We start from the raw sequence: 57,105 nt of genomic DNA, 5'->3' as shown, positions 1-57,105 counted from the left end.
TACCCAGCCCAGGCATGGTCTGCATCGTCCCGCAGATCAGGTAGACGTACCCGGCGCCCGCCGCCGGGCGGACCTCCCGGACGGGCAGTGTCCAGCCGGTGGGCGCGCCGCGCAGGGACGGATCGGCGGACAGCGACAGGTGCGTCTTGGCGATGCACACCGGAAGCCGCCCGAGGCCGTTGCGTTCGCAGGCCCGTACCTGGCGTTCGGCCGTCTCGGAGAACTCGGTGCCGTCGGCCCCGTAGACGCTGCGCGCCACCGCCTCCACCTTGTCGCGGATCGAGGCGTCTTCGGGGTAGAGCGGTGCGTACGCGGACGGCTCTCCAGCCGCCTCGGCCACGGCTCGCGCCAGATCCTCGGCTCCCCGGCCGCCGTCGGCGACGTTGGTGCACACCGCGCTGCGCGCCCCGGTGTCGGCGGCGATCCGGCGCACCTCCTCCAGCTCCGAGGCGTGGTCGGTGGGGAAGGCGTTGACCGCGACGACCGGGGACACCCCGTGCAGACGGCAGTTCTCGATCTGCTTGACGAGGTTGGCCGCACCGGCACGGACGTCCTCGGGGGACTCCTGCAGCATCTCCTCGGGGAGCGGGCGCCCGGCAGCCACCGCGTGGCGGCCCGAGTGGGCCTTGAGCGCTCGCACCGTCGCCACCACAACGGCGGCGTCAGGGGCCTCGCCCGACACGCGGCACTTGATGTTGAAGAAGCGCTCCGCCCCCATGTCGGCGCCGAACCCGGCCTCGGTGACCAGGAAGTCGCCGCAGCGCAGACCTATCAGGTCCGCGATCACCGAGGAGTTGCCGGTGGCGATGTTGCCGAACGGGCCGGTGTGCACCAGGACCGGGGTGTGCTCCAGCGTCTGCAGCAGATTTGGCTTGATCGCCTCGCGCAGGACCGCCGCCATGGCCCCGGCGCCGCCGATCTGCTCGGCGGTCACCGGTTTGCCCGCGCGGCTGCTCGCCACGATGATGCGCCCCAGCCGCGCGCGCATGTCGCGCGTGGAGGAGGACAGCGAGAGCAGCGCCATCACCTCGGATGCCGCCGTGATGTCGAAACCGGTCTGGCGCGGCACACCGTCGACCCGGCGGCCCAGGCCGGTGATGACGGAGCGCAGGGAGCGGTCGTTGACGTCGAGCACCCGCCGCCAGGAGATGTCGTGCGGGTCGATGTCCAGGGCGTTGTCCCGGTAGAGGTGGTTGTCCACGAGCGCGGCCAGCAGGTTGTGGGCCGCTCCGACCGCGTGGATGTCGCCGGTCAGGTGCAGGTTGAGCCGCTCCATCGGGACGACCTGACTGTAGCCGCCGCCGGCCGCACCGCCCTTGATCCCGAAAACCGGGCCCATGGAGGGCTGGCGCAGCGCGATGGAGGTGCGGTGGCCGATGCGGTTGAGTCCGTCGCCCAGTCCGACCGTGGTGGCGGTCTTGCCCTCACCCAGTGGGGTGGGCGTCACCGCGGTCACCACGACGTACCGGGCGCGCGGTCGTTCGGTGAGCTCAGTGAGAGCGGACGTACGGATCTTGGCCACGTGGTCGCCGTAGGGCTCAAGCAGCTCGGGCGGAAGGCCCATGCGTTCGGCAAGGCTCGTGAGCGGCTCCAGGGCCGCGTCGCGGGCGATCTCCAGGTCGGTCGGGAAACGCAACGACATCACCCCTAGCGGTCCCTCGTCCCGCCGGTGCGCGGCCCTCCCGGACGGAAGCGCGGGGCGAGGAACGCGACGTTGGACTGTTGGTAAACCTGCACCCACATTCTCGACGAGAGTTGGTTATAGCGCAACCAGTTTCATAATGCGCAATATCTCGCCGGGTTCGGCCACGGCGCGGGCGTTGCGAGGGAGCGGAGGGGCGAAAGCGAACGGGAGGGAAGAGCGGCGGGACGTGAAAGGGCTACGCGCACGACGCCGACAGGGCCGGGACGCGGGCCGGGGAGGGGACAGACCAGCAAAACGATCAGGTAGAAGAGCCGACGCTACACCGAGCGGGTTCGACGCCGTGGGGGTGGAGCCCCGGGCGCGAATGACCGAGAAGCAACGATATGGAGTCCTCGTGGATGCCACAGTCCTGCATGCCCTCGGCAAGCCGCCGCGCTTCGAATAGTCGCCCCGAGTCGAGCGCTGACGATGGCGGGAGTGAGGCGCCGGGCGTTGGCCCCTGCCGCACACCGGTGGGTGTGCCGAGACCTTAGTGACAGTCGGAAAGTCGTGGAGGGGGGTGATCGGCCGCTTGATCTGCGGATTCACCTGCGTACGCAAGGAAGCTCTTGGTAGAGGCATGGGAGTCGAATCCATACAGCCTGACCAGGAGCTTCGGTGCCATTCAACCGCATCGGCGCGCGGGCGCGCGACCGCTTCCTCAACGATCTGTCCGACCGGGAGCGGGAAATGCTCTCCGTGCTTCCCCTGCCTGCCCGGCCCGCACGCAGGGGACGCCCCGGACGCACTCGGCCCGCGCGATCACCAACGCGATCCGGTCCCCGTTACGCACTGGCTGCCCACGGCGCCACCTGCCTGGATGTTTCCCTCCTGGCAAGACCGCCTACGAATACGTGCGCCGCTGGGCGGCCGAGGGCACCATGCTCCGCGTCCGCGCCGAGCTATGCGACTTCCTCCAGGTAGGGGCAGGCCGCGCCGCCGAACCCAGCGCGGCTGTGATCGACTCCCCGTAGGTGCGCGGCGTCGATAGCGTTTCCCGCGCCTGGCGGGGCTGGGACCCCGGCACGAAGGCCAGCGGAAGAAAGCGCCGCATCGCCGTCGACGTGCTCGGCCTGGTCTTGGGCGTGTTGGTCACACCGGCCGACGTGCGGGACCGCGACGCCGCCCGCACCCTGCTCGCGCGCATCGCCGCCGCCCACTGGATGCTGCGCCTGGTGTGGGCCGACGCGGGGTACGCCGGCGGACTGGTGGAGCGGGCGGCCACACGGCTGCGGACTGCTGTGGCAATAGTGCGCACGCCGCCCGGCCGGTCCACGTTCGTCGTGCTGCCCCGCAGGTGGGTGGTCGAACGCACCCTGGCCTGGACCAACAAGCACCGCCGCTGCGTGTGCGATTACGAGCGGTTGCCCGCCCATCACGAGGCCATGGTCTTGTGGGCGACCACCTGGCACATGCTTACACGACTCACCTGACCAGAACTTCCCGACTGTCACGAAGACTGCCCAGGGGCCGGGGAACGGGCGAGACTCGGGTCGGCCCAGGTCACGGGCGGGCGTCTGGTCCCCTCGCGGGGCCCTGCCCGGTCAGGCGCGCCAGGACGCCATCGACGACGGCCTCCACGTAGCCGTCGGAGATAGTCGCATCGCCGGTCAGACAGCGGTGGGTGAGCATCGCCGGGCCGACCTCTGCCAGGAGGTCCAGATCGCTGGGGGGCTCGCCCCCGTCGGGCAGAGCGTCGCGCAGCACTTCCCCGATGCGCACCTTGCAGGGGGTGACCACGTGGTCGTTGACCAGCGAGCGCATGAACCCGGTGTCGGTGCCCGCTTCCGAGGCGGCGACCTGGAAGAGCGTGCCGCGGGTGCGGTTGAACACTGCTTGCAGGAAGCGGAGGAGGGCGACGAGGTCGGTGCGGGTGTCACCGGTGCGCGGGACCTCGTCGGGGTCGGGCAGGGTGCTGCGCAGGGCGTCGCGGACCATCGCCTCCTTGTCGGGCCACCTGCGGTACAGGGCGGACTTGCCGGTCCCCGCCGCGCCGGCCACGCTCTCCATGGTGAGGCGCGCGTAGCCGGTGGTGCGCAGTTCGTCCAGAACGGCGCCGAAGATGGCCTGCTTGAGCTCCTCGCCCCGGCGGCGCGTCTGGGCGGTGGCCTCCCTACTCGGACCGACTGTCCTGGGCGGCATCGAAGGACCACCTTTCTTCCGCAGCGGAGCTCGGGCTCAATCCTATTAAGACTTGTAGTGGACGCACACGTCCACTATATAGTGGACGTTGTCGTTCCTTATTGGGGTCGCGTATGCGCCCGCCTACCTCCGGGAGGAAGAACCGTGTCCACCGCATCCTCGCCCTCCGCTCAGGAGGGCGCGCCTGCGCCCGCTGCGCCTCTCTGGCCCGGCCTGGCGCTGGTGGTGATCGTGGGAGTCGAGCTGATGCTGATGCTCGATATGACGATCATGAACATCGCCCTGCCCGACATCCGGGCGGGTCTGGGCTTCACCCCGACCGGGTTGGCCTGGGTCGTCAACGCCTTCGCGCTGACCTTCGGCGGACTCCTGCTCCTCGGCGGCAGGGCCGGGGACATCCTGGGCCGTCGGCGGGTCTTCGTCGTCGGCGTGCTGATCTTTACCGCTGCCTCCCTGATCGGCGGACTGGCGGTCTCGGCCGAGATGCTCATCGCTGCCCGCGCCCTGCAGGGTGTCGGGGCCGCACTCGCAGGTCCGAGCACCCTGGCCCTGCTCATGACCCACTTCGAGGAGGGGCCGCCACGCAACCGCGCCCTGGCCGTCTACTCGACCGTCACCGGGTCCGCCATGGCCCTGGGCCTGCTGCTCGGCGGTGTCATCACCTTTCTGGCCTCCTGGCGCTGGGTGCTACTAGTGAACGTGCCCATCGGCGTCATCGTGGTGCTGCTGGTCCCGTTGGCGTTGCGGGAGGCCGAGCGCAACGAGGGCAAGTTCGACCTGGCGGGCGCCCTCGCCTCCACGGCCGGCCTGACCGCACTGGTCTACGGCTTCCTGCGCGCCGCGGAAGGGGAGTGGGGAGCCCCAGTCACCATCGGCTGCTTCGCGGCTGGCCTGGTCCTGCTGGCGCTGTTCGTCCTCAACGAGGGCAAGGCCTCCCAGCCGATCATGCCACTGCGCCTGTTCGCTGAGCGCAGCCGCGCCGCCGGACTGCTGAACATGCTGCTGGTGCCGGCCACTCTGTTCGCGATGTTCTTCTTCCTTGTCCAGTACCTTCAGGAGGCCCTGGAGCAGTCGCCAATCACCGCGGGGCTGTCGTTCCTGCCTATGGCTGTCGCGGTCTTTGTCGGGGCCCAGGTCGTCCTCAAGCTAGTGCCCAAGACCGGTCCGAAGCCGATCGCGGCGACGGGCGTGGCGCTGATCAGCGTCGCGGCCCTGTGGCTCACCACGCTCAGCCCGGAGGGGACCTACCTGACCGGTGTGCTCGGGCCGATGGTGCTGTTCGGGATCGGCGTCGGGTTCAGCGTGGTCCCGCTCAACATGATCATCGTCTCCGGCGTGCCTGCCGAGGACTCCGGAGCGGCCTCGGGGCTGCTCCAGGCGCTCCAGCAGATCGGCGGCGCCCTCGGCCTCGCCGTTCTGGTGGCGATGTTCGGCGCGGTGAGCCGCGGCGCTGAGGCGACCGGAGCCGACCCGGCGGGCGCGATGACCGAGGGGATCTCGGGTGCGTTCCTGCTCGGCAGCGCCTTCACCCTCGTCGCCCTGATTGCCACCCTGATCGGCATCAACAACGCCAAGACCAAGGCGGCCGCTGCGGGGAGGTGAGCCCGTCCCCCTGACCTGCGGAAACGGACCCGCGCCCGATCGAGAGCGGGTCCGTTCGTGGAAAAGGCCCTATGGACAAGCGCCTTCGAAAGGGGCCCTGCCTACTGAGGGATGAGGATCCCCGCCCGACGGCCGACTGCGGGGCAGGTCACGTCCCGTGGGGTGGTGGGAATTCACGAGCGCACTGAACCCTTGCTCTGATCCCCTGGGGCCGACCTCGTAGGGCCCGCGCCGACTGCCCAGTCCTCGCCCGCTCACCCAGGAGCGCGGCCATAGATCCTGCGGAGAAGTAGCGCTGGTCGATGGTCTGCCACTCATCGTGTAGCTCGGCCAGCACCGCCCCGATCATCCGGTGCAGCGCCGGTTCGGAAAAACCCGTCGGGCTGTTGGACGTGTTGCCGATCACGTCTGCGGACCTCGCGCAGGTTCCCGGGAAGCTGCTCCGGCCGTGGTTCGAGGCCTTCCGGCTGCAAGTGGCGGTCGACAAGGCGGAGGAGAAGGTGGACGTCGGGGTGGTGCTGTTGCCGGAGACCATCAACGACGTGCGAGTGATTACGGATCAGGTTGTGAGCTCTGCTGAACCGCGTGACGGCTCTGATCCGTTGACTGTTGGTATGGCGGCCCCAGGGGGAGTCTACGCAAACGGTCACCCCGGCGGCCGTCGCCAACTGACGATCCGCGCAACGCTGCCTCTGCGGTCGATGGGGCAATAGAAGACTGGGGTCGGGTGTGCTTGGCCCCCGACCCCAGTTCACAGGACCAGCGGATGGCGGGAATTGAACCCGCGTTATCAGCTTGGGAAGCAGAACCCACGCGTGTGGGCCGACGCGCCTACGAGTGAGACGGCTGTTGTCGGCTCCGCCAGCGCAGCACCGACCGCACTGTGGGGCGGCACCTGCGTCACAGACTTCGCTTTCGCGAGCGCGCAGCCTCCAACGCCACCTCGATCTCTTCCCGTCGTGGGTTGTCTGGGCGCAGCCGTCCCTCCAGGTAGGCGATGAGGGTCTCGTCCGACCAGCCTGATGTGGTGCAGGTCGAGCCGATCCGATGGTGCTTCACGTCGCGCTCACAGAGGTAGGTCTTCTGAGCCTCGGAATCGGCCACTTTGAATCCGTGGTTGAGGTCGCCTCCGGCGCGTTTCGCGTTCTCAAGGAGAATTCTCTTGAGCTCACTACGTCGTTCTGGGTGGAATGTGCGCCACCCCCTGATGCGTGTCATGAGCGCGTCGATCATAGCGTCCGTGCTCTCCGGCGGAAGATCCCCAAGGCGGCCCGCACCTCCGGACTCCCGTCCATTCCAATCTTTTCGCAAGCTTTCTTTGGTTGGCGGTGAGACTGTCGTCATGCCCCGAGTAGAGCGAATCTCACCCCATTCCCATGTGGCTTCGGCAGGTACCTCCCGGGGAGCCCAATTCGCATGCCATGGAGGTAGTTCGGAGAAAGGTGTTGGAGGAACATAGGAGAGAAATCGATCGACAGCTGGCTGTTTCCGAGGGGTGAAGGCGGAGGGGTGGAACGGAGCTTCTATTGGCAGATCCTGAGGCTTTGCACCCTTGTAGAAGAGCTTGTTTGGGGTGTGGCCTATGAAGCGGCTCAACACGGTTGCCGTCTTTGCGGCGTCGACCTCTGCTTGATGTGTGCTTCTCGTGCCTCTTCCGGTAGCGAGCCGGTACAGTGAGCTGAGCTTACGTCGCGTGGCGATGAGATGCCCATAGGCGGTGACCTGCGTACACGCCGCAGGAAAGGAAAACCCCTCGAGTCCAGATCGAGTAAATTCGGACGCGAGAAAAGCCCCATCGAAGGCCATATTGTGGGCCACGACGACAGAACCCGACAGGAGGGCACATATATCGTCGGCGACGTCAGAAAATGTGGGGGCGCAGCGGAGAGAATCGGTGGTGAGACCATGGACGGCTGTGGCGTCCTCAGGGACAATTCCCGGTGGTTGAACCAATGTGGATGCCGAACCAGCGACCTCACCCGTCCCCCGCATGTTGATCACAGCAAACTCAACGATGTGGTCCCTCTCGGGATCTAGCCCTGTGGTTTCGATATCGATTACAGCGAAGTTGAGTTTCTTGGGGTCCATCGCAACCCGACGTGTGAAGTACCCCACGTTGAACATCATCGTCAATTTCTCCTCGTCGTTCCGCTGCGATCCGGTCCAATGCGGGGCCGTGTCTGATGTGCCGCTTCCAAACGCGAGATCTTCATTAGGAAACTGTGAGCCAGCGTGGTTTTTGGTGACACCGTTAAGGACCTTCCAGGTGGAAAAGTCAGGGATGCTGATATCCGACTTCGGAATCAGCAACTGATGTACCGAGCATCAGCTATTCGTCGAATAGTAGCGCCGTACCGTTCCCCCTCGCGAGTGAAGAACTGTCACGGATCTATGGCAGAATCCTCGGTGATAACCCACATGCCTTTCTCGCACAACCCAGTGTCGGATGTGTAGATCCGTCCGTCCTCCGTGATAGCGGCGAAGAACATGTTCTCGTTCTTGGCACACCTTTCGCGCCATAGGGAGAACGGCCAGGGGTGGGTTTCAAGATCCAAAGACTGCTCTTCCACGTCTCCTGGAAGAACCACAGCCCTCTCCTTGAACGGGACATCATCGATGTCCGGAGGGGGAAGTTCCCGTCCGGTAGAGGACACCCATATGTCCACGGGTACATCCAGGTCGTTGCGGATTGCGTAGTCCGGTGGTGTTGTGCACGATGCGCAGCTGGCGGCGATGGCGATCGCCGCGGCTAGGCGTGCCTTGGTCGAACCCACAGGTGATCGGCCTCCGTCCCCGGAGGGTGCGGGCCACACACGCGTTTGTGGTCCGCACCGGCTCTAGCGGTTTGCCTGCTCCGTGATCTTTTTGGCGTCTTCGTCACCGATGACCGGCAATGCCCCATCAGGGTAGCCCTCCCACGGCCGGTCGCCCTGAACGATCGCTTCGGTCTGCGGGCCCCACCCCTCAGGCAGCACACCCGAACCGTTGCCCTGGGAACGGGCGGCCCCGGGGATGGTGACGTCATACAGCACCCCGGAAGGGATTCCGGCGCCGTACTTGTTCACCGATGACACACCGATCCGGTAGGTCATCCCGCGTTCGAGTCCCTTGATCCGCATGCTGGTCTTCGTGGTGTACTTCGTCCACAACTCCGGGTAGTGGCCTACGGCCTCCAGCCAATACACCCGATACGAACTCGCACCGGGCATATCGCCCCAGTTCAACAACACCTCATTGCCGTCGATCAGCGCTTCCACGTTCGGCGGTCCGGGAAGCGTCTTAGGCGCGGCCACGGCCCCCCTGACGGGGCTTGACGGCCCCACCTGGCCGGGTCCGCGGGCAGCTGACACCTTGAACTCATACCGGTGGCCCTTGCGCACCCACGTCGATTTGAAGTAGTCCCCGGGCACCGGCAGCGGCAGCAGGTGCCACTCTCCGTTCTCGGTGGCATCCCTGGTCCACAGGTAGTACCCGGCGGCCCCGAACTCGCGGTCCCAGCTGATACGGAACCCCTCGGTGGTCACCTGCACCTCAAGCCAGTCCGGGCGCGTCAACCGCACATCCGGCGGGTTGCTCGGGATAGGACCGAATGACCCGCCGACCCCGTACTTCGATGACAGGGCGCCTGCGAACTTCGAAGCGATGAAGTAGTCGCCCTTCGTGTTGGGGTGAAGCCCGTCCCACCCGTAGGCGGCGGGGTTGTATCCGCTCACCAGGTCCACCAGACCCACCGGGGAGCGCGACGTGGACAGGCGCGGCACCTCGGCCCGAAGCAGCTCGGCGTACTCGCGGATCTCCGGGTTCAGCCATTCGAACTCCGGCTGGACCGTGCGGGTCACGACGTTGGAGATCAGAACCTTGATGTCAGGATTGGCCTTGCGCGCCTCACTGATCATCTTGCGGGCTGAGGCCACCGTCCCCGGCGCGTCGCTGTACCCCCACGCGAGATCGTTGAACCCCAACGCGATCAGCAGATAGTCAGGGTCGTAGGTTTCGACATCGCGGCGGATGGTGTTGTTCGCATTGGCGAACGTCCATCCCCACATCGCGTTGTGGTCCCGGTCGAAGTCGTTGCGCCAGTAGCGGGCCGTGGACGGCCCCGGGTAGTACTCCTGGGGCGGAAGCTCTTCCTGTTCCAGTAGGGCGATGTTGCGCTTGTCGGTGTGGATGTCGTAAGCGCCCTTGCGGGGGCCGACGAAGTCGATCTTTTCGCCCTTGGACTCAAGGTGCCGGTTGAGGGCGTAGCGCCAGCTGTGGGACCCCTCGTTGCCGTGGGTGATGGAGTCCCCCACCACCATCAGACGCTTACCCCCCGTGTTGCGGTGCAGGCTGGCCGACCATGACAGCTTGGCTTTGTCCTTCATAGCCGCGTTGGAGTCTGCGACCAACTTGGTTCGCACCGCAATCAGGGTGGCGGTCTGGCCTGCCTTCAGCGAGACCACAGCCTGACCTGAACCGGCGCCTTTGGAGTAGTCGACCGGTGTCATGCTCGGGCGGCCGCCGCCACCGGATGACCAGGTCACCAGCACGTACCGGAAGCTCGAATTCCCGGTGAGATTGACGACCAGGCGTCCGGAACCGCTGCTAGTGGGGGCGAACTCCATGTAGGTGGTTCCTCCAGGGCTGACCCTGGCGTAGCTGCTGAACTTCGATCCCCATCCCATGCTCTTGTAACTGTGCTTGGGACGTCTCCCATCAAGTTCGGCCCGCCAGATGTCCCGGACGCGGGAGTCCTTGTACCCGTCGGGTGCCCCCAGGTAGTAGCCCATATCGGTGCCACGGTCGAGCCGGTAGTTGGCGGCCGCGAACCCCAAAAGGACCTCGTCTATGCCGCGGCCCTGGTAGGCGGTAGCGAACCGGATGGCGCCGATCGGGGTACCGGCGTCTTCGAGCACCCGCCAGGTGTCCAGCACGAAGTTACGCGACACGGCCTCAGTGAAATAGGCGGGCACAGCGAACGCCCCGTACTGGCGTGCGCCACCGAGTCCGTCATGGGCGTTGATCGCCAATTCCGGATACATGAGGAACTCGTCAAGTGCTTCTGCATACATCGAGCTTCCGCTTCCGCTGCGCAGGCTCTGACCTGCACCCCATTCGGCGCTGGCTTCCATCCACCAGTTGGTGGTCGCGCCGATCGCGTTCCAGTCGGCGATGTAGTTGTACTGGAACACGTGGTGGAGTTCGTGGCGCGGAAGGTAGTTGTACCTTCCTTCGTTCCGCCCGTTGCCCCCTAGTTCGGCGGGGTCGCCGGACATGAAGATCATGTGGCCGTACTTGGTGGACGGAAGCGGGGGAACGACCGCATTGCCGGGAGGTACCACTCCGAGTACGGCCATGATGCGGCCCGGCTCGCCGTGGCGGAACCCCATTCCGGTGTAGGTGCCATAAGCGTCCTCAAGAGCGGACAGGATCTCGTCTACGGCGTCGGGGACACCATTGGCGGGCGAGGAGTCGCGGGCGGGTACGCCGCCTTCTCCGATGTTGTAGCGGACCTGTGTGTGCTTGCGCTTGGTGACGCAGTGGAAGACGACTCCGGTGATCTCTTCGGGGTTGGCGCAGTCCTTCCAGGCTCCTTTGGCGGTTCGGGATGTGCCGTTGGGGTTCTCGCCCTCGGGTTGGGACGGTTCGAGGTAGTTTTCCAGCCACTGGCGGGTCTTGGCTGACGCCTTGTCCTTGTGGCTGAGCACGTAGGAAAGATAGGGGGTGTAGGCGAGGTCCGCTGTGAGGTCCGGCCGGAGCTTCTTCGGAAGGCGTTTGGGGTCGGTGACGTTCAGCATCCCGTACTTGACCAGCTGGTCAACGGAGATTTCCCCGTTGAGCCACACGTCAACGACTCTGTCGCGGTCTCCGAAATCAGGCTTTGGGTCGGGTTTGTCGGGCGTGGCGGGGTGGTCGGCGAAGTAGTCGCGTGCCGCGGAGGCGATATCCCGTTTCTGCTCGGCATTGGCCGGGGGTGCTGCCGCCGAGGTCGCGGCCACCGCCAGGACGAGCGACAGCACGGCGCACGCGGTCCGGTAGGGGGCAAGGTGTTTCATAGGGTGTCCGATGGTGTGGGGGTCGGGGGTCGGCCATCCTAGGGACAGGTGTGTGGGGCGGTAGGAGGGTGCGCGGCGGGTGGGTGCGGACGTACGCGCGGTGTGTGTACCTCCCATCGGTAGGGGGTTTCAGCTTCTACATGGGCATACACATGTGTACTCAGGGGGTAAGCATGTAGCCCATGCCCGCCTGGCCTTCCTGGGCGCCGATCCACCCAGAGGGCAGGGCGGCCCGGCAGGCGAGGAGTACGGCCCCACCACACAGGGGCCCGGCCTGCGGGGAAGATCGACGCGTGAGGCGTGGACGGTGACAATCCGGGTGAGTTGATCGGGCTCACCGTCAACGAAATTCGCCGCCCGCACGCCCACCACGACCGGCCTGATCACGCCTGGTCGCACCGGATCAGATGGTCACGGTGGCGGCGCTGTCACCATGCCCGCCCCGCCGCTGCCACTACCAGCACCAGAGACACCTCATCGATCACTAAGTGCGGCTGGAGAATTAATCGTTGTCTCTCGCTGGATGCGACCGGCGGCCTCACGACCTTGGAGTGGGGCCTAAAACGGCCGCACGCCGAGGAACGGGAGGCGATGTGGCGTCACGGATTGAAAGTGCCAGTAACCGAGGTGGTCATGTTCAGCAACGCCAGAATGATCGGAATCAGCGTGATCACGATGATGATCCCCAGGAAGATTACGATCATCCGTAGATATCGCTCCAACTTGACTCCGAAACTAAGCGGTGGACTCGGCAGGCAAGAGTTTACCAAGGGGAAATTCATGTTGATCTACGGATTGGACTCGTCGCCGCCGGAGCCGTCAATGTAGTCGCCGTTCAGCAAAAGCTGCGCAGCCCACTGTCCCGATCCATCCACCTCAATGGTGGTCTCCGGATAGCTGTTCCACACGACACCCAGATTCGGAATTTCCAGTGCGATGTGGTCCATGCGGCGGAGCTCCCACAACTCGGCCTGGTCGTCGGAGGCTTCGTTCTTCTGTGAGATCTTGTCCGTCACACCGGTTCCCTTCACCGAGTGGAACGGGCTGATGTCGGTGAAGAAGCTCTCCTGCTTGGGTGTTCCCTCAATCTCACCGGTGCTCTTATCGAACGACCAGGTCACTTCGTTATTCCACCTCCAGTTCACGGTGCCGACGAAGTCGCGTGCGGTGAGCTGGACACCGATCTCACCACTTTGAGTATCCGCCGAGGCCGGACTGTCTTTAACCTCGACCTCCGAGGCGTCGTATTCGAAGGTTCGAGGGTCGGTTACGTGCTGACCGATCTCGGGGTGATCTTCCATGTACTTGACGTCGGACTCAGTCCATGTTCCGTCGTGCAGGCGGTCGATGACGCGACCACGTCATCGACCTCGGGCTTTTCAACGGGAGTCGAGTCTGAAGAGGCTGGCGATTGAAGCAAGGTCAGGGCGAAGGGGAGCGTCAGTGAAACAGCAGCGAGTGATCTAATGCGCATCGGGTCTCCCTTATTCAGAGTGAGAAGAGTCAATGCGGGATGGGACGCTAACAACGATTAATTCATTGGCGCAATAGATTCGGACCTGCGTTCGCGTGCGTCACGGCTTTATAAGCAGTGCTTGCTTGGCGTGTCGATGCAGGTTGTCCGGAACCGGCCACATCATCGAGATCCCGGTGGAGCAGCCGCCCTTGGTGGAGCGGCGCAGGCCCTGCTCGGTGTCGACTGTGCCCAACCACCCACCGGTGTCGCATCAGGAGCCTCGCGTGGCTTCTTCAGGGGTGTCAGGGCGAAGTGGACGGGTGAGCGGGCGCATGCGGGTATGGCACGTTCACGTGGGGAGCAGGGGCGACCGCCGTTTGCGGTGTGGCCTTGTGGACAGGACCGAGACAAGAACGACACGAGCGCCTCTGATCAAGGGGCCATGGGTGAGGTGGTGCGGCGGCTGCTGGCCGAGTTCGTACCGCAGGGTGGGGTGGTCGCCGACCTCATGCGCCGCTCCGATGGCTGCTCGCAGTTGGGCGCGGTGGCCGTGCGCGGTTTGCAGCCAGGGGAGGTGGACGAGGCCAAGAGGACGCTGGCGGAAGCGGGAACCGCTGATGGCCAGCTACGGGTCGTCGCGGGTGAGACGTCGGCTCCTGACGAGGTGGTTGGAGAAGTCGACCTTGCTCTTCTGGTGCCGCTGCCTGCGCGCTCTGGTGCCTTCGGCGACGGAGACAGGGGTGCCTACGAGCGGGAGGTGGGGAAGGAGGTCGATCGGGCCGCGGAGCTGTTGCGTCCTGGTGGGTATGCCGCTGTCATCGCTCGGCATGGCCGCCCCCACAGCGGGTTCCTGGACTTGTCCGCGATTGCCGTACACGCGGTCGAGCGCGCCGAGCTGGTCTATATCCAGCACGTGATCGCCATCACGGTTCCAATTCGGGGCGAGGCTCTGTCCGCCCCGATCGGCGGGGGTGGTGGGCAGCTCGGCGTGTGGGAGGCACAGGCGGCCGCGCGCATCCACCACCCGGTGCACCTGGATGTGGTGGTGTGCGTCAAACCCGAAGCGGCCCCGGACGCGACGCCGTTTCCGGTGGGGGTGTCCCGATGAGCCGCCGTGATCCGACGCAGGGCGACGAGCCGGGGCTGGTGTCGGTGTGGGTGACCGGGCAGAAGCAGGCCCGCTACCAGCGCGAAGGCCGCTACTCCCGGTTGTCGATGGGGCACCCGGGAAGATGCTTCCCGCAATCGCCCGCCATGCGATCACTGCCTACACCCGGCCTGGCGGGGGCGTGCTGGACCCGTTGTGCGGGATCGGTACCACTCTGGTGGAGGCTGCCCACCTCGGCCGGGAGGCGCTGGGCGTTGAACTGGAGGCGAAGTGGGCGTCGATCGCCCGCGTCAATCTTGAGCTCGCTGCTGTTCAAGGTGCCGACGGTGTGGGTGAGGTGCATGCGGGTGACGCTCGCGAGGTCGCTGGCGAGCTCGCGAGCGGGGCCTGGGCGGGGAAGGCGTCGTTGCTGCTGACTTCCCCGCCGTACGGGGCCATGACCCATGGGCTGGTGCGTTCCCGTCGCGATGGGGCGGAGAAGGTCGAGAGGTGGTCGCACACCTACAACCGCACGCGTAACCGGGCGGAATCTCGCCTATCAGCGCCCGGAGGCCCTGCTGAAGTCGTTCACGCAGATCCTGGCCACGTGCCGCCCGCTGCTCGCACCGGGGCCGTGGTGGCGGGCACCGCCCATCCCTATCGGATGCAGGGGAAGCTGGTCGATTTCCCCGGCCAGGTGTCCCAGGCCGCCGTGCGAGCGGGGCTGGTGCCACACGAGAAGTGCGTGGCGCTGCTGTGCGCGCTGCGTGACGGCGGCGTCGTTTCCCGCGCCTCGTTCTTTCAGTTGATCGAAACCCAGCGGTTGCGTGCGAAGGGGCTGGGCGTGCAGGTGATCCAGCACGAGGACGTCCTAATCTTCATCAATCCTGGGCCAGCCCCGGAGGTCGCGTTGGGGGCGGTCGCGTGAGTGACCTGAGCCCTCCCGCCAGCCCGCTCTGTGCGGGGATCGTCAACAACCTCCCGGCGCACCGTGGGCTGGAAGATCACCGGGATCGACGAGGCTATGGCCGACGTTCGAGCGGGCGCCGTCGGTGAGGTGCCCGCCCACCCGCGATGCGGCCGCTACGCAAGCGCCGAGAAGCTGGGCAACGCGGTTGGCTACCGCTACCCTACGCCGCCCCGACGGAGTTTTGGAGCAGCAGCACCCGCCGGACGCACTGGTAGGGAAAAAGACTACTACCGCCCCCACTCAGCACAGCGGGGAACGCGCCCTGCGTGAGCGCCTCGCGAAGCTCCGCCGCACCCGCCGTGGCGGGTAGGGCACCGATGCGATCCCGCCGGCACGTTCGACGTGTTCCACTCGATCAATGCTGCCGACGGACGAATGCACTCCGACGGTCGTCCACAAGGCAGCGCCGCGTGTTGCGTGCGGTTCGGCGCGCCCGGCGCCTACCGGCAGGGAGCCGTCCGAATCGAGTCGGCGGCGGCTCGCAGAAGGCCGACGATCAGGATGACGCTCCGTAGCGGGCGGCGACCTCGGCGGCACGGTTGCGCAGGGAGGTGCGCAACCACTGCGGGTCCAAGGCTTCGGCGTCCGTGGCGAGCTGCCACAACGCCCATTCGGCGTGTCTCAAATCCTGAAAGGTCACCTCCAGCCGCAGTCGGCCGTCCGCGTCGGCTCCTTCGGCGCGGACGGCCAGGGCGGTGCCCATGAGGTCCTCGCGCCGCGCCGGGTTCACCCGTACCAGCACGGTGACCTGGTCGCCGCCGGTCCGGAATCGGGCACTTCGTTCCCGCCAGACCCGGTCCAGATCCACCTGGTCCGGTCGCTGTGCGGGTTCGTCGAGTTCCTCGGCGGCCAAGAGCCGGGACAACCGGTATGTGCGGTCCGCGCCAGCCCTTGTGGCCAGCAAGTAGCCCTGATCGCGGACGTTGACCAGGCCGATCGGGTCCACCGTGCGCCACTTCGGGGCCTGCTCCGCGGCCGCGTAGAGAATGCGCAGCTTGTGTCCGGCGACCACTGCGCGGCGGACCTCGGCCACGACGGTGTCGGGCATCTCCTCGGCGGTCAGCCGGCGCGCGAGGAGGTCGGTCTCGGGGGCGATGAGCACTCGTTGGGCTGAGCTGGCCGCGGCGGCCCGATCGTGTTCCGGGAGCGCGTCGACCACCTTGCGCATGGCCGAAGCGAGCGCCGAACCGAGGCCGAACACCGACGCGCCGCGGCGTGATCCGGCGACCAGCAGGGCGAGTGCCTCGTCGTGGTTCAGACCGGAGAGCTCGGTCTGCAGACCGGGCAGCAGTGCGAAACCGCCGTGTCGGCCGCGTTCGGCGTAGACCGGGACACCGGCCGCGGACAGCGCCTCGATGTCACGCAGCACGGTGCGGGTGGATACCTCCAGCTCGCGGGCGAGCTCGGCCGCCGACAGCCGACCGTGCTGGCGCAGCAGCAGAACCAGCGATACCAATCGGTCGGCGCGCATACGGAAACCATACAGGAATACACGACACAGGATGTCGTGATTTCCTGGCAGGCTCGTCACCGCGACGTCAAGACGGCGGCTACCGAGCCGATGGCCGCACGTACTCGCAATGACTCGAATGGAGCTGATGTGACAGTAGAGCGCACGGCGGTCAATCAGGTGACGTGGTCGGCGGAAATGGGATTCAACCAGGGGGAGATCGTCTCCGGGAACACCCGAACCCTGTACTGCTCTGGGCAGACCGCGATGAGCGGCGAAGGCAAACCCCAGCACGACGGTGACATGGCGGCGCAGTTGGCGCTGAGTCTCGACAATCTGGAGGCCGTTCTCGGCAAGGCCGACATGTCCCTGGCGAACCTCGTCCGGCTCAACGTCTACACCACTGATGTCGATCTGCTTTTCCAGCACTACGGTGCGCTGGCGTCACGGTTGGGCGCCGCTGGGGTGGCACCGCCGACCACGATGCTCGGGGTGACACGGCTGGCGATCCCGACCCTGATGGTCGAACTTGAGGGGACCGCCGTCGCGTAATGCGACCTTGCCGCCTCCGGTAGGGCTCACGGAGGCGCCACGAGGAGCAGGCCGATGGTGTGTGAGCGGAACACCGCCGCATGCTTCAGGGCGGCTTCCGGCAGCGGCGGGACTTCCACGACCCGCGCCCCGCGCACAAGGTAGGCATACCGGGCGAGGCGGAATCCGAGCACCGAAGCTGCGGCCAAGAGCCGTGCACTTGCGGCCAGAACGGCGAGCACCGGGGCCCCGAGTTCCAGCAGTTCGGGGACGAGGGATGGATCCATCAAGCGCCTCTCTCGCCCGGGTCGACGTCCGGCTCGTCGACTCCGGTGTCGGTGGTCGTGCGGTGGCGTGTTCGGCGGGGTGGGAGGTGATCAGGTCGTGTTCAGCCGGGGACGGCAGCGCCCGGAATCCGACCCCCTGGTGCCCGGTCATTAGCAGGGCACTGGCGGAAGCGGGAACCGCGGATGGCCATGCGCGGGCGGCCGCGAGTGGCATGCCGGCGCCTGATAACGCGGTTTGAGGAGTCGACCTTGCAGTTTTGGCACGGCTGCCTGTGTCCGCGCACTGTGAGGCGTTCAGTGAGGGGACCGGAGGTGGTCACGAGCACGCGGTCGGGTACTGGACGGCGTCGTCGGTGCGGGAAATCTCGGTGAACCCCACGTACACGGGCTACATGGTCTCGAACCGCCGGGCGCATCGTGCGGCGGGAGGGGCGTGCGACCCGCCGGAGGAGTGGGTGTGCTCGCCGTAGCCGACTCACGAGGAGTTGGTTTCGAAGGAGATGTTCGTCCTCGCCCAGCAGGTGGCGCGGCATCGCAGCAAGTCGTCGGACGTGGTGAACGCTCGGCGGGCCGGGGTGTCGCGCTGCCACATGTTCCGGACCTTCGCCAAGTGCACCTACGCCGGGGTGCGGAAGGCGCAAGTTCGGCACGCTCCTCAAGAGGATCACCTACTACAAATGCCAGCCCAAGAAGGGGTATCGGCCCGACGGGCACCCGCCGACGGCGGTCCCCTCTTCAGGCGATGCTGGTCGAGACCGACACATCGGCCTAGCTGGAGCTAAAACAGCGGGCTGAGCGGTTGCGGGCGGAGATCATTGACCTGGGCAGGTGGATACACCGGTTAGTGCGGAGTATTGAGGCGGCCGACGCTCCCGATGGTGCCCTGGCGCGTAGTGTCCAGGCCAGGTCCGGGGAGTTGGAGGTGGAGCGCCGGTCGAAGACCGACGAGCTTTCCGTGATCCAGGACGCCCGGGTAGCAGACCAGGATCCCGGCCTTTTGGACCTGCTGCCTGTTTCCGGTCGCGACCTGGAAGGTGTTCGGTCGGAGGAATTGCGGCCGATGTTCGAGGCGTTCCGGTTGGAGATCGGCTACAGCAAGGAACGGGCTGAACTGGAGCTTTCGGTGACTCTGCTGCCAGAGACGATCGCCGAGGTGAGGGTGGCTGCGGATCGTGTGGTGGGTTCTGTTGAACCGCTTGACAGCTCTGATCCGTTGACCCTGTATATGGCGGCCCCAGCAGGATTCGAACCTGCGACACCCACTTTAGGAGAGTGGTGCTCTGTCCCCTGAGCTATGAGGCCCTGTCGGGCTCCAAGGGTAGCGGAGGATGCGGGTTCTTGCGGCGGGTGGGCAGGATCGAGGTGGGGGAGTGGTGTGGGTGTCGCGGGGGCGGTGTCGAGGGGATGCGGGATTGAGTACTCTTCTCTCATCGGGGTTGTCATTACCCTCTCGTGACTGTTGTCACATCTGCGTGGCTTGGCCTGAGTTCTCTCGCCGCAGGTACGACTGCCTGCGTTCTGCTCAGCGCGTCCGGTTGTGGACATGTAGTAGCTTGCGATGCGGCCACGCGTACGACCGAAACAGGCAGCCGGAGGATCACTCGTGCCGTTCATTCTCGATCCGACGCGACGGAAGAAGCGCGTGACGAGAATCGAGACCCCGACTGTGGTCGAGAACCCGTCCGTGCTGAGAGCGCCCCGCTGGATGCGGGCGCGGACGGCGCAGGCCGTGATGGTCGCGGTCGCCATGGCGCTCTTTGTCGTGCCGGGTGCGGATGTGGCGATGGCGCCCGTCAGTGCGCCGGCCCACGCCGATGACGACCTCGACACGCTCAAGGAGCAGGCGGACAAGGCCAAGAAGGAGCTGGAGAAGGCCACCGACAAGTACACCAAGCGCGAGAAGGCCCTGGAGAAAGCGCAGGACAAGCTTGTTGCCACCCTGCACGACCTGCAGCAGACCGAGCTGAAGCTCGCGGACTTGCGTGAGCCCTTGGCGGACCTGGCCAGTTCGCTGTACAAGCGCCCCGACGGGGGCACGCTGGCGCTCATGGCCTCTGGCACGCTCGACGAGGACTTGGAGACCGAGGCCTACGTCGTGAAGCTCTCGGACAACAACGAGGCGCTGATGGAGGAGGCCAACAAGCTGCGGTCCAAGCAGGCCTCCCTGACCAGCGACGCGCAGGAGCTGCAGGCGTCGAACCAGCTGGAGAGGGTCGAGCTCAAGGACGAGCTGGAGAAGCTGAAGAAGAAGTCCAAGGAGAGCACCGACAAGCTCATGAAGGAGCTTGAGGACCGCGGGCTGTCCGTCGACGCCTACATGGCCGGCGTGGAGTGCGACCCCTCCAAGGGCGAAGCCGCCTCCGGGTATCCCAATGGGCTGCTGCCCAAGGACGCGCTGTGCGCGCTCTACGAGGACGGGCACTACCTGCGCGCTGATGCCGCCGTTGACTTCCTCAAGATGAACGAGGCCTACCAGGAGCGCTTCGGGAAGTCGATGTGCCTCACCAGCTCGTACCGCGACCTGGCCAACCAGCACCGGGTCTACGCCGAGCAGCCGCCCGGGAACGCCGCGGTCCCCGGCACCAGCAACCACGGCTGGGGCCTGGCCGTCGACCTGTGCGGCGGGGTGCAGAACCAGGGCTCGGCCCCGTTCAACTGGCTGGAGCAGAACTCACAGCGGTTCGGCTGGTACCACCCGCAGTGGGCCTACTCAAGCCCGTTCGAGCCCTGGCACTGGGAGTACAAGGCCGCGAAGGGGCAGTAGCGAAGCGCCCCTCTGGAGGGTCTCACGCGGTCTCGGGGACGACCTCGCTGGTGCAGTGGGCGCACCGGGCTGCCGCGCGGTCGATGCTGCTGCGGCACTGCGGGCAGCTGCGGTGGGTGGCTTCCTCCTCCTTGTCGAAGCGGTCGATGAGCTTGGCCACGGGCAGCACCACGAAGAAGTACAGGATCGCGGCGGTGATCAGGAACGCGATGAGGGCGTCGATGAACGCCCCGTAGAGGAAGCGGCTGCCGTTGATCTCGAAGTACAGGTCACCGAACGCGGGGACCCCGCCGAAGATGCCGATGAGCGGGGTGATGAACCCTTCGGTGAAAGCGGTGATCAGGTCCGCGAAGACGGCGCCGATGACCACGGCCACCGCCAGCTGCACGAGGTTGCCCTGCAGAAGGAACTTCTTGAATCCGTCCATGGGGGATGCTCCTGAACTGGTCGCTGATTGACGGGTGCGGGCACCGGGCGGAAGAGCGGCGGAACCGAAGGGGAGTTCGGGGGACGCGGTCGCCGCGGGTGCCCACGGGGGTTGTGTTGTGCCCATGCTGGAGTCACACGGTCCACATGGGCCATGCTGCGCCACAGCGGTAAAGCGCCTGGCCAGGATCTACCGCTGAAGGTTACGGGTCAACCTCGCATAGTTATGGACAGCCGCTCGGCAGCCGCCCGACCTGCCAGAATCCGTGCCTCCTCGTCGGTGACCGCCACCAGGATCAGCGCGCCCGCGTCTCCGGAAGCGGAATCGGGCTCCTCCGGGACCGCGATGACCGGGCGGTCCGACACCACGCGTTCCGCGCTGGGGGCGGGGGCGATGTCGAGGTCGGCTGCGGGAGCGGGCGCCGCGGAGAGGATGTCGACCCGGCGGCCCGGGCGCAGCAGCGCCACCGCCCCCGGATCAGCGACCCGGACCGGGGCGGCCACCATGTCCGACCCGTACTCGCGGGCGGGAGGATCGGCGACGCGGGCGGTGGTGAGCACCTCGCCGCGCCGCATCGGCCCGGTGAGGCCGGCCCCGACCGGCTCGGACCCCGGGCGCAGCGCACCCTCCGGCACCACAGGTGAGGGAAGGGAGCGGACCGTGAGGTCGGCGGACGCGAGCGGCGACTCCGCTGTGAGGTCGCGGGCGGCGACGAGGACCTCGGTGGTCGGATCCGGTGGCGGACGGACCAGCAGCACCGCCCCGGCGAGAGCGAAGGCGGCGCAGAGAGCGCCGAGGGGACGCCGATACCGGGCCAGCCGGACGATGAGGTGCGGAGGTCGGGTGGTCATGCCTGGACGGTAGGCGGCCGGTGGTGGAAGCGGTCGCCGTTGTCCACAGGCGGGGGAGCCGAGGGTGGCGGCGGACGACGCGCCAGCGAGCCCCGACCGGGTCGGCGGGTTCCGGCTAGGCCGCCGCTGTCCGGCCTCGACGCGGGGTCCGCCCGGCCGCGTTGCCTCCCGCGTTCAGTGCCCGCTGAGACACCAAAGACCGGGGTGATTCCCCTCGTGGGGAGCCCCGGTCCGATGAGTGGCGCGCGCGGCTAGCTCGCGGCTGCGGCGGGCGCGCTGGACGTGCTCTCCGAGCCGCCCGAGGAGGACGAGCCCGAGGAGGACGTCGAAGAGGAAGACGTGGACGAGGACGCGTCCGAGGACGTGGAGGACGACGCCGACTCGCTCTGGCCGTTGCCGGACGTGCCCGCCGTCACCGAGCTGTCGGAGCTGGTCCCGCTGTCCGTGCGGTAGAAGCCGGAGCCCTTGAAGACGATTCCCACGGCCGAGTACACCTTGCGGAGCCGCCCCTGGCACTGCGGGCACACGGTCAGCGAGTCATCGCTGAACTTCTGTACGACCTCCATCCCGTGGTCGCACTCGGTGCATGCGTACTGGTACGTAGGCACTGTCGTCCTCCTTGTTGGCACTCTCGCCCACCGACTGCCAAATATTACGCTGTTGAACGGCTAAGCCGCGACATTGGCGGGGCAGCGCCGCTCCTGGTCGTAAGCCGATCCCTGTAACACCCCTCCGCCCCGGCCTGTTCCGTGTCGGCCCGCGCCACGCCGCAGCTGTCAGCAGTGCACGACTCCACGCTGCGGCGTCACCACCGCCTGCACCGGGCGATCGTGCGCCTCGGAGGGCACCGATTCCACGAACTCTGTGTCGTAAATCACTGCTAGGGTCAGCGTGTTCGGCCCGACGCGCGCCAGCGCCCTGTCGTAACATCCGGCGCCACGCCCGAGCCGCCGCCCCGCGTGGTCCACCGCGAGCGCCGGGCAGACCACGACGGCCGCCCTGCGCACCGCGTCGGGCCCGTAGCGGTGCCCTGTCGGTTCGAGTAGTCCGTACCCGGCCGGGGCCAGGCTGCCGGGTCCGTCATAGGCGGCCCAGTCGAGGTCCCCGCCGGGCAGGAAGATCGGCAGCAGGACATAGGTGCCCTGCTTCCACAGGGTGGTGATGAGCTTGCGCGTGTCCGGCTCGGTTCCCACGGAGTAGTAGACCGCCGCAGTTCCGCCCATGCCCAGCTGGGGCAGGGCGGTGACGGCGTCGCGGATCGCCGATCCCGCCTCGGCCCGCTGCGTCTCCGGCATCGCTTGTCGCGCGGCGAGGATCGTGCGCCGCATCTCCCGTTTCGCCTCGATGTCCATGGCACAGATAGTGTCGCAGTCCCGCGCCGGAAGGTGAGGGCGAGTCGAAGGTCGGGTGAACGTCTGCCCGCACAGGCACCGGACATAGCTCCTCTACCGGCGCCAATCACCTGGACAGGTAGGTCAGAGCACGCCCGCGAGCGCCACGGCGTCGTACAGTGCCGACATGACTGATTCGCAAGCCGTCCGTCCCCCGGTGACCAAGGCCGTGGTGCCGGCCGCGGGGCTGGGGACCCGCTTCCTTCCCGCGACCAAGGCCACCCCCAAGGAGATGCTGCCGATCGTCGACAAACCGGCGATCCAGTACGTCGTCGAGGAGGCCGTCGCCGCTGGTCTCCACGACGTCCTGATGATCACTGGCCGCAGCAAGCGCTCCATCGAGGACCACTTCGACCGCGCCTACGAGCTGGAGGAGGCGCTGCGGGCCAAGAACGACACCCAGCGGCTGAACTCCGTCCGCGAGTCCAGCGAGCTGGCCCAGATCCACTACGTCCGCCAGGGCGAACCGCGCGGGCTCGGACACGCCGTGCTGTGCGCGGCGGCCCACGCCGGAGACGAGGCGTTCGCCGTGCTGCTGGGCGACGACATCATCGCGGGCCGCGAGGCGCTGCTCAAGCGGATGATCGACGTGCACCAGACCCACGGCGGCAGCGTCATCGCGCTCATGGAGGTCGAGCCGGAGCAGGTCTCGCTGTACGGCTGTGCCGCGATCGAGGCCACCGACGAGGACGATGTCGTCGTCATCACCGACCTCGTCGAAAAGCCCCCGGCCGATCAGGCGCCGAGCCGCTGGGCGATCATCGGACGCTACATCTGCGACCCGATGGTGTTCGACGTGCTGCGCGACACGCCGCCCGGCCGCGGCGGCGAGATCCAGCTGACCGACGCCCTGCGCGAGCTCGCCAAGCGCAAGCCCGAGGACGGGGGTCCCGTTCACGGCGTTCTGTTCCGCGGACACCGCTACGACACCGGCAACAAGGTCGATTACCTTCGCACTGTGGTGGAATTCGCATGTGCCCGCCCCGACCTCGCCGCGGAACTCGTGCCGTGGCTGCGCGATTTCGTGGCGAATCAGCGGAGCTGACAGAACAGGGGCCACCGCGGCGCCGGCCGCGCGGCCGACCATGGCAACGGGTGAGGGAACGCCGATGAAGACCGTCGAAGAGCACATCTCCGATGTCCTGGACCTGGTCGAGCCGCTCGACCCCATCGAGCTGGACCTTCTGCGGGCACATGGCGGCGTGCTGGCCGAACCGGTGGCGTCACCGGTCTCTCTGCCCAGATTCGACAACTCCTCGATGGACGGCTACGCGGTGGTGGCGGCCGACCTCGCCGGAGCATCGGAGCAGGACCCTGTCCAGCTCCCGGTGGTCGCGGACATCCCGGCCGGGGACCCCTCCGTCAACGCGATCCGCTCCGGGTACTGCGCGCGCATCATGACCGGGGCGCCCGTGCCCTCGGGGGCCACGGCGGTGGTGCCGGTGGAGTGGACCGACGGCGGCCAGGTCACCGTGACCATGACCCGCTCCGTGCGTGAGGGCAACGCCATCCGAAGAGCGGGCGAGGACGTCGAGACAGGCACGACCGTACTGCGCAGCGGGGTTCGCCTGGGCGCCGCCGAACTGGGGGTGCTCGCCGCCGTCGGCCGCAAGTCCGTGCAGGTCCACCCGCGCCCGCGCGTCGTCGTCCTGTCGACCGGGGAGGAGCTCGTGGAACCCGGGCGGCCGGTGGGCCCCGGGCAGATCTGGGAGTCGAACAGCTTCATGCTGACCGCGGCCGCACAGGACGCCGGCTGCACCGCCTACCGGCACGGCTTCATCGGCGACGACCCCGCCACCGTCCTGGACACCCTCGACGATGTGCTGCTCCAGGCCGACATCATCCTCACCACCGGCGGCGTCAGCATGGGCGCCTACGACGTGGTCAAGGAGGTGCTCTCGCGCTCGGGCACGGTCACCTTCGACAAGGTGGCCATGCAGCCCGGAATGCCGCAGGGGGCCGGGACCATCGGCGTGTCGAAGACGCCGATCGTGACCCTCCCCGGCAACCCCGTCAGCGCCTTCGTGTCCTTCCAGCTGTTCGTCCTTCCCGCGCTGCGCCGTCTGCGCGGCCTGCCGCCGCGGCCGCTGCCGACCGTGCACGCCCGGCTCGCGCAGCCGGTCGCCTCCTCGCCCCGCGGACGCCGCTCCTACCTGCGCGCCGTCCTGGAGTACGACCGCCGGGGCGGCGACAACGTCGCCTTCACCGCCTTCCCTGCCGTGCGCCAGGGTTCCCACCAGCTGTCTGCCCTGGCGGAGACCAACGCCCTGGTCATCGTCCCGGAACAGGTCACAGAACTGGCGGAGGGCAGCGTGGTCGAGGTCGTGAAACTGCCCGAACTGGGCTGAGCCGCCGCGCGGGCCTGCGCGGGCCGACACGGTCCGCTCGCTGCGCTGCCGCGGCGGTGGGGCGCGTGGGGAACCGACGCCCCGAGCCCGAAATGCGCAGGGTGGCGCTCCCGTACCCTCGTCCGCCGTCGTAGGGTCGTGCCATGTCCGAATCCCACGCTTCCGGCGCCCATGCTTCCGGAATGACCCATCTCGACGACACCGGCGCGGCCCGCATGGTCGACGTCACGGCCAAGGAGGTCACCGCGCGGACCGCTACGGCGACCGGCCGGGTCCTGCTCTCGCCCGAGGTGGTCACCGCGCTGCGCGGCGGTGACGTCCCCAAGGGCGACGCGCTCGCCGTGGCCCGGCTGGCCGGGATCCAGGGGGCCAAGCGCACCCCTGACCTGGTTCCCCTGTGCCACCCGATCGCCGTGCACGGTGTCGACGTCGCTCTGGAAGTGTGCGACGACGGGGTGGAGATCAGCGCGACCGTCCGGACCGCCGACCGGACCGGTGTCGAGATGGAGGCGCTTACCAGCGTGATGACGGCCGCCCTGGGCCTGGTGGACATGGTCAAGGCGTTGGACCCCGAAGCCGTCGTCAGCGATGTGCGGGTTGAGGAGAAGACCGGGGGCAAGAGCGGGCACTGGCAGAGGTCGCGATGAGCAGGGACACCGTCCCGGACGGTGCGGAGAGGGGAGAGGGGGCGGATGCGGCCGCTCCGGTCCGCCGCGTGGCCGTCATCACCGCCTCCAACCGGGCGGCGGCCGGGGTCTACCCGGACCGATCCGGCCCGATCCTGGTGGAGGAGCTGAAACGCGCCGGATTCGCGGTCGAGGGGCCGTGGGTGGTGCCCGACGGCGCGCCGGTCGCCGAAGCACTGCGGCGCGCGCTGGCCGAGGGCTACGACGCCGCGATCACCACCGGCGGCACCGGGCTGACGCCGGGGGACGACACCCCGGAGGCCACCCGCCCGCTGCTGGTTCGGGAGATCCCGGGCATCCCCGAGGCGCTGCGCTCGGCCGGGCGGGACAAGGGCGTTCCCACCGCGCTCCTCTCCCGCGGCCTGGCGGGGATCGCCGAACGCGGCGAGCACCGCATGCTCGTGGTCAATCTCCCGGGCTCCAGCGGGGGCGTGCGCGACGGTATGGAGGTGCTCCGCCCGATCCTCGGACACGCCATCGACCAGATGGGGGGCGGCGACCACCCCCGGTCCTCCTAACGGCCGACACCCGCCCTCCGCGCCGGTCCCCGGCCCGGTGTCACCCCTGGTGGTCAGGCCACTATCCCGGTTTCCTGCGGGTCCCTTTTGTCATCACATTGCTTGATCGCCGCCCGCCTGAGGGGGGTGGTGGAATACTGGGCCTTGTCACCCCGGGATCGGAGGGACGGAAGTGAATCGGATCCGTGGCTGGCCGATCACCCTGGCCGAGGGGCCGGTCGGTTTGCGCCCTCTGCGGCTCCGCGATGCCGCGGCGCTGCGTGAGACGCGTGTGCGCAATGCCGAATGGCTGCGGCCCTGGGAACCCACCCATCCCGAGATGCCGTTGCAGACCACCGGCATCACCCCCTATATCGCCATGCTCCAGGCCATCCGGAGGGAGGCCCGGAATGGCATCTCGATGCCGTGGGCCATCACCTACAGCGGAGTCTTCGTCGGCCAGCTGACGATCAGCGCGATCGTCTGGGGGTCGGCGCGCTCCGCTCAGGTGGGCTACTGGATCGACAGCGCCTACGCTGGACGGGGGATCACCCCCACGGCGGTGGCGCTCGCGGTCGACCACGCGTTCTTCACGGTCGGCCTGCACCGGATCGAGGCCAACATCCGGCCTGAGAACCAGGCGAGCCGACGCGTCGCCGAGAAGCTCGGTTTCCACGAGGAGGGCATCCGCAGGCGCCAGCTGCATATCGACGGTGCCTGGCGAGACCACATCTGCTACGCCTTGACGTGCGAAGACATCCCCGGCGGACTGCTCGCCCGATGGCGGCGCCGACGCCACGTCAGCGGCACCGGGCCGTCGCAGGAAGGGCGCTGAACCACCACTGACCGAAAACCAGGAGGAGGCCGTTTCCTCAGCTCACACCACGTGACTCATGGTGGGCTCGCAATAACGGATGGTGCGATTGTCGGATTCCCGACGTCGATTCGCCCGCTGAGGAGACATCTGGGTACAAGGAAAGACTGTAATCTCACGACACTCCGGCCCGAATATTGCGCATTTACGGACACCGGGTCGTACGGTGCGGAACGTAGAGGCATCGACGATGCGGGCATACGTGCATAAGGCGCATGGGAGACGGCTGTTGGTGAGCGGTACTGCGAAAGCCGCAGACGGCGGGCCGTGACCTCGGGTTGCCCCGTTGGTTCCCGTGAGGGTTTACGCACGGGCCACCGCGTCGCCGGGTGTCGGGGAGTGTCCGGTGACCTGCGGTACGAGGAGGAGTGATGAGCAGCTCTCCCTTGTACCTCGCCATTGTCGTGGTCTGGCTCATCGTCCTCGTCCCGATGCTGATGCGCCGCGACGCCGCCGAGCCCTTCATCGGCACCGGCCGCCGCGCCGATGACGCCGACGAGGACGGTCCCGAGGGCTCCGTCGACGAGGGCGTCGATGAGGACAGCGTGGACGATCCCCTCGACGACCCCGACTCCCAGCGAACCCAGGTGCTCCGCTACGACGGCGGTGACGTCGGCGGCGCGGCCGACCCGCGGCGGTCCGGCCCTCGCCCCCGCCCGCGACCGCTGGCTTCCACTCCCGGCCGGGCCCGCGTCATCGCCCGCCGCAGGCGCCGCACCACCGGCTTGACCACCCTGTTCGTGGCCACGGCCATCGCCGTGGCCGCCGGCCTGGGCCCGTGGTGGGTCCTGGCCCCACCGGCGCTGTTGCTGGCAGGGCACATGGTGCTGCTCCGGGAAGCCGCGAAGGCCGACGCCGAACGCCGCGCCGCCGAATACCGCGAGCACCGCCGGCGCGAGGCCCTCCGTGCCCGCCGGGCCCGCGAACAGGCCGAACGCGAGGCCGAGATCGTCGAGCTCGCCGACCTCGCTTCCCGCCGCGACCAGGTCTACGACCAGTACGCCGACGCCCATCTGCGCGCCGCGGGGGACTGAACCCCACGGGCGGATAACGCGTTCGAACCACCCCGACGAAGCTGCTAAAGTCGTACACGTCTTGAGGGGCTGTAGCGCAGTCCGGTAGCGCACCTCGTTCGCATCGAGGGGGTCAGGGGTTCGAATCCCCTCAGCTCCACCGCAAGGACACCAGGCCAGAACATTCGTTCTGGCCTTTGGTGTGTTCTGAGGCCCCTCGGCGAGAGCCATCGGGAGAAATCCGGGAGACCCGTTTCTCCAACGGGCCTTTTCCGGACGGGATGATCCGCGGGCGCCCGTGCCGCGGCAGCGTGCGCGGTCGGCGAGGCGGGCGCCCCGGCCGGTGGGGCGGGATATGGTCTGCTGTCGGACGCAGAGTGCGTTTCGTCGGTTTTCCGAGGAGTCCATTTCCTGATGCACGGCCCGCCCTCCCCGCACCGGCCCGGTCCCCCCGGTTATCCGGGGCCTCAAGGCCCGGCCCCGCAGTCATGGCCGTACCCCGGACCCGGGCAAGGGGCACCGCCACCGCCCGGCTACCCGCCTGGGCCCCCGTTTGGTGGGCCGCCGCCCTCAGGCCCGAGGAGGAACGGGCTGGCGATCGGCATCATCGCGGTGAGCCTCGCCGTGGTCCTGCTCGTCGCTGTTGTCATAGTGGTGCTGGTGGTCCGCAATCCGGGGTCCGAAAATGCTGCGGTTTCGGCAGAGGAAAGCCCCTCCGCGACGCCCGAGGCCGAGTCCGCGGTTCCGCAGGTCTACACCGACATTCCCGACTGCGGTGACATCTTCCCCCGCCGAGTGCTGTCGGATTTCCCCGCGATCGAGGGGCGGATCGTCGAGCAGGAGCGCGACCAGCAGGCCGACCTTGCTCCGGGATCCGCGCAGGAGGAGATCGTCCGCTGCAACGACAAGGCCAAGCCGGACAGGATGCGCGTCTGGTTCGAGCGGTACTCCGACGACGTTGCACCCGGCGATCGTGGCGCCGAGGCCGCCGCCAGTCTGGCCACCTGGCGTGACAAGGCCGAACGGGAGATCGAGTACGGGCCTCCGAAGGACGCCATCCAGACGTACGTGCGGATGCGCGACGTGGACGTCGGCGACGAGGCCGTGCTGCTCTCCATGGAGCTCCTCCAACCCGACGAGGTCGACGAGGGCACTCCGGACTCCTATGCCCTCGTGGCCTTCCGGGTGGACAACATCACGGTGCTCTCCAACTACTTCGGGACCGACGAGGGCGAGTCCGCCTGGCAGAAGGACCGGACGGCCATCCGCCTGGCGCGGGTCGTCGAGGACCGGATAGCGAGGAAGTTCCACAGCCGTCCCCTTTGAGGAGTAGCAGGCTGGACGCGGCAGCGGAGTCCGTCCAGCGGATCGGCCTGGGTCCGGTCGCGTGCGGTGCGCACGGCGGCGTTCACCGACTGGTTCGGACGCCGTCCGCGATGCCCCGTCGTCGATCGCCGCAACTGCGGCCTACTGCGTATCGGGCACAGTGCCGACAATGGCCGTCAACGGAGTCCATTCACATCCCCTCGGGCATTCGGGGTGTGGGAGGATTCCACGCGTGCGCTTCCATGCCGATCTGCATATCCACTCGAAGTACTCCAGGGCCTGCAGCAAGGACGCCGACCTGGAACATTTGACCTGGTGGGCGCGGCGTAAGGGCATTACGGTCGTTGGGACCGGGGATTTCACCCACCCGGCGTGGTTCGCCCATCTGCGCGAGAGCCTGGTGCCCGCCGAGCCCGGGTTGTTCCGGCTGCGGGAGGATCTGGACCGGGACATCGTTCGGAAGCTTCCGCCGAACATGGCCGCGGCCCCCGTGCGGTTCATGCTATCGGTGGAGATCTCCACCATCTACAAGCGCGGCGACCGCACGCGCAAGATCCACCACCTCATCTACATGCCCGACTTCGAGGCCGCCGCGGAGTTCAACCGCAGGCTCGGGCGGATCGGCAACCTCGGCTCCGATGGTCGGCCGATCATCGGGCTGGACTCCCGCGACCTGCTGGAGATCACCCTGGAGAGCGGCGCCGGCTCGTATCTGGTGCCCGCGCACGTCTGGACGCCGTGGTTCGCCGTCCTCGGGTCGAAGGCCGGGTTCGACGCGGTCGAGGACTGCTACCTCGACCTCTCCGACCACATCTTCGCCCTGGAAACCGGGCTGTCGAGCGACCCCGCCATGAACTGGCGGATCTCCGGCCTGGACCGTTACCGGCTGGTGAGCAACTCCGACGCGCACTCGCCGCCCATGCTCGGCCGCGAAACCACCGTGCTCGACACCGAGCTCGACTACTTCGCCATCCGGCGCGCTCTGGAGACCGGTGTCGGGCACAGGGGAAGCGTCGAGTTCTTCCCCGAGGAAGGCAAGTACCACGTCGACGGGCACCGCAAGTGCGAGGTCCGGATGGAACCCCGCGAAACGCGCGAGCGCGGCACCGCCTGCCCCGTGTGCGGTAAGCCCGTCACGGTGGGCGTGCTGAGCAGGGTCGAGGAGCTGGCCGACCGGCCGGAGGGCGCCCGGCCCGAGGGGGCGGCCGACTTCCGCAGTCTCGTCCCGCTCCCCGAGGTCATGGGTGAGATCCTCAGCGTGGGGCCGAAGAGCAAGAAGGTCCGCGGCGAGATCGACACGCTCACCGCCGCGCTCGGGCCCGAGCTGGCGATCCTCGAAAGCGTGCCGACCGACGACATCGAGCGCCACTCGACGCTCCTCGCCGAGGCGGTGGCCCGACTGCGGCGCGGAGCGGTGATCCGCGAGGCCGGATACGACGGCGAGTACGGGGTGATCCGGCTCTTCGAACCCGACGAGCTCAAGCGGGCGAGCACCGCTGCGGCCCCGTGCCTCTTCGACGACCTGCCGTTCGACACCGGCGGCGCGGGCCCCGGGCCGAAGACGCCACGGCGTGAGTCAGCGGCTGAGCCACCGTCCGCCCCGGCTGGAGGGGACGCGGCACCGCCCAAGCCGACCGGGGCCTCGCACAAGGAGACGGAGAGGGCAGCGGCGCCCGAGTCCCCCGCGAGCGAGGGCGGGCCCGCGTCCCGTCGCTCCACGGCGTCCGCGGGGCCCGGTCCTGATCGACCCGAGCGGAGCGATGAGGCGACGCCGCCCGGCTCTGGCGCGGTGCGCGGAAACCGGCCGCCGGGGGAGGCCCCGGAGCCGCCCGACCGCGCCAACGCGTCGCTGCTCGACGGGCTCGACCCCGACCAGCGCGCCGCGGCCGAGATCACCGACGGGCCGGTGCTGATCATCGCCGGCCCCGGCACGGGTAAGACCCGCACGCTCACGCACCGCCTCGCCCACCTCGTGGTCGAACGCGGCGTGGACCCGGAGCACTGCCTGGCGATCACTTTCACCCGACGTGCCGCCGAGGAGATGGGGGAGCGGCTCACCGCGCTCGCGCCCGAGCACGCGCCCCGGCTCACCATCGCCACCTTCCACTCCCTCGGCCTGCGCATGCTGCGCGAGCTGTCCGGCCGTGCGGGGCTGACCCCGGCGTTCGGCATCGCCGACCAGGCCCGCCAACTGGACCTCGCCGCGGAGGCGGCCGGTGACGAGCAGACGGCGCGGCGCCTGCTCGACGCGCGCTCCCGGCGGCGCGGGGCCGACGAGGGGATGCCCCCGGAGCTCGCGGACGCTGCCGACCGCTACACCAAGGCGCTCCGCCAGAGCGACCTCGTGGACTTCGATGACCTCATCGGGCTTCCCGTCGAGCTGCTGGAGTCCGACGCCGACCTGGCCGCCTCCTTCCGCGACCGCTACCGGTGGATCTCGGTCGACGAGTATCAGGACGTCGACGACCAGCAGTACCGGCTGCTGCGCCTGCTCGCGCCCGCGGACGGCAACCTCACCGCGATCGGCGACCCGGACCAGGCCATCTACCGGTTCCGGGGCGCCAATGTCGGCTTCTTCCTCCGCTTTCGCGAGGATTTCCCCGGCGCCCGCACGGTGCAGCTCACCCGCAACTACCGGTCCAGCGCGAACATCCTGGCCGCCTCCCTCCAGGCGATCAGCCCGACGACCCTGGTGCCCGAGCGCGAGCTGCGGCCGATGGGCGATCACGAGGACGACCGGGTCGGGGTGCACTCCGCCGCCAACGAGCGGGCCGAGGCTTCGTTCGTCGCGCGCACAATCGAGCAGCTGCTGGGCGGTGCTTCGTTCCATTCCTTCGACAGCGGGCGGATCACCACCGACGCGACCCACGGCCTGGGTTTCTCCGACTTCGCCGTCTTGTACCGGACCGACCGGCAGGCCAACGCCGTGATGGAGGGGCTGACCCGTGCCGGGCTGCCGTTCCAGAAGCGCTCGCACGACCGGATCACCGACCGGCCGGGTGTGCGGCCGATCCTCGCCGAGCTGGCGTTCGCCCCGACGGCGGGTGCGGCATCGGCGGAGCCTTCTGTCACGGATCGCCTGCTGAGGGCGGCGGATGCCGTCATCGAGCGGATTCCGCGGGCGGAGCGGGAGGAGGCGGCCGTCGATATCCATACCGCCGTCGATCTGCTCAAGCCGCGGGCCGAGGAGTGCGGCGCTGACATGGAGCGGTTCCGCGACGAGCTGGCGCTCGGTGTCGAGGTGGACACCTGGGATCCGCGGGCGGACCGCGTCTCGCTCCTGACCCTGCATGCCGCCAAGGGCCTGGAGTTCCCCGTGGTGTTCGTCGTGGGATGCGAGGACGGCCTGCTGCCGCTGCGGTGGCCGGGAGCCTCGCCCGAGGGGGCCGACGAGGAGGAGGTGCGCGAGGAGCGTCGGCTGCTGTTCGTCGGCATGACCCGCGCCCAGCGCCACCTGTTCCTCAGCCACGCCGCCGAGCGGGTGCGCCAGGGGAGTGCCCGGCAGAGCGCCCGGTCCCCGTTCCTCGCTGATGTCGACACCAGTGTCTGCGAGAGAGTCGGCGAGGCGGCCGCGCGCCGCAAGCAGCGCGACACTCAGCTGCGCCTGCTGTAGGGGCGGGGCGTCCGTGGCCGCCGCACCGCGGGGGTGCGCCGGTCGACCCATCGCTGACCCCGACATTACCGACTTTTAACGATAATTTACCTCGTGAGTGCCTGCGCAATCCGGGCCGAAGCGATCCTTAAGAAGCAATACCGCCGCATGAGGGTCTAAGGACCCTTATTATGGTGAGTGCTTGACCGTAACCTGGGGGTGCACGAGGTGTCGGGGCCGCGTGCGCGCCGAGGGGCTCGCCACGCAGCCCAGAGTCCGAGATAGTGGCTTTTCCGGATATTTGGCGCTCTTTAGCCGCCGACATGGGCTAGGTTTCCGGGGTTCGGGGAATTCCGCTGGTGGAGGCGTCAAATTCGACGGCGGCCGAGTCGGCTTCGGGGGCGAGTAGGGCGCGGGTGGGACCGCGCTTTTCGCTCTCCGGAATAGGTGCCGCCCCCATCTCCGTCCGTGTGCTCTGAATGCTGCCTACCCGCAGGTCCATGCCGTGTCAATGGTGCTGGGATGCGTCATTGACACCGTCCGCCACCTGCGGTGTCCAGGTTGAATTTCACACTATGACAGAGAATGTCGAAGAACGCCGTTAATATTTGCATCCGGGGCTTGTGTCTGGTGTGCCCGATAGGTCATCTTATTGGACGGGGATGGACGAAGTTCGAGCGAAAGGTGCGCTGTGCTCAAGAAGATCTGTGCGGTGGCGGCGATCTCGGCCGCTGCTGTTATGGGGACGTCTTTCCCTGCTGCTGCGGACGACGCGGCCGTAACGCAGAACCCCGGATGGGGCGCGTTCGCCGGGTGGAGCTGGTGGGCCGCGACGGCCGAAACCACGACCGATACCGCGAAGTCGATCGCGGACTGGATCGATGTCGACGAACTGGTCGACACCTCCGCAGGATGGAGCTGGTGGGTCTAGTCGGTGTCTTCGCGGCGCTGACGATCGACAGGGGCCGGTCCCGGGAGCATCCGGGGCCGGCCCTTCGCGTGTGCGGCTGGAGATACGCGAAGAATCCTCGCGATTACGACAATCGGGGCATTCGTTGCGCCTCCTTCATGTGTCATCCTTCGAGTAGTTACCAGGTAGCACGACGATGAGGGCACCCCCACACGACTTGGAGGAGAGGGTGGCCTTCTCGAACACGCGTCCGCTCATCCCGGCGGTCGCGACCACACTGCTCACCTGCGGTACCGTCGTCGTCCCCGCGTCCCCGGCCGCCGCGGAGACCCCGCGCGTCCACGCGGTCCAGGGCCTGACACGCCATTCCCCCTACACCGGACAGGACGTTGCGGACGTTCCCGGCGTCGTCACCGCGGTCGACCAGTTCGGCTCGGCGCGCGGCTTCTGGTTCCAGGACCCCGACCCCGACGGCGACCCGCGCACCAGCGAGGCCCTGTTCGTGTTCACCGGATCCGCGACGCCCGACGTCGGTCCCGGCGACGACGTCCGGGTCAGCGGCACCGTCACGGAGTACAGCCCGGGTGACGGATTGCAAACGATCACCCAGCTCACCGACGCCCGGTGGACCGTGGTCGAGACCGGCGCCGAGGTCCCGGCGGCCGTCGTCCTCGACTCCGACACCGTCCCCACCACCTACGCGCCCGACCACAACGGGGACATCAACCAGTTGGAGCTGCGCCCCGAGGACTACGCCCTGGACTTCTGGGAAGCCCACGAGCACATGGTGCTGCGCATCGACGACGCCCCCGTGGTCGGCCCCACCGACCCCTACAACGCCCTGTGGGTGACCACCAAGGAGACGCAGAACCGCAGTCCCCGCGGCGGTACCGTCTACGGCGGCTACGACGACCCCAACAGCGGGCGGCTCAAGATCGCGTCGCTGATCCCCTTCTCCGAACAGCCCTTCCCGAAGGCCAACGTCGGTGACGCGCTGGCCGGGACCACCGAGGGGCCGCTCTACTACAGCCGGTTCGGCGGCTATCTGCTGAGGGCCACCACGCTGGGGCGGCACGTGGACAACGCGCTGCCCCGGGGCGTTGCCGATGACCACCGCGACTGGGAGCTGTCGGCCGCCACCTACAACGTGGAGAACCTCTCGGCCACCGACACGCAGGAGAAGTTCGACGGGCTCGCGCGAGGCGTCGCGGTGAACCTCGGCTCCCCCGACATCGTGGCGCTGGAGGAGATCCAGGACAACAACGGCACCGTCGACGACGGCACCGTGGCCGCGGACGAGACGCTGGACCGGTTCGTCGCCGCGATCAAGGACGCCGGCGGGCCCACCTACGAGTGGCGGCAGATCAACCCGGAGGACGGCACCGACGGCGGGCAGCCCGGCGGCAACATCCGCAACGCCTTCCTGTTCAACCCGGCACGGGTCTCCTTCGTCGACCGCGACGGCGGTGACGCGACCACCCCCGTCGCGGCCGTCGAAGGCCCCGACGGCCGTGCACGGCTCAGCGTCTCGCCCGGCCGGATCGCCCCCGGCGACGACGCCTGGCAGCGGAGCCGCAAGCCTCTGGTCGGCGAGTTCGCGTTCGAGGGGCGGACCGTCTTCGTCGTCGCCAACCACTTCTCCTCCAAGCGCGGCGACCAGCCGCTGCACGGCCTTCACCAGCCGCCCGAACGCACCTCCGAAGTCCAGCGCCACGCTCAGGCCGAGCTGGTGCGGGCGTTCACCGACGACCTCACCGCCGTGGACCCCGCCGCCAACGTCATGGTGGTCGGCGACCTCAACGACTTCCAGTTCTCCCGGACCCTGGAGATCCTGACCGCCGACGGTGGGCTGGACAACCCCCTCCTCGGCCTGCCCGAGGACGAGCGGTACAACTACGTCTACGACGGCAACTCCCAGGCACTGGACCACATGCTGCTCACCCCCGCGGCCGGTGAGCGCGCCCGCTATGAGGTCGTTCGGGCCAACGCGGAGTTTTATGACCAGGTCAGCGACCATGACCCGCAGGTGGTCCGGTTCCGTCCGCTGACCGGCGACGCCAGCGTCGACCACCGCGAGGACCGCAAGTACTACTCGGGAGCGGGGCGGCCGAACCGCGGCTGACGTGCCCCGGGTCCGGCGGGCGCGGCGAGACGGAGGAGAAAAGCCGCCGCGCCCGCCGTGCGGACCTGGGCCGCGGGGAGGCGAGGGGAGCGCTGTCACGCCCGACGACCGCGGCGATGGAGACGCCGCCCAGCGGTTCCGGGACGGCGCCGTCGGGTAGTCACTTCATGTGACCCCCACCCCCGGGCGAGACTGAGAGGGGCGCCAACCGTGCCCGGTTACCCGGACGACCCCACCCCCGACCACCCTCCGCGAACCCCCGGCCCGCCCGGTCGCGAGTACCCCGAGGGCGAGGCGGCGGGCGGCTACCACCTGCCCGATGAGTCGGCCGAGCCGACGCCGTCGGCGGGACGCGCCGAGGCGGAGGACGCCGAGCCGCCGCTCGCGGCCGAGCGCTTCCGACGCGCGACCCCGGCCCGGCGCAAGGCCATCCCCGTCGAGCCGACCCGCCACCACTGGCGGCTGGTCACCGCCACCGTGCTGTTCGTCATGTTCCTCGGGAGCTGGGCCGACTACATCGAGGAGGTCACCCGCGCCTTCTGGCACCTGGCCTTCTGGGGGCTGATCGGCGTGGCCGCGGTGATCACCGCCTACCGCGAGCGCCGCAACGACTGGGAGCCGACCCCGCGCTGGCCGTGGGCGGCCGCCGCCCTCGGCGGATCGCTGGGGGCCGAGCTGCTCATCGCGACCGTGGGATCCCCGACGGTGATGATCGGCTCGGTGATCGTCCTGGGGCTGGGCCTGTTCCTCGTCTTGATGTTCGGCTGACCCCGCTGGCGGCAACGGACGCGGCCCGTTCGTCCGGTCGGGCGGACAGAGGATCCGGCCCGGCCCAAAGAATTCCCGCTCAGGTCGCCTCAGGGTCGAACGGCGGCCGCTTGCCGTTCAGCTGCGAGGCCGGGCGGCGCGCCTCGACCTCGTCGTCACCGGCCTCCCAGAAGTGCTTCTGCACGAACCGTTTGGGGTTAAGGTCCTGCACGTCGAAGTCCTTGAACTCCGGTCCCAGTCCCTCGCGGAGGTCGTTCTTGGCGCTGTCGGCCATGGTGCGCAGCTGCCGCAGTACCCGCCCCACCTGCGCCGCGGCCTTCGGGAGCTGGTCGGGGCCGAAGATCAGCAGTGCCAGGGCACCGAGCAGGAGAAACTCACCCGCACCGATGTTCAACATGCCTACCCCTTCACTGACCGATCGTGGCCGCCTCGACCTCTAAGCAGGTTAACCGCTCTCCCGCGGCGCGCGGACAGGGGACCGGACCACGAGACGACGCTCGCCCGCGGCAGCGGGTGCCCGGCCGGGACCCAGCACGAGTCGGCCGGTCAGCGCCACGATGGCGCCCAGCGCCATCCCGCCCAGCACCTCGCTGACCCAGTGGTAGTCGAGGACCACCATCAACGTGCCCACCAGCATCACGGGCAGAATCGAGCCCAGCAGCGCGCGGCGCAGCGCCACCGCGTCGGGGCGCACGCCGCTCGCCCCGAACAGCAGCCAGGCGAGGAGGGGGAAGGTGAGGGCGGCGTTGGCGGTGTGCCCGGACGGGTAGGAGACGAACCCCTCGAAGGGGGGCGCGCCGACGGTGAGGGTCGAGGCCAGCCAGGCGGTGATGTTGCCGACGCCGGCGTTGACGGTGTCCACGTCCAGAACGGGCGGCGTGCGCCCCACATACACCTTCAGCAGAGTGCCGAGCGACGCGAGCGCCGCCAATCCGGTGACAGTGGCCACAACCGGGCGTGGGTCGCGCCACCGGAGGCTCGCCCAACCCCCCGCGACCGCCAGCAGGGGAATGGTCACACCCCGCTGGCCGAGGCGGGCGGCGGTGACCGCCGCCCACTGGGCCACGCCCCGCGGCTGGTGGGCGTCGAAGTAGGCGTGCACCGGGGCGTCGAACACGGTGACCAGGCCATAGGTGATGACCTGCACCGTGACTACGAAGAGCACAATCGCGGCGACGGCGATCCCCACCGCGTGCGGTCGCCACCAGACCGCACCCAGCCAAGCCCGCACCTGCCGCTCACCTCCCGCCAAAGCCGCTCCAGTCTAGATGCCCGCTGTGGAGCGGGTCGCGGCCCAACGACGCGGGCCGGAGCTGACATTAGGGTTGGCGGGGATCTTTTCTGATGGAAGATCCGCAGTGTCCGGGGTGAATATGGGGGAATGGATGTCCGTGGGTGCGTTCCGGGACGGGGCTCGCCGGATCGTTGACGCCGGGTGGTTCCAGAACGCGGTCATCACGATGATCATGCTCAACGGCGCAGTCCTCGGGCTGCAGACCTACGATGCGCATGCGGATCAGTTCACCACTCTCTTCGTGATGGCCGAGCACGTCTTCGTCGGATTCTTCGTCGTCGAACTGCTGCTCAAATTGTGCGCCCGCGGCGGGGTGTTCTTTCGTGAACCGTGGAACTGGTTCGACGTCGTCGTCGTGGGGGTGTCCCTCATTCCCGCCACTTCGGGGTTCTCCGTTGTGCGGACGCTGCGCCTGCTCCGGTTGATCAGCGTGATCCCGCAGATGCGCACCATTGTCAACGCCCTGTTTCGCGCGGTCCCCGGACTCGGCACGGTCATCGCCCTGCTCTTCGTGATCATCTACACGTCGGCGGTGATGGGGGCCAACCTCTTCAGGGAGCACGCCCCGGAGTTCTTCGGCAATGTCGGTATCGCCCTGTACACCGTGTTCCGGCTGCTGACCACCGAGGACTGGCCCGAAGTCTCCAACGCGGTGATCGACCAGGCGCCCTACGCCTGGCTCTACTTCGTCGTGGTGATCGTGATCAGCGCGTTCATCGTGCTCAACCTGATCATCGGCGTCATCGTGACGTCGCTCCAGGACGAGGTCGACAATGGGCGCTGGGCGGAGGACCAGAAGATCGAACAGCACCTGCACGATCAGCTGATGGCCAGGATCGAGGCGCTCAGTGACCAGGTGGCCATCCTCGACGAGCGGGTGCGTGAACTCGGCGGGGATGGTGATCCTGACCCCGACCGCGAGACCGCCCGGTGACGGACCGCCCCGGCCCGTGGGCGTCGACCCGGGCCCACGCAACAGCCCTTCGCCCGAAAAACGGGCGAAGGGCCGAGGAACGAATCAGGCGAACTACAGCGTGTGGACGTCGGACGCCTGCGGGCCCTTCGGGCCCTGCGTAATCTCGAACTCGACCTTCTGGTCTTCTTCCAGGTTCCGGAAGCCGGTACCCGCGATCGCCGAGTAGTGAACGAACACGTCCGGGCCGCCACCCTCAACGGCGATGAACCCGAAACCCTTCTCAGAGTTGAACCACTTCACGGTGCCCTGAGCCATCTGCTCTCCCTTTGGGGACTACAACGGAGCCGCACCCTGCTGGCTCCGGGTTGCTGGACGCCGTCCCCGGGAGTTTCCGCCCAAATGACCAGCGCCCATGTGTAAGTTCCGCGAGGCGCCTTAGGCATCCATGGAAACCACAACCGCAACCGGTGCATGACACTACCAGCCGTATACGGGGGTTGCCGAGGCTTTCCCGCCAGGAAATCCAAGTCGTCAAACTCTGGCCAATTCGGGGTGTGCTCCTTGTTGATTTGTCGGTGGCACCGCACTAATGGGTATTCGGTCCCGCCGTAGCAGCGGAGCGCGCGGTGCCGTGGCTCACGACGGCCCGCCGTTCCCATAGATCCAGGTCGGGAACCACATGCGCGCCGCCCACTCGTCGTAGGGGATCGTCTCCGCGCTCAGCACCGGGTACATGAAGGCGAAGTCGGCGATGATGACCAGCAGCACCACGCCGAACACCACTCCGCCGATCACCCGGATCCACGGGGAATACCGCGGGCTGTCCTCTCCCGCCCCCATGATCAGCCCCAGCGTCAGCACGATCGCCAGCGCCAGGAACGGCAGGATCGGAAGCGCGTAGAACACGAACATGGTCCGGTCCGGGTAGGCGAACCACGGCAGCCACCCGGCCGCCACGCCCAGCAGCACCGCCCCCGCGCGCCAGTCGCGGTAGATCACCCACCAGCCGACCATCACCACCAGGGCGGCGATGCTCAGCCACCACACGGCCGGGGTGCCGATGCCCAGGATCGCCGAGGAGCACTTGGCCGCGCCGCAGCCGCCGCCCTCGCCGTCGTAATAGAAGGCGACCGGGGTGCGCATGATCAGCCACTCCCACGGCTTGGACGCATAGTCGTGCGGCTGCGACAAGTGCGTGTGGAAGTTCATGATCTCGGAGTGGTAGTGCACCAGGCTGATGAGCGCGTCGAGCGGCCCGCGCGCCCAGGCGGGCAGCGCGCCCACAATGCCGTTCGCGGTGTGCTCGGCGGCCCAGCCGCGGTCATAGCCGCCGGAGGTCACCAGCCACCCCGTCCAGGTGGCGACGTACGTGACCGCGGCCACGCCCACCATCTGGAAGAACGCCGGAACCGCGTCGTATACGAACCAGCGCCACCCCGCGCCCTGCTGCGCGGCGCCGCGCCGCGCCCCGTAATCCCACGCCACCGTGAGCAGGCCGAACGCGGCCAGGTAAAAGAGCGCCGACCACTTGGTTCCGATGGCCAGGCCGAGACACAGCCCCGCGCCCAGCCGCCACCACCGCACCCCCAAAAAGCCGACCGCCCGGTTCCCCGCGTCGGCCAGATCGCCGAGCCGCTCCCGCGCCCGGTCGCGGTCGATCACCAGACACGTGAACCCGGCGAGGATCCAGAACGTCACGAAGATGTCCACCATGGCGATGCGGCTCATGGTGAAGTGCAGCCCGTCCAGCGCCATGATCAGGCCCGCCGTGCAGCCCAGCAGCCACGACCGCGTCATCCGCAGGGCGAGCCGCACCAGCAGCAGCACCGACAGCGCACCGAACACGGCCGCCGCCACCCGCCAGCCGGTCGGCGTCATGGATTCACCGAACGGCAGCAGGCCCCACACATGGTCGCCCAGCGCGATCATCCACTTGCCCAGCGGCGGATGCACGACGAAGTCGCCGCCGCCGGTCCAGATCTCCTTGCCGCCCTGCGCCAGCACCTGGTCGGCGTTTTCCAGCGTCTCGTGCTCGTAGCCGAACTTCCACAGCGAGAACGCGTCCTTGGCGTAGTACGTCTCGTCGAAATAGATCTGCCCGGGCACGCCCAGCCGGACGAAGCGCAGCGCCCCGGCGAGCAGCGCAACCAGGACAGCACCCAGCCACCCCGCCCAGACAGGCTGCGGCATCGGCGGCACCAGCCGCGCGCGGGCGGAGTTCTGCGAGGTCGGGGCCGATTCGGAAGCGACTGCGGGTGCTGTTGTGGTCATCTCGCTCATAGAGTTGTCTCGGAGATGGTTGGGAACGCCGATCCGTCGGCCGACGGAAGGGGCAAGCCAACCGTAGCGCTTATGGATCGGGTGAAAAGTGACCGCAGGGGCCACTACGGGTGACGCGGGTGCCACAGAGTCCGGAACGCTGACGCTGGCGGGTATCCCCATCGGGCACAGCGGCGACGCGCAGCCGCGACTTCTGGAGGCGCTCCGCGACGCCGACATCATCGCGGCGGAGGATACACGGCGGCTGCGCCAGTTCGCCTCGCGCCTGGGCATTCGGCTGGGTGGTGAGACCGGGGCGCGCATTGTCTCCTACTACGACGCCAACGAGACCCGCCGAGCCGCCGAGCTCATCGACGAGCTGCGCGCCGGACGCGATGTGCTGGTGGTGACCGACGCCGGAATGCCCGGCGTCTCCGACCCCGGATACCGGCTGGTGACCGCCTGCGTGGAAGCGGGGGTGCGCGTCACCGCCATCCCCGGCCCCTCCGCCGTCACCACGGCGCTGGTGCTGTCCGGGCTCCCCACCGACCGCTTCTGCTTCGAGGGCTTCCCGCCGCGCAAGGGCCTGGCGGGGCGGCTCGCCGAATTGGCCACCGAGCGCCGCACCATGGTCTTCTTCGAAAGCCCGCACCGCCTGGCCGCGACACTGCGGGCGATGGCCGAGGCATTCGGGCCGGACCGTCCGGCTGCGGTGTGCCGGGAGCTCACCAAGACCTACGAGGAGGTGCGGCGCGGCCCCCTGGCCGAGCTGGCCGAATGGGCGAGCGGGACGGTGCGCGGGGAGATCACGCTGGTCGTGGGCGGAGCCGTGCCGCGGGCGGTGTCCCGGGAACCGGAGGACCTCGCCGCCGCCGTCGCCGAGCGCGAAACCGAGGGCGTGCCGCGCAAGCGGGCCATCCAGGAGGTGGCAAAGGATCTCGGGCTGCCCAAGCGCGAGGTCTACGACGCCGTGCACCGCTGACGCGCTCCCTCCTTCGTTGATCTCGGCGATATCGACCGAATTCCCACCAGAATTCGGTCGATAGCGCCGAGATCAACGGAGAATAGGGGTGGCCCCCGGCGGATCCGATCCGCCGGGGGCCACCCCCTACTATTCCTAGGTCACACGCCGGTCAGACGACCGCACCGTCGGTCTGCTCCCGAGCACTGCGCATCTCCCTGCGCTGCTTGGTCTTCTTCTCCTTGAGCACGTGCGGCGGTTCGGTCGTGTCGAACTTCTGCAGCCAGATCGCCAGCGGCGCCGCCACGGTGATCGTGGACAGCACACCGGTGATCAGACCCACCAGCATCGCGATGGAGAAGTCGCGCAATGACGAACCACCGAAGATCGCCAGTGTCGCCAGGATGAACACGCCTCCGATAGTGGTGTTCACCGTTCGCGGCAGGGTGTGCAAGATGGCCGTGTTGGTGATCGAGACGAAGCTGGATTTGCTGTCGCGCGCCCATTCGTCCCGGATGCGGTCCATCACGACCACCGCGTCGTTCACCGTGAAGCCGATGACGCTCAGCAGGGCGGCGAGGAACACGCCGTCGATCGGCTTGCCCAACCAGAGGAACAGGCCGATCACCACGGAGAGGTTGAACGCCAGCGAGATCATCGTGGCCAGGCCGAACGACCAGCGGAACCGCCAGGCAAGATAGACCAGCTGCAGGGCGAGCGCGGCGATCAGCGCGATCACCGCCTTGTTCCGCAGCTCGTTGCCCATGCTCGGGCCGATCTTCTCGTCGCTGACGCGGTCGGCCGAGCCCGCCTCGTCGCCGATGGCGTTCTGGATCTTCTCGGCGTCGGCGTCGCTGATCGGGCCGGTGCGCACCGCGATGTCGCCGTCACCGGACTTCTGGACCACCGCACTGGGGAACCCGGCGTCGGAGACCGTCTGGCGGGCGTCGGTGACGCTGATGCTCTGCTCGGTGGTGAAGTCCATGACCCGACCACCGGTGAACTCCACACCGAAGTTCGCCGGGCGCACCACCGCGCCGATGACCGCGATCACCACGACCAGGCCGGCGATGCCGAGGAACACCTTGCGCAGCTTCATGAGGTTGGGGTTGTGCTCGATCAGCCAGGCGCGGACCCCACTGATCTTGGAGATGCCGCTGATGGCGGGGTGCTTGCGGACCACCCTGCGGCGGACCGCCCACTCCACGAACACGCGGGCGATGATCAGCGCAGAGATCATCGACGCCAGCGTGCCCAGGCCCAGCGTCACACCGAAGCCCTGGACGTTGCCGGAGGCCAGGAAGAACAGCAGCGCCGCCGCGATGAGCGTCGTGATGTTCGTGTCGATGACGGCGCTCCACGCCTTCTGCGTCCCGTTGACGAACGCCTTCTGCAGGTTCGGCGGGATCGCACGGCGGCGGCGACGGGACAGCACGCCGGCCTCGGCCTGCTCGGTCTCGGCCTCGGTGGCGTCGATCATCCCGGCGGACTTGTTGGACTCGTAGATCTTCTTCTGCTGTTGATGCTCTTCCCGCGCTCGCTCGAAGATCAGCACGTTGGCGTCGATCGCCATGCCGATCGCGAGCACGAACCCGGCCAGACCTGGCAGGGTGAGCGTCGCCCCGAGCGCGACCAGCGCCGCGTAGGCGATCAGCGTGTAGCAGGCCAGCGCGATGGAGGCGAGGAAACCGACGAAGCGGTAAGCCAGGCAGATGTAGATCGCCGTGAGCAGGATGCCGACACCGCCGGCGATGAAACTGGCCTTGATCGCGTCGGCGCCGAGGGTCGGGCCGACGGTCTGGCGCTGGATCTCCTGGACCGGCAGCGGCAGCGAACCGCCCTCGATCAGGACGGCCAGCTCGTTGGCGGACTCCTTGGTGAAGGTGGAGCTGGTGATGGTGGTCGAGCCGCCGGACATGCCGGTGTCGCAGGCCACCTCCTGGTTGACCTCGGGGGCCGAGATGATCTTGTCGTCCAGGACGATGGCGACGCGGCGCTTCGGGTCACCCATCGGGTTGCAGGCGGCCTGGCCGGTCAGCTTGCGCCACTGCTCCTTGCCGTCGCCACGGAAGGAGACGTCGACCTGCCACTGCGTCTGCGTCGTGCTGTCGAGGACGGCGTTGGCGCTGGCGACCTTGTCGCCCTTGATGGCGGTCGCCCCCAGCTGCAGCTGCTGCCCCTGGTCATCCGGGAGGGTCAGCTTGACGTCCTCGGGGTTCTCGGCGGGTTGCCCGCCGCCGCCCGGCGGCTGGCCCTGGCCCTGCAGCATCTGCTGCAGCTGCTCATCGGACAGTCCGCTGTCGCCGGAGTCCTTCTTCTCGTCCTTGGCGTCCTTGCCGCCGGAATCGCCGCCCTTGTCGTCCTCCTTCTCCTTGGCGGCGTCGGCCGGCGCCTTGGCGTCGTCGGCTTCGCTGCTGGGAGCGTTGGCGTTGTCGCCCGTGGGCGGCGCGATCCCGGCGCCCCCCGACGGAGCGACGCCGAGGACGGGGTGGAACGTCAGCTGGGCGGTCTGGCCGAGGATGTCGGCGGCCTCGGTCGGGTCCTGCACGCCGGGCAGCTCGACGATAATCCGGTCCGAGCCGGAGCGCGACATCGTCGCCTCACTGACACCGAGGCTGTCGATGCGCTGGCGGAGCACCTCGATGACCTTGTCGGTGTTCTCGGCGTTGGCGGGGGTGCCGTCGGGGCCGTCCTCGGTCTGCAGGACGATCTGCGTGCCGCCGCTGAGGTCGAGCCCCAGCTTGGGCGGTATGAACCATGCGGCGGCAAAGGCGCCGAGCACGATGATCAGGGAGATGATGCCGCGCGTCCAGCGCGCACCGGCTCCCGCTTGTGTGGACAAGACGGATACCTCTCAGGAATGCGGGTGAAGAATAACGACGGATAGGCCCGGCCTCGGCAGCCGGGTCGGGGGATGGTTGGGTTCACACGCGTGTGGTGAGAGGCGGCGCGCGCCCCAGCGGGAGGGAGCACACGTCGGCGTGGACCGGCATCCGCGCCGATCCCGGGAGCGGGGCCCGCGCCCAGGCGTTGCCGATGTCGGGCAGCCGTGGGATGCCCGGAGTGTAGGCCTCGGGGATGTCGCGGAGCGCGGGGCGATGGTCGCCCTTCCACGCCGGGATCGCCGGTGCGATCGTCGCCGCGTGGTGATCCGGGTGCCGCGCGGTCTGAGCGGTCGACGCTGCTGTCGACGCACGGTGGCCGGGGCGGCAGGCGCGGGGCTGCGCCTCCTCGACATCGGGACCGGGCATAGCGATGGCCCGGCCCGCGGGAAGCACGGACAGCGGGAGCGAGGCGGCGGCCGAAGCGGGCTGCAGAGGTGCGCCGAGCAGCAGCGCGGCGGCCACGAGCAGCATGGCCAGGGCACGGGATACCGTGATGACCACCGCCTTCGACGAACACCGGCTGTGTGTGCCGGTCACCTCGCATGTCGCATAAGAGTTCCGGGACACACACTATCGAGGCGGTGAAACGAATCGTGTCCGCGGCGCTGGCGATTTATCCACGCCCCCGCAGCTGCGGCGTCCGCGACTGCCTCACGCTGCCGGATCGCCCCGTTTTATCTCGGTGTCCGGCACCGGTTTTCTGGGTGTCCGGCACTGTGCTCACCGTCGTCCGGTCCCGTTTCCGCCCGCGGCGGGCGGAACGCCGCGCCGAAATACGGTGCGAAGCCGGGCCCCCAGCCCTTTAGGCTTGAGGCATGTCGTCGAAACGCCACATCCTGACCGCGGTGGCCTGGCCCTACACCAACGGGCCTCGCCACATTGGGCACGTATCCGGGTTCGGAGTTCCCTCCGACGTCTTCGCTCGCTTCCAGCGAATGTCCGGCCACGACGTGCTGATGGTCAGTGGCACCGACGAGCACGGCACGCCCATCCAGGTGCTGGCCGACCGCGAAGGTGTCTCGGCGCGCGAGCTGGCCGACCGGTACAACAAGATCATCGTCGAGGACCTCGTCGCGCTCGGACTGTCCTACGACCTGTTCACGCGCACCACGACCGGCAACCACTACGCCGTCGCCCAGGAGCTGTTCACCGGGCTCTACGAGAACGACTACATCTTCACCCACACCACCAAGGGCGCCATCTCGCCGACGACCAAGCGCACCCTGCCCGACCGCTACATCGAGGGCATCTGCCCCATCTGCGGTTACGACGGCGCGCGCGGCGACCAGTGCGACCACTGCGGCAACCAGCTCGACCCGGTCGATCTCATCGACCCGCGCTCCAAGGTCGACGGCGAGGTGCCGGAGTTCGTCGACACCGAGCACTTCATGCTCGACCTTCCGGCGTTCACCGAGGTGCTCGGCGAATGGCTGCGGTCCAAGTCCGGCCGGTGGCGCCCCAACGTTTTGAAATTCTCCCTGAACCTGCTGGACGACCTGCAGCCGCGGGCGGTGACGCGCGACCTCAACTGGGGTGTGCCGATCCCGATCGAGGGCTGGAGCGAGAACGAGAACAAGCGGCTCTACGTCTGGTTCGACGCGGTCATCGGCTACCTGTCGGCGGCCATCGAGTGGGCCAAGCGCACCGGCGACCCCGACGCGTGGCGCCACTGGTGGCAGAGCGAGGACGCCGAGTCCTACTACTTCATGGGCAAGGACAACATCGTCTTCCACTCCGAGATCTGGCCCGCCATCCTGCTCGGCTACAACGGAGCGGGCGACCGCGGCGGCACGTCCGGATCGCTCGGCGCGATGAACCTGCCCACTGAGGTTGTGGCCAGCGAGTTCCTCACGATGGAGGGCCGCAAGTTCTCGTCGTCGCGGCGCGTGGTCATCTACGTCCGCGATTTCCTGGAGCGCTACTCCGCCGACGCGCTGCGCTACTACATCATCGCGGCCGGTCCGGAGACCCAGGACACCGACTTCACCTGGGCCGAGTTCGTCCGCCGTAATAACGACGAACTCGTCGCGGCGTGGGGCAACCTGGTCAACCGGTCCATCTCGATGGCGGCGAAGAACCTCGGCGAGATCCCCGAAGCGGGGGAGCTCACCGACGAGGACCGCCGCGTTCTCGACCACTCCAAGGCGGCGTTCGCGACGGTTGGCGAGCATCTCGACCGGTCCCGGTTCAAGGCGGCCCTGCAGGAGGCCATGCGCACCGTCGCCGAGGCCAACAAGTACATCTCCGAGCAGGCCCCGTGGGCGCTGAAGAAGACCGACCCGGAGCGGATGAAGACGGTGCTGCACGTCGCACTGCAGCTCGTCAGCGACGCGAAGACACTGCTCACGCCGTTCCTCCCGGAGTCGTCCAACAAGGTGTACGCGATGCTCGGCGGTACCGGCGTGTGGTCGGGCATGCCCCGGATCGACGAGGGCCTCGACACCATCGGCGGCGACCCGGAGCTGACCTCCTACCCCGTCATCACCGGTGACTACGCCGACAACGAGGCAACGTGGGAGTCCATCCCGATCCGCCCCGGAACGCCGCTGTCGCCGCCCAAGCCGCTGTTCACCAAGCTCGACCCGAGCGTGGTCGACGAAGAGCTGGCCCGGCTGGAAGAGGCCGCGGAGTAGCGCGCCGTAGGCGCACGGCACCGGAATAACGGGAATACGGGAATAGACCGACCACCGGCGGATCGTTGTACTCAGCGGTCCGCCGCGTCAATGTGCACCGGCTGAGGAAGAACGGAGACGGACGAAGATGGGTAAACGCAGTGGCCAGGCCGTTCGTGAACGGAACGCCGCGACCCCGCCGCCCTCCCCTGAGCCGCTGCGTGTCGCCGTAGCCGACAGCCACACCCACATGGACATGCAGGACCCGGCCGTCCCGGAGATCATCGCCGCCGCCGAGGCCGTCGGCGTCACCCCACTGATCCAGGTCGGCGTGGACGTGCCTTCCTCCCAGTGGGCGGCCCAGGCCGCCACCGAGTACCCCGCGGTGTGGGCCGCGGTGGCCCTGCACCCCAACGAGGCACCCCGCATCGTGCACGGAGACGGCGCCCGAGGCGTCGAGGTCGACGACACCGACTGGGCGGGCAAGGTCCGGTCGGCCGCGGGCCTGGCCGGACTGGACGAGGCCGTCGCCGAGATCGACCGCCTGGCCGCCCTGCCGCAGGTGCGCGCCGTGGGCGAGACCGGCCTGGACTATTTCCGCACCGGCGAGGAGGGCGTGGAGGCGCAGCAGGAGTCCTTCCGCCGCCATATCGACATCGCCAAGCGCAACGGCCTCGCTGTGATGATCCACGACCGCGACGCCCACGACGACGTGCTGCGCATCCTCAAGGAGGAGGGCGCGCCGGAGAAGGTCGTCTTCCACTGCTTCTCCGGCGACGCCGACATGGCCAAGCTGTGCGCCGAGAACGGCTACTTCATGAGCTTCGCGGGCAACGTCACCTTCGCCAGCGCCCAGCAGCTCCGCGCCGCGGCCGCGGTAGCCCCGCCCGACCTGATCCTGGTCGAGACGGACGCCCCCTTCCTCACACCGAAGCCCTATCGCGGCCGCCCCAACGCCCCGTACCTCATCCCCCACACCCTGCGCGCTATCGCCGAGGTCAAGGGGATGGACGAAGATGATCTGGCGACAGCCATCGCGTCGAACGCCACGCGTGCCTTCGGCCTGATGTAGGCGACTGCCGGGGGCGCGACCGCAGCAGACCCCCGCGTCCACGTCGGCGCCGTGACGATCGACGGGTAAGGCCCCGCTACTCCACCTCGACGCCCCAGGCCTTGAGGGCGTCCTCTAGAGAGGGCTCGGGGTAGTCCGGGTCGCGGGTGGCGGCTCCGGGGGTGCGGCTGAAGCGGGGCGCGGGGCCGGGGTAGAGGTGGTCTCCCTTGCGGATGACGGAGCCGCGGGCCTTGACGTGGGGGTGGTCGGCGGCTTCGGGCATGGACAGGATCGGTTGGACACACGCCTCGGTGTCGCCCAGGAGATCGGCCCACTCGTCGCGGGTGCGGGTGCGGAGGACCTCGGCGAAGCGCTCGCGCAGTTCGGGCCAGCGGTCGCGGTCCCACTGGTCGGGGAGCTCGGCGCCGGCGAGGCCGATGCCCCGCAGGAAGGCCGCGTAGAACTGCGGTTCGATGCAGCCGACGGAGACGTACCCGCCGTCGGCGCACTCGTAGACGTCATACCAGGGTGCCCCGGTGTCGAGGTAGTTGGTGCCGCGCTCATCGGTCCACGAGCCGCGCTGGCGGTCCTCGTAGATCATCGACGCGAGAAACGCGCTGCCGTCCACCATGGCGGCGTCCACCACCTGCCCCCGCCCCGAGGACTGCCGCTCCACGAGGGCGCTGAGGATGCCGGTGACGACGAACATCGTGCCGCCGCCGAAGTCGCCGAGCAGGTTGACCGGCGGCACCGGCGCCTCGCCGCGGCGGCCGATGGAGTGCAGCGTGCCGTTCAGCGAGATGTAGTTCATGTCGTGCCCGGCGCGGTGGGCGAGTGGCCCCTCCTGGCCCCATCCGGTCATGCGGGCGTACACCAGCCGAGGGTTGAGACCGAGGCAGTCGTCCGGTCCGAGTCCGAGCCGCTCCATGGCACCGGGGCGGAACCCCTCCAGCAGCACGTCGGCGGCGGTGACCAGGCGGCGGGCGGTGGCGACGCCCTCCTCGGTCTTGAGGTCGACGCCGAGGATCGGGCGGCCGGAGGCCATGTGCGGGCGCGGGGCACCCGCGCGGACCGCGTCGGCGGTGGCAGGGCGGTCCAGCCGGATGACGTCGGCGCCGAGGTCGGCGAGGAGCATCGCGGCCATCGGCCCGGGACCGATACCGGCGAACTCCACGACCCGGACGCCGTTCAGGGGACCCATCGCTACGCCTCCACTGAGCTTGAAGTGACCTTGATTAGAATCTCGTTCGGTTTCTTATTGTGCGGGTGCGGACGCGAATACGCCATGCCTCACCCGCTGGAAAGGCCGTCATGCCCCGGCGGCCTGGCAAAATATGTGGGTGACCCACGCTGAGATGCCCGATTCCTCCCGCCTGCTCACCCCGGCCGATGTGCGGCGGCTTGCCGACCGTCTGGGCGTTCGCCCGACCAAGACGCGCGGTCAGAACTTCGTCATCGACCATGGGACCGTGCGCCGGATCGTGCGTGTCGCCGAGGTCGGCGGCGACGACGTGGTCCTGGAAGTGGGTCCTGGCCTCGGGTCGCTCACTCTGGCGCTGCTCCCGCATGTCCGCCATGTCACCGCGATCGAGATCGATCCCAAACTGGCCGAGGCGCTGCCCGCCACCGTGAGCGAACACGCCCCGGATCTCGCCGATCGGCTGCGGGTCGTCACCGCCGACGCCATGCGTGTCGCGGAGATCCCTGGTCCCGAGCCGACGGCGCTGGTGGCCAACCTTCCCTACAACGTCGCCGTGCCCGTGGTCCTGCACCTCCTGGAGCTGCTGCCGTCGCTGCGGCGCGGTCTGGTCATGGTGCAGGCGGAGGTGGCCGACCGTCTCGCCGCCCCGCCGGGCAGTCGCACCTACGGGGTGCCCTCAGCCAAGGCCGCCTGGTACGCGGACGTGCGCCGGGCGGGCTCGGTCGGCCGCAACGTCTTCTGGCCGGCGCCCAATGTCGATTCGGGGCTCGTGGAGCTGCGCCGCCGCCCGGCACCCAGCGCGACAGCGTCCCGCGCGGAGGTGTTCGCCGTCATCGACGCCGCTTTCGCTCAGCGCCGCAAGACGCTGCGTGTGGCCCTGTCCTCCTGGGCGGGCTCCGCAGCGGCCGCCGAGGCAGCTCTGCGCGCCGCCGGGGTCGATCCGTCGGCGCGCGGCGAGTCCCTGGACGTGGAGGCCTTCGCGCGCATCGCCGAGCAGGCGCCGGCGCGGTCGGAGCACTGAGCCCTACCGCGTGGTGAGTGGCGCCGGAAGCCGGCCGCGGTCGGTCCGCGCGCGGCGTCGGGCGGGGCAGGGCCGGGTCTCCCGGCGCTCAGGCGCTCCGCGGGATGTCGTTGACCCGGATCTCCGCCGGTTCACTCTGCTGCTGACTGCGCAGCACGAGCTTGGCGGAGTCGAGCATCGACTCATCCTCCACGAAGAACACCAGCGTTCCCTCGGCCGCGTCGTTGGACTCCACCGCATGCCACAGCGGAGCGTTGGTCTCTGACCCCAGCGGCTTCTCCGCCGACTGGACCTCGCCGTCGCGGCCCTTCAACTCCTGCCATTCGTGGTTCAGGGTGAGCGCGTGGTCCGAGGTGTTCTCCACGAACAGGGTGAACACGCAGTACGTTCCCTTGTTCGGGATGGAGCGTTCGCCGGGGTCCGGGGTGCAGGTGTACTCCTGCGCCTTGAACACCATCTTGGCGTCGGCGTCGGCGCCCCGGCTGGGCTGGGCCTGGTTGTCGACGTCGGAATCGCCCCCGGCGGTGTCCTGCTGGGCTCCGGTCTTGTGCTGTTCGCCCGATCCGTCACCCTGCCCGAACCAGGGCAGGCCGCTGAGCCCGTTGAAGCCGAGCAGGGTGAGCGCGGTGAACAGCACGAGCACCAGAGCTGCCGCGATGACCGCCGTCATCGCGACCCACTTCATGCGCCGCTTCGCCGGCTGCAGGGGGCGGTGCGGGGGCGGCGGGACCGGCGGCACGTACGGTTGCGCCTGCGGTCGCACCGGCCCTGCCTGGCCGGTCCGCTGCCGATCGTGCGGGGGCGGTGACTGCGGGCCGACCTGGGGGATCGGTCCCGTCTGGTTGGGGGCGACGGCGGGCATCTGCCCCGTCTGGTGCACGGGGAACTGCCCGGTCTGATGCACCGGGGGCTGCTGGGCCACCCCCGCTACCGGGCGCTGCATCTGCTGGCTCTGGTTGGCCGGCGGCCTCGGCGCCTGCTGTGCCTGTTGGGCCTGGGGTGCCTGTTGGGGGTGCTGCCCCTGCTGTGCGTGGTGGGCCTGCTGAACCTGTTGGGCCTGTTGGTGTTGGTGGGGATAGGGCGGTGGACCCTGCCCCGGAGGGGCGGCGGGCGCCGGACCCGGGTGGCGCATGCCGGTCACGTTCGGGTGCGGACCTGGGTGGTGCCCCTGCGGAGGCATGGGCGGCATCGGGGGCAGGTTCGGCCGCCAGGACTGGTGGAGCGCGTGGCTCACCATGTCGGTGGCGCCGCCGGGGCCATCCTCACCGCCGGCGAGCTCCAGCATCAGGTCCTGGGCCTTGGGGCGGCGCTCAGGCTCCTTGGCCAGCGCCTGGCGCACCAGACGGTCGAGCGGGCTGTCCAGGCTGCCGAGCTGCGGCTCGGCGAACAGCACCCGCTTACCGAGCGTCATGGCGTCGCCGTTCCCGAACGGATGCGTGCCGTTCCCGGCGAACGCCACCAGACAGCCCCAGGCGAAAATGTCGGCCGAGGTGGTGACCTGCTCTTCCAGCAGCTGCTCGGGAGCCATCCACCCTGGACTGCCCATGACGATGCCGGTCTGGGTGTGGTTGGACCGGGTGTCCATCGCCCGCGCGATGCCGAAGTCGATCACCCGCGGTCCGGACAGGGACAGCAGCACATTGGCGGGTTTCAGGTCCCGGTGCACCAGCCCCGCCCTGTGGATGGCGGCGAGTGCCGCCGCCACGCCAAGCGCGAAGCCGTGCAGGGTGCTGGAGTCGAGGGCCCCGTGCTCGGCGATGTGCTCGGCCAAAGCGGTCCCCGCGATGTACTCGGTAACCATGTACGGCCGGTTCTCGAACGTGCCGTGGTCGAGGATCTTGGCGGTGCAGAAGGAAGCGACCCGGCGGGCGTTCTCCATCTCGTCATGGAAACGGGCACGGGTGGCTTCGTCGAAGGCGAGCTCCGGCCGGATCACCTTGATCGCGACCTGGGCACCCTTCTCAGGGGCACGGCCGAGGTAGACCGTCCCCATTCCTCCGCTGCCCAGTCGCCCGGCCAGCACGTATGGACCGATGGTGGCCGGGTCCCCGGCGGCCAACGGTTCCAGGTTCTTCGGGAGCCCATCCGACGGCAAGCGATCCTCCCCGACGGTGTCCACACTCCGTCTGGCCCCAAGGTAGCGGGGATTGTGCCCAGATACCCACCCGCGCAGGCCACTGCGCCCGAATCTGGCCGATCAGAATGACCCAACCGGGGCGGGATACCGCGACCAGGACACCCACCTGAAGCGCGTGAAGCACCTGTCGTGACACGACGCCCCGGCCGCACAAGTGTCCCTTTGCGGGTTCGTGGGCTCACAGGGGTGGGGGTTCCTTTACGATCTAGGACTCGTGACCGCTAATACCGCCGTGACCGTACGGGTACCCGCGAAGGTGAACCTCCAGCTGGCGGTGGGGCCGGCGCGCGAAGATGGATACCACGATCTGGTCAATGTCTTTCACGCCGTTTCGCTGTTCGATGAGGTTACCGTCAGCGAGGCGCGGCCGCGCGCGGAGCGTGAGTTCGTCCGGCTGAGTGTCGCCGGGGATCTGGGTTCCCACACCGATCTGGTCCCCCTCGACGACACCAATCTCGCCGCGCGTGCCGCGCGCCTCGTCGCACGGGAGTGCGTCCAGGCCGCCCCGGTCGATATCCACCTGAACAAGCGGATCCCCGTGGCCGGGGGGATGGCGGGAGGCAGCGCCGACGCCGCCGCGGCCCTTGTGGCGTGCGACACGCTGTGGGGTGCGGGCCTAGCGGAGGACGCTCTCCTCTCGATGGCCGCCCAGTTGGGCAGTGATGTCGCTTTCCCGCTCGTCGGCGCGACAGCGGTGGGGACAGGACGCGGCGAGCTGCTCACGCCCGTGGAGAACGCGGGCCGCTACCAGTGGGTGTTCGCGCTGTCCGGCGAGGGGTTGTCCACGGCTGCCGTTTTCGCCGAATACGACAGGCTGCGCCCGGACGCGCCGGAACCGCGGAGCGACGACCGGCTGATGGCCGCGCTCGCCGCGGGCGACGCCCGCCAGCTCGGGGCGGCGCTCAGCAACGACCTGGAGCGCGCGGCCCTGTCGCTGCGCCCGGATCTGGCCGAGACGCTGGGCGTCGGACGTGCGGCCGGAGCGCTCGGTGCGATCGTGTCGGGGTCCGGGCCGACCTGTGCCTTCCTGGCCGAGGACGAGGACGCCGCCGAGGCCGTCGCCACGGCTTTGGAGAAGTCCGGCGCCTGTGAGCGGGCCGTGCGGGCGTACGGCGACGTCGCGGGCGCGACCGTCATCCGCCGCGAGGGCGCCTGAGCCCGCCTGGTGGCGCGCGTCCGGGGGTCGTCCCCGGCGGCGTCCACCCCGGAGCTCACAGACCGCCCTCGCTGGCGGGCTTGAGGAGCGGCGCCCCCGGGCCCTTGGCGGCCAGGGCGTCGTCCTGGTTGTACAGGCCGCAGGCCTTGAGTGAGAGGCAGCCGCAGCCGATGCACCCGGAGAGCCGATCGCGGAGCCGGTGCAAGGCGTCGATCCGGGCGTCGAGTTCGTCCTGCCACTGCTCCGAGAGCCGCGCCCAGTCCCGCACTGTCGGCGTCCGGTTGTCGGGCAGTGTCGCCAGCGCGTCGTGAATCCGGCCCAGGGTCAACCCCACGCGTTGCGCGGCGGAGATGAACGCGAGGCGGCGCAGGGTGCCGCGGTGGTACCGGCGCTGATTGCCGGAAGTTCGCTCGCTGGAGATCAGCCCCCGCTCCTCGTAGTAGCGGAGGGTGGTGGGCGGAACCCCGCTGCGCTCGGAGAGCTGTCCGATGGTGAGCCGTACCGGCAGGTGGGGCATGTCACATCCTGGGGTGTGGTCGCTGTCTCGGATTCGGGCTTGACCTCTAGTTAACTTGAAGTCTGAGACTTGCGGCATGTCCACGACGACACTCTCCCGGTACGCCGACCTTCCCGCCCTCATCGGGCTGATGAACGGCGACGAAAAGCACCAGGCCGCATCCGCGTCCGCGCTGGACGCCCTGTGGGTCCTCTACGACCGCGTCCTCAACGTCACTCCCGAAACGGCGGACGACCCCGACCGCGACCGCTTCCTGCTCTCCAAGGGCCACGGGCCCTCCGCCTACTACGCCGTCCTCGCGACCAAGGGGTTCATCGACGTCCGCACCCTGCGGAACTGGACCGAATTCGACTCGCCGCTCGGCTACCACCCCGACCGCGTGCTGGTCCCCGGCGTCGAGATCGGCAGTGGCTCGCTCGGCCACGGCCTCGGCCTGGCCGTCGGCACCGCCCTCGGCCTGCGTGCCCAAGGCCGCACCCGGCCGCGCGTTTTCGTCCTGGTCGGCGACGGCGAACTCGACGAAGGCAGCAACCACGAGGCCATCGCCGTGGCCGGACGTCTCGGGCTGGACACCATCACCGTCATCGCCATGGACAACCGCTCCGCCACCCACGGGTGGCCCGGCGGTATCGCCCAACGGTTCACGACCGAAGGCTGGGCCGCCCGCACGGTCAGCGGCCGCGACCACGACGCCCTCTACTCCGCCTTCACCACTCCCCACCCCGGCCGCCCCCTCGTGGTGGTCGCCCACGTGAACAAGAAGGGACCGGTTCGGTGACCACTACCATCGCCAGGAGCAGCGCAACCGCGGCCAAGCTGAGCACCGAGGAGCAGCTCATCGGCCACCAGCCGATGCGGGACACCTTTGTCGAGGCTGCCAGCGCCGCGCTCGACGCCGACCCCCGGGTCGCCATCGTGCTCGCCGACATCTCCGCCGACCGATTCTCCGACGCCGCCGCCCGCCACCCCGACCGGGTCATCAACGTCGGGATCCGCGAGCAGCTGATGATCGGCGTGGCCGGTGGTCTGGCGCTCACCGGCATGCGCCCCGTCGCGCACACCTACGCGCCGTTCCTGATCGAGCGCGCTTTCGAGCAGATCAAGCTCGATCTGGGGCATCAGAACATGGGAGCGCTGCTGGTCAGCAACGGCGGCTCCTACGACGTCCCCTCGGCCGGACGCACCCACATGGCCCCCGGTGATGTCGCCGTGCTGGAATCCCTTCCCGGCTGGACGGTGCACGTGCCCGGACACGCGACCGAGGCGGCACGGCTGCTGGAGGACGCATTCAGGGCCGACGACCGCGTCTACGTCCGGCTGAGCGAACGCGGCAACGCGGCGGCCCGGCCGGTCGGGACCGGTCTGGTTACCGTCCGCGCCGGGTCGGCGCGCGCCCTGGGCGTCGTCGTCGCGGTCGGCCCCATGCTCGACCGCGCCCTGGCGGCGACGGAGGGACTCGACGTCACCGTGGCCTACACCGCCACGGTCCGCCCCTTCGACCGGGCCGGACTCAACCGCATCGTCGCGGCGGCGGGACAGGCCGACGTGCTGATGGTCGAGCCGTACCTGGAGGGAACCTCCAGCCACGAGATCGCCGCGGCGCTGTCCGACCGGAGGCACCGCCAGATGTCCCTCGGCGTCAGCCGGACCGCCGAGGTGCGCGCCTATGGTGATGCCGCCGACCACGACCGCGTGCACGGGTTGGATGTCGAAGGGATCGCGAACTCCGCGCGGGCGTTCTTCCTGGTGTGACACGGAATGTGGCCGGGCGTGGCATCGTCGGCCGTCGTCCGGTCGTCAACGTGGGTACACGGTCTATACCTGCCCAGGGGGCGACCCCCTTCGACCCCCGGTGGGGCGGGCGTGGTCTGTCCACCGCCGCCCAGCCTCCACAATGGGTACACGATCTGTATTTGCCCAGGGGGCGACCCCCTTCGACCCCCGGTGGGGCGGGCGTGGTCTGTCCACCATCGCCCAGCCTCCACAATGGGTACACGATCTGTATTTGCCCAGGGGGCGACCCCCTTCGACCCCCGGTGGGGCGGGCGTGGTCTGTCCACCATCGCCCAGCCTCCACAATGGGTACACGATCTGTATTTGCCCAGGGGGCGACCCCCTTCGACCCCCGGTGGGGCGGGCGTGGTCTGTCCACCGCCGCCCAGCCTCCACAATGGGTACACGATCTGTATTTGCCCAGGGGGCGACCCCCTTCGACCCCCGGTGGGGCGGGCGTGGTCTGTCCACCGCCGCCCAGCCTCCACAATGGGTACACGATCTGTATT

At 68.6% G+C, this 57,105-nt stretch carries 51 protein-coding genes, 2 tRNA genes and 1 pseudogene (1 of these 54 cut by a window edge); 30 read left to right on the top strand and 24 right to left on the bottom strand.

All coding sequences use genetic code 11. The features are described from left to right. Positions 1–1,642, bottom strand: partial view of a formate--tetrahydrofolate ligase gene (locus ABD259_RS21765; RefSeq protein WP_344164964.1) — the 5' portion only. The gene continues 62 nt to the left of window position 1, outside the view; only the first 1,642 of its 1,704 coding nucleotides appear in the window; its start codon is at positions 1,640–1,642; its stop codon lies beyond the left edge, outside the window. A gap of 611 nt (positions 1,643–2,253) precedes the next feature. Here ABD259_RS21765 and ABD259_RS25965 point away from each other — a divergent pair. Together ABD259_RS25965 and ABD259_RS21760 are read left to right on the top strand one after the other, a co-directional pair. Continuing rightward, the gene (locus ABD259_RS25965) at positions 2,254–2,658 is read left to right on the top strand and encodes a transposase (RefSeq protein ID WP_425573558.1); all 405 of its coding nucleotides are present in this window, start codon (positions 2,254–2,256) and stop codon (positions 2,656–2,658) included. Beyond that, the gene (locus ABD259_RS21760; RefSeq protein WP_344164961.1) at positions 2,659–3,117 is read left to right on the top strand and encodes a transposase; all 459 of its coding nucleotides are present in this window, start codon (positions 2,659–2,661) and stop codon (positions 3,115–3,117) included. Between the two features lie 70 nt (positions 3,118–3,187). Here the strand turns inward: ABD259_RS21760 and ABD259_RS21755 are convergent, their stop codons facing one another. Next, positions 3,188–3,826 carry a TetR/AcrR family transcriptional regulator gene (locus ABD259_RS21755; protein ID WP_344164958.1) on the bottom strand — a complete coding sequence of 213 codons (639 nt, stop codon included), beginning with the start codon at positions 3,824–3,826 and terminating at the stop codon, positions 3,188–3,190. Between the two features lie 144 nt (positions 3,827–3,970). Here ABD259_RS21755 and ABD259_RS21750 point away from each other — a divergent pair, with 144 nt between their 5' ends. Then, positions 3,971–5,428, top strand: a complete 1,458-nt coding sequence (locus ABD259_RS21750; RefSeq protein ID WP_344164955.1) for an MFS transporter — start codon at positions 3,971–3,973, stop codon at positions 5,426–5,428. Positions 5,429–5,576: 148 nt separating this feature from the next. On the opposite strand, the pseudogene ABD259_RS25960 reads toward ABD259_RS21750, so the two are convergent. Further along, positions 5,577–5,846 (bottom strand): annotated as a pseudogene (locus ABD259_RS25960) (hypothetical protein); the annotation flags it as partial. On the opposite strand from ABD259_RS25960, the gene ABD259_RS21745 reads away from it, so the two are divergent. Beyond that, complete coding sequence (locus ABD259_RS21745; protein ID WP_344164952.1) at positions 5,815–6,141, top strand: hypothetical protein; 327 nt, start codon at positions 5,815–5,817, stop codon at positions 6,139–6,141. The pseudogene ABD259_RS25960 and the gene ABD259_RS21745 sit on opposite strands and share 32 nt — an antisense overlap. A gap of 187 nt (positions 6,142–6,328) precedes the next feature. Here ABD259_RS21745 and ABD259_RS21740 read toward each other — a convergent pair whose 3' ends face one another. The 3 genes from ABD259_RS21740 to ABD259_RS21730 form a co-directional block, all read right to left on the bottom strand. Further along, positions 6,329–7,555, bottom strand: coding sequence for a 3'-5' exonuclease (locus ABD259_RS21740; RefSeq protein ID WP_344164949.1), 1,227 nt, complete (start codon positions 7,553–7,555; stop codon positions 6,329–6,331). A 254-nt stretch (positions 7,556–7,809) separates the two neighbouring features. Beyond that, positions 7,810–8,202, bottom strand: coding sequence for a hypothetical protein (locus ABD259_RS21735; RefSeq protein ID WP_344164946.1), 393 nt, complete (start codon positions 8,200–8,202; stop codon positions 7,810–7,812). A 63-nt stretch (positions 8,203–8,265) separates the two neighbouring features. Then, positions 8,266–11,463, bottom strand: a complete 3,198-nt coding sequence (locus ABD259_RS21730) for a GDSL-type esterase/lipase family protein (RefSeq protein ID WP_344164943.1) — start codon at positions 11,461–11,463, stop codon at positions 8,266–8,268. A gap of 300 nt (positions 11,464–11,763) precedes the next feature. Between ABD259_RS21730 and ABD259_RS21725 the strand changes: the two genes are divergently transcribed. Beyond that, entirely contained in the window at positions 11,764–12,291 is a 528-nt protein-coding gene (locus ABD259_RS21725; protein ID WP_344164941.1) for a hypothetical protein, read from the top strand. Here ABD259_RS21725 and ABD259_RS21720 read toward each other — a convergent pair. Together ABD259_RS21720 and ABD259_RS21715 are read right to left on the bottom strand one after the other, a co-directional pair. Continuing rightward, positions 12,252–12,764 (bottom strand): hypothetical protein, encoded by a 513-nt coding sequence (locus ABD259_RS21720; protein ID WP_344164939.1) that lies wholly within the window; start codon positions 12,762–12,764, stop codon positions 12,252–12,254. The two genes, ABD259_RS21725 and ABD259_RS21720, sit on opposite strands and share 40 nt — an antisense overlap. A gap of 273 nt (positions 12,765–13,037) precedes the next feature. Beyond that, positions 13,038–13,172, bottom strand: a complete 135-nt coding sequence (locus tag ABD259_RS21715) for a hypothetical protein (RefSeq protein ID WP_344164937.1) — start codon at positions 13,170–13,172, stop codon at positions 13,038–13,040. A gap of 189 nt (positions 13,173–13,361) precedes the next feature. Between ABD259_RS21715 and ABD259_RS21710 the strand changes: the two genes are divergently transcribed. The 3 genes from ABD259_RS21710 (at position 13,362) to ABD259_RS25955 (ending at position 15,246) form a co-directional block, all read left to right on the top strand. Beyond that, positions 13,362–14,027: a hypothetical protein gene (locus ABD259_RS21710; RefSeq protein ID WP_344164934.1), complete on the top strand. Its 666-nt coding sequence runs from the start codon at positions 13,362–13,364 to the stop codon at positions 14,025–14,027. A gap of 124 nt (positions 14,028–14,151) precedes the next feature. After that, complete coding sequence (locus ABD259_RS21705) at positions 14,152–14,934, top strand: TRM11 family SAM-dependent methyltransferase (protein WP_344164931.1); 783 nt, start codon at positions 14,152–14,154, stop codon at positions 14,932–14,934. A 30-nt stretch (positions 14,935–14,964) separates the two neighbouring features. Then, positions 14,965–15,246 carry an AAA family ATPase gene (locus ABD259_RS25955; RefSeq protein WP_425573557.1) on the top strand — a complete coding sequence of 94 codons (282 nt, stop codon included), beginning with the start codon at positions 14,965–14,967 and terminating at the stop codon, positions 15,244–15,246. Positions 15,247–15,472: 226 nt separating this feature from the next. On the opposite strand, the gene ABD259_RS21700 is transcribed toward ABD259_RS25955, so the two are convergent. Further along, positions 15,473–16,447: a helix-turn-helix transcriptional regulator gene (locus tag ABD259_RS21700; RefSeq protein WP_344164928.1), complete on the bottom strand. Its 975-nt coding sequence runs from the start codon at positions 16,445–16,447 to the stop codon at positions 15,473–15,475. Between the two features lie 177 nt (positions 16,448–16,624). Between ABD259_RS21700 and ABD259_RS21695 the strand changes: the two genes are divergently transcribed. Then, on the top strand, positions 16,625–16,978 hold the full coding sequence (locus tag ABD259_RS21695) for a RidA family protein (RefSeq protein ID WP_344164982.1): 354 nt from the start codon (positions 16,625–16,627) through the stop codon (positions 16,976–16,978). Between the two features lie 26 nt (positions 16,979–17,004). Here the strand turns inward: ABD259_RS21695 and ABD259_RS21690 are convergent, their stop codons facing one another. Together ABD259_RS21690 and ABD259_RS21685 are read right to left on the bottom strand one after the other, a co-directional pair. Beyond that, on the bottom strand, positions 17,005–17,244 hold the full coding sequence (locus ABD259_RS21690) for a hypothetical protein (RefSeq protein ID WP_344164925.1): 240 nt from the start codon (positions 17,242–17,244) through the stop codon (positions 17,005–17,007). Between the two features lie 1,226 nt (positions 17,245–18,470). Continuing rightward, a tRNA-Arg gene (locus ABD259_RS21685) sits at positions 18,471–18,546 on the bottom strand. A 301-nt stretch (positions 18,547–18,847) separates the two neighbouring features. Between ABD259_RS21685 and ABD259_RS21680 the strand changes: the two genes are divergently transcribed. Then, positions 18,848–20,008 (top strand): D-alanyl-D-alanine carboxypeptidase family protein, encoded by a 1,161-nt coding sequence (locus ABD259_RS21680; protein ID WP_425573556.1) that lies wholly within the window; start codon positions 18,848–18,850, stop codon positions 20,006–20,008. 22 nt (positions 20,009–20,030) lie between these two features. Here the strand turns inward: ABD259_RS21680 and ABD259_RS21675 are convergent, their stop codons facing one another. From ABD259_RS21675 to ABD259_RS21660, 4 genes are all read right to left on the bottom strand, one after another. Further along, the gene (locus tag ABD259_RS21675; protein ID WP_344103544.1) at positions 20,031–20,435 is read right to left on the bottom strand and encodes an MscL family protein; all 405 of its coding nucleotides are present in this window, start codon (positions 20,433–20,435) and stop codon (positions 20,031–20,033) included. Between the two features lie 209 nt (positions 20,436–20,644). Further along, positions 20,645–21,286, bottom strand: coding sequence for a Flp pilus assembly protein CpaB (gene cpaB, locus ABD259_RS21670; protein ID WP_344103546.1), 642 nt, complete (start codon positions 21,284–21,286; stop codon positions 20,645–20,647). 251 nt (positions 21,287–21,537) lie between these two features. After that, positions 21,538–21,894, bottom strand: a complete 357-nt coding sequence (locus ABD259_RS21665) for an FmdB family zinc ribbon protein (protein ID WP_344103549.1) — start codon at positions 21,892–21,894, stop codon at positions 21,538–21,540. Positions 21,895–22,062: 168 nt separating this feature from the next. Then, complete coding sequence (locus tag ABD259_RS21660; protein WP_344103552.1) at positions 22,063–22,638, bottom strand: 5-formyltetrahydrofolate cyclo-ligase; 576 nt, start codon at positions 22,636–22,638, stop codon at positions 22,063–22,065. A gap of 166 nt (positions 22,639–22,804) precedes the next feature. On the opposite strand from ABD259_RS21660, the gene galU reads away from it, so the two are divergent. From galU to ABD259_RS21600, 12 genes are all read left to right on the top strand, one after another. After that, positions 22,805–23,722: a UTP--glucose-1-phosphate uridylyltransferase GalU gene (galU, locus tag ABD259_RS21655; protein WP_344103556.1), complete on the top strand. Its 918-nt coding sequence runs from the start codon at positions 22,805–22,807 to the stop codon at positions 23,720–23,722. A gap of 64 nt (positions 23,723–23,786) precedes the next feature. Then, positions 23,787–25,025 (top strand): molybdotransferase-like divisome protein Glp, encoded by a 1,239-nt coding sequence (gene glp / locus ABD259_RS21650; RefSeq protein WP_344103558.1) that lies wholly within the window; start codon positions 23,787–23,789, stop codon positions 25,023–25,025. A gap of 143 nt (positions 25,026–25,168) precedes the next feature. Then, entirely contained in the window at positions 25,169–25,672 is a 504-nt protein-coding gene (gene moaC, locus ABD259_RS21645; protein WP_344103560.1) for a cyclic pyranopterin monophosphate synthase MoaC, read from the top strand. After that, the gene (locus tag ABD259_RS21640; RefSeq protein WP_344103561.1) at positions 25,669–26,229 is read left to right on the top strand and encodes a MogA/MoaB family molybdenum cofactor biosynthesis protein; all 561 of its coding nucleotides are present in this window, start codon (positions 25,669–25,671) and stop codon (positions 26,227–26,229) included. The genes moaC and ABD259_RS21640 overlap by 4 nt, the downstream gene beginning before the upstream one ends. 172 nt (positions 26,230–26,401) lie before the next feature. Then, a complete protein-coding gene (locus ABD259_RS21635; protein ID WP_344103563.1) occupies positions 26,402–27,043 on the top strand; it encodes a GNAT family N-acetyltransferase in 642 nt (213 codons plus the stop codon). Positions 27,044–27,453: 410 nt separating this feature from the next. After that, on the top strand, positions 27,454–28,116 hold the full coding sequence (gene sepX / locus ABD259_RS21630) for a divisome protein SepX/GlpR (protein ID WP_344103565.1): 663 nt from the start codon (positions 27,454–27,456) through the stop codon (positions 28,114–28,116). Positions 28,117–28,181: 65 nt separating this feature from the next. Beyond that, a tRNA-Ala gene (locus tag ABD259_RS21625) sits at positions 28,182–28,255 on the top strand. Positions 28,256–28,707: 452 nt separating this feature from the next. Further along, entirely contained in the window at positions 28,708–29,421 is a 714-nt protein-coding gene (locus ABD259_RS21620; RefSeq protein ID WP_344164922.1) for a hypothetical protein, read from the top strand. Between the two features lie 232 nt (positions 29,422–29,653). Next, positions 29,654–33,034, top strand: a complete 3,381-nt coding sequence (locus ABD259_RS21615; RefSeq protein ID WP_344103570.1) for a UvrD-helicase domain-containing protein — start codon at positions 29,654–29,656, stop codon at positions 33,032–33,034. A 670-nt stretch (positions 33,035–33,704) separates the two neighbouring features. Beyond that, positions 33,705–33,944, top strand: coding sequence for a hypothetical protein (locus tag ABD259_RS21610; protein ID WP_344103573.1), 240 nt, complete (start codon positions 33,705–33,707; stop codon positions 33,942–33,944). 208 nt (positions 33,945–34,152) lie between these two features. After that, entirely contained in the window at positions 34,153–36,045 is a 1,893-nt protein-coding gene (locus ABD259_RS21605; RefSeq protein WP_344164919.1) for an endonuclease/exonuclease/phosphatase family protein, read from the top strand. A 210-nt stretch (positions 36,046–36,255) separates the two neighbouring features. Further along, a complete protein-coding gene (locus ABD259_RS21600) occupies positions 36,256–36,813 on the top strand; it encodes a hypothetical protein (protein ID WP_344103579.1) in 558 nt (185 codons plus the stop codon). A gap of 79 nt (positions 36,814–36,892) precedes the next feature. On the opposite strand, the gene ABD259_RS21595 is transcribed toward ABD259_RS21600, so the two are convergent. Further along, entirely contained in the window at positions 36,893–37,210 is a 318-nt protein-coding gene (locus tag ABD259_RS21595) for a sec-independent translocase (RefSeq protein WP_344103580.1), read from the bottom strand. A gap of 48 nt (positions 37,211–37,258) precedes the next feature. Beyond that, a complete protein-coding gene (locus ABD259_RS21590; RefSeq protein WP_344164917.1) occupies positions 37,259–38,044 on the bottom strand; it encodes a phosphatase PAP2 family protein in 786 nt (261 codons plus the stop codon). A gap of 154 nt (positions 38,045–38,198) precedes the next feature. On the opposite strand from ABD259_RS21590, the gene ABD259_RS21585 reads away from it, so the two are divergent. Beyond that, positions 38,199–39,041 carry an ion transporter gene (locus tag ABD259_RS21585; protein WP_344164914.1) on the top strand — a complete coding sequence of 281 codons (843 nt, stop codon included), beginning with the start codon at positions 38,199–38,201 and terminating at the stop codon, positions 39,039–39,041. Positions 39,042–39,134: 93 nt separating this feature from the next. Here ABD259_RS21585 and ABD259_RS21580 read toward each other — a convergent pair whose 3' ends face one another. Beyond that, positions 39,135–39,338, bottom strand: a complete 204-nt coding sequence (locus ABD259_RS21580) for a cold-shock protein (protein ID WP_017619968.1) — start codon at positions 39,336–39,338, stop codon at positions 39,135–39,137. Between the two features lie 321 nt (positions 39,339–39,659). After that, complete coding sequence (locus ABD259_RS21575) at positions 39,660–41,294, bottom strand: dolichyl-phosphate-mannose--protein mannosyltransferase (RefSeq protein ID WP_344103589.1); 1,635 nt, start codon at positions 41,292–41,294, stop codon at positions 39,660–39,662. 97 nt (positions 41,295–41,391) lie between these two features. Here ABD259_RS21575 and rsmI point away from each other — a divergent pair, with 97 nt between their 5' ends. Next, positions 41,392–42,264 carry a 16S rRNA (cytidine(1402)-2'-O)-methyltransferase gene (gene rsmI / locus ABD259_RS21570; protein ID WP_344103592.1) on the top strand — a complete coding sequence of 291 codons (873 nt, stop codon included), beginning with the start codon at positions 41,392–41,394 and terminating at the stop codon, positions 42,262–42,264. Between the two features lie 151 nt (positions 42,265–42,415). On the opposite strand, the gene secD is transcribed toward rsmI, so the two are convergent. Both secD and ABD259_RS21560 read right to left on the bottom strand, forming a co-directional pair. Continuing rightward, positions 42,416–45,085, bottom strand: coding sequence for a protein translocase subunit SecD (secD, locus tag ABD259_RS21565; RefSeq protein ID WP_344164911.1), 2,670 nt, complete (start codon positions 45,083–45,085; stop codon positions 42,416–42,418). A gap of 82 nt (positions 45,086–45,167) precedes the next feature. Continuing rightward, complete coding sequence (locus ABD259_RS21560) at positions 45,168–45,629, bottom strand: hypothetical protein (RefSeq protein ID WP_344164908.1); 462 nt, start codon at positions 45,627–45,629, stop codon at positions 45,168–45,170. A gap of 314 nt (positions 45,630–45,943) precedes the next feature. Here ABD259_RS21560 and metG point away from each other — a divergent pair, with 314 nt between their 5' ends. Together metG and ABD259_RS21550 are read left to right on the top strand one after the other, a co-directional pair. Then, positions 45,944–47,761, top strand: a complete 1,818-nt coding sequence (metG, locus tag ABD259_RS21555) for a methionine--tRNA ligase (protein WP_344164905.1) — start codon at positions 45,944–45,946, stop codon at positions 47,759–47,761. Positions 47,762–47,888: 127 nt separating this feature from the next. After that, positions 47,889–48,812, top strand: coding sequence for a TatD family hydrolase (locus ABD259_RS21550; protein WP_344164902.1), 924 nt, complete (start codon positions 47,889–47,891; stop codon positions 48,810–48,812). A gap of 76 nt (positions 48,813–48,888) precedes the next feature. Here ABD259_RS21550 and ABD259_RS21545 read toward each other — a convergent pair whose 3' ends face one another. Then, positions 48,889–49,992: a CaiB/BaiF CoA transferase family protein gene (locus ABD259_RS21545; protein WP_344164899.1), complete on the bottom strand. Its 1,104-nt coding sequence runs from the start codon at positions 49,990–49,992 to the stop codon at positions 48,889–48,891. 133 nt (positions 49,993–50,125) lie between these two features. Here ABD259_RS21545 and rsmA point away from each other — a divergent pair, with 133 nt between their 5' ends. Next, positions 50,126–51,013, top strand: a complete 888-nt coding sequence (gene rsmA / locus ABD259_RS21540) for a 16S rRNA (adenine(1518)-N(6)/adenine(1519)-N(6))-dimethyltransferase RsmA (protein WP_344103607.1) — start codon at positions 50,126–50,128, stop codon at positions 51,011–51,013. An 88-nt stretch (positions 51,014–51,101) separates the two neighbouring features. On the opposite strand, the gene ABD259_RS21535 is transcribed toward rsmA, so the two are convergent. Beyond that, the gene (locus tag ABD259_RS21535; protein WP_344164896.1) at positions 51,102–53,108 is read right to left on the bottom strand and encodes a serine/threonine protein kinase; all 2,007 of its coding nucleotides are present in this window, start codon (positions 53,106–53,108) and stop codon (positions 51,102–51,104) included. A 256-nt stretch (positions 53,109–53,364) separates the two neighbouring features. Here ABD259_RS21535 and ABD259_RS21530 point away from each other — a divergent pair, with 256 nt between their 5' ends. After that, positions 53,365–54,306: a 4-(cytidine 5'-diphospho)-2-C-methyl-D-erythritol kinase gene (locus tag ABD259_RS21530; protein ID WP_344164893.1), complete on the top strand. Its 942-nt coding sequence runs from the start codon at positions 53,365–53,367 to the stop codon at positions 54,304–54,306. A 55-nt stretch (positions 54,307–54,361) separates the two neighbouring features. Here the strand turns inward: ABD259_RS21530 and soxR are convergent, their stop codons facing one another. Further along, a complete protein-coding gene (gene soxR / locus ABD259_RS21525) occupies positions 54,362–54,823 on the bottom strand; it encodes a redox-sensitive transcriptional activator SoxR (RefSeq protein ID WP_344164890.1) in 462 nt (153 codons plus the stop codon). Positions 54,824–54,899: 76 nt separating this feature from the next. Between soxR and ABD259_RS21520 the strand changes: the two genes are divergently transcribed. Continuing rightward, positions 54,900–55,601 (top strand): thiamine pyrophosphate-dependent enzyme, encoded by a 702-nt coding sequence (locus ABD259_RS21520; protein WP_344164887.1) that lies wholly within the window; start codon positions 54,900–54,902, stop codon positions 55,599–55,601. A 74-nt stretch (positions 55,602–55,675) separates the two neighbouring features. Beyond that, positions 55,676–56,575 carry a transketolase family protein gene (locus ABD259_RS21515; RefSeq protein WP_344164976.1) on the top strand — a complete coding sequence of 300 codons (900 nt, stop codon included), beginning with the start codon at positions 55,676–55,678 and terminating at the stop codon, positions 56,573–56,575. Positions 56,576–57,105: the final 530 nt, after the last annotated feature.

The organism is Nocardiopsis rhodophaea (genome assembly GCF_039530945.1).
Classification (GTDB): domain Bacteria; phylum Actinomycetota; class Actinomycetes; order Streptosporangiales; family Streptosporangiaceae; genus Nocardiopsis_C; species Nocardiopsis_C rhodophaea.
This window is presented reverse-complemented; position numbering and strand designations above follow the sequence as displayed.

Bases quoted from the DNA above. Each gene is read 5' to 3' on its own strand.
- ABD259_RS21755 (WP_344164958.1), bottom strand. From the start codon at position 3,826: ATGCCGCCCAGGACAGTCGGTCCGAGTAGGGAGGCCACCGCCCAGACG.
- ABD259_RS21740 (WP_344164949.1), bottom strand. From the start codon at position 7,555: ATGATGTTCAACGTGGGGTACTTCACACGTCGGGTTGCGATGGACCCC.
- ABD259_RS21730 (WP_344164943.1), bottom strand. From the start codon at position 11,463: ATGAAACACCTTGCCCCCTACCGGACCGCGTGCGCCGTGCTGTCGCTC.
- ABD259_RS21720 (WP_344164939.1), bottom strand. From the start codon at position 12,764: ATGGAAGATCACCCCGAGATCGGTCAGCACGTAACCGACCCTCGAACC.
- ABD259_RS21710 (WP_344164934.1), top strand. From the start codon at position 13,362: ATGGGTGAGGTGGTGCGGCGGCTGCTGGCCGAGTTCGTACCGCAGGGT.
- ABD259_RS21705 (WP_344164931.1), top strand. From the start codon at position 14,152: ATGCTTCCCGCAATCGCCCGCCATGCGATCACTGCCTACACCCGGCCT.
- ABD259_RS21700 (WP_344164928.1), bottom strand. From the start codon at position 16,447: ATGCGCGCCGACCGATTGGTATCGCTGGTTCTGCTGCTGCGCCAGCAC.
- ABD259_RS21695 (WP_344164982.1), top strand. From the start codon at position 16,625: ATGGGATTCAACCAGGGGGAGATCGTCTCCGGGAACACCCGAACCCTG.
- ABD259_RS21690 (WP_344164925.1), bottom strand. From the start codon at position 17,244: ATGGATCCATCCCTCGTCCCCGAACTGCTGGAACTCGGGGCCCCGGTG.
- ABD259_RS21675 (WP_344103544.1), bottom strand. From the start codon at position 20,435: ATGGACGGATTCAAGAAGTTCCTTCTGCAGGGCAACCTCGTGCAGCTG.
- cpaB (WP_344103546.1), bottom strand. From the start codon at position 21,286: ATGACCACCCGACCTCCGCACCTCATCGTCCGGCTGGCCCGGTATCGG.
- ABD259_RS21660 (WP_344103552.1), bottom strand. From the start codon at position 22,638: ATGGACATCGAGGCGAAACGGGAGATGCGGCGCACGATCCTCGCCGCG.
- galU (WP_344103556.1), top strand. From the start codon at position 22,805: ATGACTGATTCGCAAGCCGTCCGTCCCCCGGTGACCAAGGCCGTGGTG.
- glp (WP_344103558.1), top strand. From the start codon at position 23,787: ATGAAGACCGTCGAAGAGCACATCTCCGATGTCCTGGACCTGGTCGAG.
- moaC (WP_344103560.1), top strand. From the start codon at position 25,169: ATGTCCGAATCCCACGCTTCCGGCGCCCATGCTTCCGGAATGACCCAT.
- ABD259_RS21640 (WP_344103561.1), top strand. From the start codon at position 25,669: ATGAGCAGGGACACCGTCCCGGACGGTGCGGAGAGGGGAGAGGGGGCG.
- sepX (WP_344103565.1), top strand. From the start codon at position 27,454: ATGAGCAGCTCTCCCTTGTACCTCGCCATTGTCGTGGTCTGGCTCATC.
- ABD259_RS21595 (WP_344103580.1), bottom strand. From the start codon at position 37,210: ATGTTGAACATCGGTGCGGGTGAGTTTCTCCTGCTCGGTGCCCTGGCA.
- ABD259_RS21585 (WP_344164914.1), top strand. From the start codon at position 38,199: ATGTCCGTGGGTGCGTTCCGGGACGGGGCTCGCCGGATCGTTGACGCC.
- ABD259_RS21580 (WP_017619968.1), bottom strand. From the start codon at position 39,338: ATGGCTCAGGGCACCGTGAAGTGGTTCAACTCTGAGAAGGGTTTCGGG.
- ABD259_RS21575 (WP_344103589.1), bottom strand. From the start codon at position 41,294: ATGACCACAACAGCACCCGCAGTCGCTTCCGAATCGGCCCCGACCTCG.
- metG (WP_344164905.1), top strand. From the start codon at position 45,944: ATGTCGTCGAAACGCCACATCCTGACCGCGGTGGCCTGGCCCTACACC.
- ABD259_RS21550 (WP_344164902.1), top strand. From the start codon at position 47,889: ATGGGTAAACGCAGTGGCCAGGCCGTTCGTGAACGGAACGCCGCGACC.
- ABD259_RS21545 (WP_344164899.1), bottom strand. From the start codon at position 49,992: ATGGGTCCCCTGAACGGCGTCCGGGTCGTGGAGTTCGCCGGTATCGGT.
- rsmA (WP_344103607.1), top strand. From the start codon at position 50,126: ATGTGGGTGACCCACGCTGAGATGCCCGATTCCTCCCGCCTGCTCACC.
- soxR (WP_344164890.1), bottom strand. From the start codon at position 54,823: ATGCCCCACCTGCCGGTACGGCTCACCATCGGACAGCTCTCCGAGCGC.
- ABD259_RS21520 (WP_344164887.1), top strand. From the start codon at position 54,900: ATGTCCACGACGACACTCTCCCGGTACGCCGACCTTCCCGCCCTCATC.
- ABD259_RS21515 (WP_344164976.1), top strand. From the start codon at position 55,676: ATGCGGGACACCTTTGTCGAGGCTGCCAGCGCCGCGCTCGACGCCGAC.